The sequence below is a fragment of the Sulfuricaulis sp. genome, from assembly GCF_041499725.1.
In the GTDB taxonomy this organism is placed as follows: domain Bacteria; phylum Pseudomonadota; class Gammaproteobacteria; order Acidiferrobacterales; family Sulfurifustaceae; genus Sulfuricaulis.
The window spans coordinates 1-57,671 of record NZ_JBGQKW010000002.1 but is presented as its reverse complement, the minus strand read 5'-3'; the positions used below and the strand labels follow the sequence as shown (position 1 = coordinate 57,671).

General features: G+C 56.9%; 48 protein-coding genes and 3 tRNA genes (1 of these 51 running past the window's edge). 23 read left to right on the top strand and 28 right to left on the bottom strand.

The window, feature by feature from the left end; translation table 11 throughout:
- Positions 1-517: the 5' portion of an RHS repeat-associated core domain-containing protein gene (locus tag ACC569_RS00760; RefSeq protein WP_372521572.1), read on the bottom strand. 3,194 nt of this gene lie to the left of the window's left edge; 517 of the gene's 3,711 nt are visible here — the first part of the coding sequence; its start codon is at positions 515-517; its stop codon lies off the left edge, out of view.
- Positions 518-1,197: 680 nt separating this feature from the next.
- Positions 1,198-1,641 (bottom strand): RDD family protein, encoded by a 444-nt coding sequence (locus tag ACC569_RS00755; RefSeq protein WP_372521571.1) that lies wholly within the window; start codon positions 1,639-1,641, stop codon positions 1,198-1,200.
- A gap of 408 nt (positions 1,642-2,049) precedes the next feature.
- Here ACC569_RS00755 and ACC569_RS00750 point away from each other — a divergent pair, with 408 nt between their 5' ends.
- The 4 genes from ACC569_RS00750 to ACC569_RS00735 all read left to right on the top strand — a co-directional run bounded on the left by ACC569_RS00750 (position 2,050) and on the right by ACC569_RS00735 (position 6,103).
- Positions 2,050-4,047 carry a heme lyase CcmF/NrfE family subunit gene (locus ACC569_RS00750; RefSeq protein ID WP_372521570.1) on the top strand — a complete coding sequence of 666 codons (1,998 nt, stop codon included), beginning with the start codon at positions 2,050-2,052 and terminating at the stop codon, positions 4,045-4,047.
- 6 nt (positions 4,048-4,053) lie between these two features.
- Positions 4,054-4,503 carry a cytochrome c-type biogenesis protein CcmH gene (locus ACC569_RS00745; RefSeq protein WP_372521569.1) on the top strand — a complete coding sequence of 150 codons (450 nt, stop codon included), beginning with the start codon at positions 4,054-4,056 and terminating at the stop codon, positions 4,501-4,503.
- Positions 4,500-5,381 (top strand): tetratricopeptide repeat protein, encoded by an 882-nt coding sequence (locus ACC569_RS00740; RefSeq protein WP_372521568.1) that lies wholly within the window; start codon positions 4,500-4,502, stop codon positions 5,379-5,381. Before ACC569_RS00745 ends, ACC569_RS00740 begins: the two co-directional genes overlap by 4 nt.
- 125 nt (positions 5,382-5,506) lie before the next feature.
- Positions 5,507-6,103: a transglycosylase SLT domain-containing protein gene (locus ACC569_RS00735; RefSeq protein ID WP_372521567.1), complete on the top strand. Its 597-nt coding sequence runs from the start codon at positions 5,507-5,509 to the stop codon at positions 6,101-6,103.
- Between the two features lie 10 nt (positions 6,104-6,113).
- Here ACC569_RS00735 and ACC569_RS00730 read toward each other — a convergent pair whose 3' ends face one another.
- The 5 genes from ACC569_RS00730 to ACC569_RS00710 form a co-directional block, all read right to left on the bottom strand.
- A complete protein-coding gene (locus tag ACC569_RS00730) occupies positions 6,114-8,564 on the bottom strand; it encodes a hypothetical protein (protein WP_372521566.1) in 2,451 nt (816 codons plus the stop codon).
- Positions 8,565-8,747: 183 nt separating this feature from the next.
- Positions 8,748-9,248 carry a hypothetical protein gene (locus ACC569_RS00725; protein WP_372521565.1) on the bottom strand — a complete coding sequence of 167 codons (501 nt, stop codon included), beginning with the start codon at positions 9,246-9,248 and terminating at the stop codon, positions 8,748-8,750.
- A 54-nt stretch (positions 9,249-9,302) separates the two neighbouring features.
- The gene (locus tag ACC569_RS00720) at positions 9,303-10,799 is read right to left on the bottom strand and encodes a cytochrome c3 family protein (protein WP_372521564.1); all 1,497 of its coding nucleotides are present in this window, start codon (positions 10,797-10,799) and stop codon (positions 9,303-9,305) included.
- Positions 10,800-10,822: 23 nt separating this feature from the next.
- Positions 10,823-12,622 carry a cytochrome c3 family protein gene (locus ACC569_RS00715; protein ID WP_372521563.1) on the bottom strand — a complete coding sequence of 600 codons (1,800 nt, stop codon included), beginning with the start codon at positions 12,620-12,622 and terminating at the stop codon, positions 10,823-10,825.
- Positions 12,623-12,642: 20 nt separating this feature from the next.
- Positions 12,643-13,473 (bottom strand): hypothetical protein, encoded by an 831-nt coding sequence (locus ACC569_RS00710; RefSeq protein ID WP_372521562.1) that lies wholly within the window; start codon positions 13,471-13,473, stop codon positions 12,643-12,645.
- A gap of 337 nt (positions 13,474-13,810) precedes the next feature.
- Here ACC569_RS00710 and ACC569_RS00705 point away from each other — a divergent pair, with 337 nt between their 5' ends.
- A complete protein-coding gene (locus tag ACC569_RS00705) occupies positions 13,811-15,112 on the top strand; it encodes an NAD(P)-binding domain-containing protein (RefSeq protein ID WP_372521561.1) in 1,302 nt (433 codons plus the stop codon).
- A gap of 581 nt (positions 15,113-15,693) precedes the next feature.
- Here ACC569_RS00705 and ACC569_RS00700 read toward each other — a convergent pair.
- The 7 genes from ACC569_RS00700 to ACC569_RS00670 form a co-directional block, all read right to left on the bottom strand.
- Positions 15,694-16,215 carry a DsbE family thiol:disulfide interchange protein gene (locus ACC569_RS00700; protein WP_372521560.1) on the bottom strand — a complete coding sequence of 174 codons (522 nt, stop codon included), beginning with the start codon at positions 16,213-16,215 and terminating at the stop codon, positions 15,694-15,696.
- Positions 16,212-16,664: a cytochrome c maturation protein CcmE gene (gene ccmE / locus ACC569_RS00695; RefSeq protein WP_372521559.1), complete on the bottom strand. Its 453-nt coding sequence runs from the start codon at positions 16,662-16,664 to the stop codon at positions 16,212-16,214. The genes ACC569_RS00700 and ccmE overlap by 4 nt, the downstream gene beginning before the upstream one ends.
- Positions 16,661-16,831 (bottom strand): heme exporter protein CcmD, encoded by a 171-nt coding sequence (gene ccmD / locus ACC569_RS00690; RefSeq protein WP_372521558.1) that lies wholly within the window; start codon positions 16,829-16,831, stop codon positions 16,661-16,663. Before ccmD ends, ccmE begins: the two co-directional genes overlap by 4 nt.
- Positions 16,828-17,565 carry a heme ABC transporter permease gene (locus tag ACC569_RS00685; RefSeq protein WP_372521557.1) on the bottom strand — a complete coding sequence of 246 codons (738 nt, stop codon included), beginning with the start codon at positions 17,563-17,565 and terminating at the stop codon, positions 16,828-16,830. Before ACC569_RS00685 ends, ccmD begins: the two co-directional genes overlap by 4 nt.
- Positions 17,566-17,568: 3 nt before the next feature.
- Positions 17,569-18,246: a heme exporter protein CcmB gene (gene ccmB, locus ACC569_RS00680; protein WP_372521556.1), complete on the bottom strand. Its 678-nt coding sequence runs from the start codon at positions 18,244-18,246 to the stop codon at positions 17,569-17,571.
- Position 18,247: 1 nt separating this feature from the next.
- On the bottom strand, positions 18,248-18,859 hold the full coding sequence (gene ccmA, locus ACC569_RS00675) for a cytochrome c biogenesis heme-transporting ATPase CcmA (RefSeq protein ID WP_372521555.1): 612 nt from the start codon (positions 18,857-18,859) through the stop codon (positions 18,248-18,250).
- Positions 18,860-18,904: 45 nt separating this feature from the next.
- Positions 18,905-18,980 (bottom strand) — tRNA-Arg (locus ACC569_RS00670).
- A 625-nt stretch (positions 18,981-19,605) separates the two neighbouring features.
- Between ACC569_RS00670 and ACC569_RS00665 the strand changes: the two genes are divergently transcribed.
- Both ACC569_RS00665 and ACC569_RS00660 read left to right on the top strand, forming a co-directional pair.
- Positions 19,606-22,662, top strand: coding sequence for a spermidine synthase (locus tag ACC569_RS00665; protein ID WP_372521554.1), 3,057 nt, complete (start codon positions 19,606-19,608; stop codon positions 22,660-22,662).
- A gap of 12 nt (positions 22,663-22,674) precedes the next feature.
- Positions 22,675-22,875: an RHS repeat-associated core domain-containing protein gene (locus ACC569_RS00660; protein WP_372521621.1), complete on the top strand. Its 201-nt coding sequence runs from the start codon at positions 22,675-22,677 to the stop codon at positions 22,873-22,875.
- A 150-nt stretch (positions 22,876-23,025) separates the two neighbouring features.
- Here ACC569_RS00660 and ACC569_RS00655 read toward each other — a convergent pair.
- Positions 23,026-23,101: transfer RNA gene (locus ACC569_RS00655), tRNA-Ala, on the bottom strand.
- 219 nt (positions 23,102-23,320) lie between these two features.
- Between ACC569_RS00655 and ACC569_RS00650 the strand changes: the two genes are divergently transcribed.
- The 6 genes from ACC569_RS00650 to ACC569_RS00625 all read left to right on the top strand — a co-directional run bounded on the left by ACC569_RS00650 (position 23,321) and on the right by ACC569_RS00625 (position 29,150).
- Positions 23,321-25,162 (top strand): carbamoyltransferase, encoded by a 1,842-nt coding sequence (locus tag ACC569_RS00650; protein WP_372521553.1) that lies wholly within the window; start codon positions 23,321-23,323, stop codon positions 25,160-25,162.
- Between the two features lie 4 nt (positions 25,163-25,166).
- Positions 25,167-25,580, top strand: a complete 414-nt coding sequence (locus ACC569_RS00645; RefSeq protein ID WP_372521552.1) for an SxtJ family membrane protein — start codon at positions 25,167-25,169, stop codon at positions 25,578-25,580.
- Positions 25,580-25,732, top strand: a complete 153-nt coding sequence (locus ACC569_RS00640; protein WP_372521551.1) for a DUF5989 family protein — start codon at positions 25,580-25,582, stop codon at positions 25,730-25,732. Before ACC569_RS00645 ends, ACC569_RS00640 begins: the two co-directional genes overlap by 1 nt.
- A gap of 13 nt (positions 25,733-25,745) precedes the next feature.
- Positions 25,746-27,110: an SGNH/GDSL hydrolase family protein gene (locus ACC569_RS00635; protein ID WP_372521550.1), complete on the top strand. Its 1,365-nt coding sequence runs from the start codon at positions 25,746-25,748 to the stop codon at positions 27,108-27,110.
- Positions 27,111-27,264: 154 nt separating this feature from the next.
- On the top strand, positions 27,265-28,185 hold the full coding sequence (locus ACC569_RS00630; RefSeq protein ID WP_372521549.1) for a glycosyltransferase family 2 protein: 921 nt from the start codon (positions 27,265-27,267) through the stop codon (positions 28,183-28,185).
- A 23-nt stretch (positions 28,186-28,208) separates the two neighbouring features.
- A complete protein-coding gene (locus ACC569_RS00625) occupies positions 28,209-29,150 on the top strand; it encodes a hypothetical protein (protein WP_372521548.1) in 942 nt (313 codons plus the stop codon).
- Between the two features lie 85 nt (positions 29,151-29,235).
- On the opposite strand, the gene ACC569_RS00620 is transcribed toward ACC569_RS00625, so the two are convergent.
- The 10 genes from ACC569_RS00620 to ispB all read right to left on the bottom strand — a co-directional run bounded on the left by ACC569_RS00620 (position 29,236) and on the right by ispB (position 41,859).
- Positions 29,236-30,099 (bottom strand): glycosyltransferase family 2 protein, encoded by an 864-nt coding sequence (locus ACC569_RS00620; RefSeq protein WP_372521547.1) that lies wholly within the window; start codon positions 30,097-30,099, stop codon positions 29,236-29,238.
- A 16-nt stretch (positions 30,100-30,115) separates the two neighbouring features.
- Positions 30,116-32,140 carry a hypothetical protein gene (locus ACC569_RS00615; RefSeq protein WP_372521546.1) on the bottom strand — a complete coding sequence of 675 codons (2,025 nt, stop codon included), beginning with the start codon at positions 32,138-32,140 and terminating at the stop codon, positions 30,116-30,118.
- Entirely contained in the window at positions 32,137-34,224 is a 2,088-nt protein-coding gene (locus tag ACC569_RS00610) for a hypothetical protein (protein ID WP_372521545.1), read from the bottom strand. Before ACC569_RS00610 ends, ACC569_RS00615 begins: the two co-directional genes overlap by 4 nt.
- 5 nt (positions 34,225-34,229) lie before the next feature.
- Positions 34,230-36,194, bottom strand: coding sequence for a tetratricopeptide repeat protein (locus tag ACC569_RS00605; protein WP_372521544.1), 1,965 nt, complete (start codon positions 36,192-36,194; stop codon positions 34,230-34,232).
- Positions 36,195-36,431: 237 nt separating this feature from the next.
- Positions 36,432-36,875, bottom strand: a complete 444-nt coding sequence (locus ACC569_RS00600) for a prepilin-type N-terminal cleavage/methylation domain-containing protein (protein WP_372521543.1) — start codon at positions 36,873-36,875, stop codon at positions 36,432-36,434.
- Between the two features lie 391 nt (positions 36,876-37,266).
- A complete protein-coding gene (locus ACC569_RS00595; RefSeq protein WP_372521542.1) occupies positions 37,267-38,637 on the bottom strand; it encodes a sigma-54-dependent transcriptional regulator in 1,371 nt (456 codons plus the stop codon).
- Complete coding sequence (locus tag ACC569_RS00590) at positions 38,634-40,301, bottom strand: PAS domain-containing sensor histidine kinase (protein WP_372521541.1); 1,668 nt, start codon at positions 40,299-40,301, stop codon at positions 38,634-38,636. The genes ACC569_RS00595 and ACC569_RS00590 overlap by 4 nt, the downstream gene beginning before the upstream one ends.
- Before the next feature lie 204 nt (positions 40,302-40,505).
- Positions 40,506-40,736, bottom strand: a complete 231-nt coding sequence (locus ACC569_RS00585) for a PP0621 family protein (RefSeq protein ID WP_372521540.1) — start codon at positions 40,734-40,736, stop codon at positions 40,506-40,508.
- A 70-nt stretch (positions 40,737-40,806) separates the two neighbouring features.
- Positions 40,807-40,883: transfer RNA gene (locus ACC569_RS00580), tRNA-Pro, on the bottom strand.
- Between the two features lie 7 nt (positions 40,884-40,890).
- Positions 40,891-41,859 carry an octaprenyl diphosphate synthase gene (gene ispB / locus ACC569_RS00575; protein WP_372521539.1) on the bottom strand — a complete coding sequence of 323 codons (969 nt, stop codon included), beginning with the start codon at positions 41,857-41,859 and terminating at the stop codon, positions 40,891-40,893.
- 157 nt (positions 41,860-42,016) lie between these two features.
- Between ispB and rplU the strand changes: the two genes are divergently transcribed.
- The 4 genes from rplU (at position 42,017) to proB (ending at position 44,853) form a co-directional block, all read left to right on the top strand.
- Positions 42,017-42,325 carry a 50S ribosomal protein L21 gene (rplU, locus tag ACC569_RS00570; RefSeq protein ID WP_372521538.1) on the top strand — a complete coding sequence of 103 codons (309 nt, stop codon included), beginning with the start codon at positions 42,017-42,019 and terminating at the stop codon, positions 42,323-42,325.
- A 14-nt stretch (positions 42,326-42,339) separates the two neighbouring features.
- The gene (rpmA, locus tag ACC569_RS00565; protein ID WP_372521537.1) at positions 42,340-42,597 is read left to right on the top strand and encodes a 50S ribosomal protein L27; all 258 of its coding nucleotides are present in this window, start codon (positions 42,340-42,342) and stop codon (positions 42,595-42,597) included.
- A gap of 80 nt (positions 42,598-42,677) precedes the next feature.
- Positions 42,678-43,733, top strand: a complete 1,056-nt coding sequence (cgtA, locus tag ACC569_RS00560; protein WP_372521536.1) for an Obg family GTPase CgtA — start codon at positions 42,678-42,680, stop codon at positions 43,731-43,733.
- Positions 43,711-44,853, top strand: coding sequence for a glutamate 5-kinase (proB, locus tag ACC569_RS00555; protein ID WP_372521535.1), 1,143 nt, complete (start codon positions 43,711-43,713; stop codon positions 44,851-44,853). Before cgtA ends, proB begins: the two co-directional genes overlap by 23 nt.
- Positions 44,854-44,911: 58 nt before the next feature.
- Here the strand turns inward: proB and rpsT are convergent, their stop codons facing one another.
- Entirely contained in the window at positions 44,912-45,175 is a 264-nt protein-coding gene (rpsT, locus tag ACC569_RS00550; RefSeq protein ID WP_372521534.1) for a 30S ribosomal protein S20, read from the bottom strand.
- A gap of 165 nt (positions 45,176-45,340) precedes the next feature.
- Here rpsT and murJ point away from each other — a divergent pair, with 165 nt between their 5' ends.
- From murJ to ispH, 6 genes are all read left to right on the top strand, one after another.
- Positions 45,341-46,915 carry a murein biosynthesis integral membrane protein MurJ gene (murJ, locus tag ACC569_RS00545; protein ID WP_372521533.1) on the top strand — a complete coding sequence of 525 codons (1,575 nt, stop codon included), beginning with the start codon at positions 45,341-45,343 and terminating at the stop codon, positions 46,913-46,915.
- On the top strand, positions 46,908-47,324 hold the full coding sequence (locus tag ACC569_RS00540; RefSeq protein WP_372521532.1) for a DUF2203 family protein: 417 nt from the start codon (positions 46,908-46,910) through the stop codon (positions 47,322-47,324). Before murJ ends, ACC569_RS00540 begins: the two co-directional genes overlap by 8 nt.
- 92 nt (positions 47,325-47,416) lie before the next feature.
- On the top strand, positions 47,417-48,388 hold the full coding sequence (gene ribF, locus ACC569_RS00535) for a bifunctional riboflavin kinase/FAD synthetase (protein ID WP_372521531.1): 972 nt from the start codon (positions 47,417-47,419) through the stop codon (positions 48,386-48,388).
- Positions 48,389-48,409: 21 nt separating this feature from the next.
- Positions 48,410-51,223: an isoleucine--tRNA ligase gene (gene ileS / locus ACC569_RS00530; RefSeq protein WP_372521530.1), complete on the top strand. Its 2,814-nt coding sequence runs from the start codon at positions 48,410-48,412 to the stop codon at positions 51,221-51,223.
- Positions 51,223-51,702 carry a signal peptidase II gene (gene lspA / locus ACC569_RS00525; protein ID WP_372521529.1) on the top strand — a complete coding sequence of 160 codons (480 nt, stop codon included), beginning with the start codon at positions 51,223-51,225 and terminating at the stop codon, positions 51,700-51,702. The genes ileS and lspA overlap by 1 nt, the downstream gene beginning before the upstream one ends.
- 510 nt (positions 51,703-52,212) lie before the next feature.
- Positions 52,213-53,148, top strand: a complete 936-nt coding sequence (gene ispH / locus ACC569_RS00520) for a 4-hydroxy-3-methylbut-2-enyl diphosphate reductase (protein ID WP_372521528.1) — start codon at positions 52,213-52,215, stop codon at positions 53,146-53,148.
- Positions 53,149-53,188: 40 nt separating this feature from the next.
- On the opposite strand, the gene ACC569_RS00515 is transcribed toward ispH, so the two are convergent.
- Both ACC569_RS00515 and ACC569_RS00510 read right to left on the bottom strand, forming a co-directional pair.
- On the bottom strand, positions 53,189-53,677 hold the full coding sequence (locus ACC569_RS00515; protein ID WP_372521527.1) for a type IV pilin protein: 489 nt from the start codon (positions 53,675-53,677) through the stop codon (positions 53,189-53,191).
- 253 nt (positions 53,678-53,930) lie between these two features.
- Positions 53,931-57,671: pilus assembly protein (locus ACC569_RS00510; protein ID WP_372521526.1), on the bottom strand; the 3,741-nt coding region annotated here is incomplete at its 5' end.

The window sequence follows — 57,671 nt, the reverse complement described above, 5'->3', positions numbered from 1 at the left end:
ATTGAGCACCACCATTAATTTGGTAAATGTGGTTGTTTGCGTCATAGCTCAAGGTCAGGCGGTGGCCAAACGGGCCGGTGACGGTGGCGAGCCGGCCAGACGTATCGTAACTGTAGTCGTAACTGTAGCTTGTGGTTCTGCCGGTGCGGTCGGTCTCGGTGACAAGCTTGCCGGCGGTGTCGTAACGCTCAACCGCCCCGTCCTTATCCATCGTGAGGGTGTAGCCGTTAGCATCCTGAGTGAGTGCGATCTGGGTATCCGCATCGCCTTGGCAAGCACCGCCGTTGCAGACGAAAGACTCCCCGCGCCCGTCTGCACGCATTACCTGTACGGTGGTGGGGTTGATGTAAAGACGCTTACCCAATATCGAGGAGGTCCAACCGACGCCAAACCCGACGTCGACCATAAGCTGGCTGTTGTAGTAGCGGATAATCGGAATACCGCCATCAACGCTCGTCAGATCGACCTCGCTTTGGAATTTGTTGCCTGTAGCCGCATTGCAGGGATTGCCCTTCATCGCATCGCCGGAGCAGGCATTGATTTTATTCGGCGGTGGGATGGTACAGACGCCAGGGGCAACATAATTCTGAGTAGGCGGACATTGCCTTATCGGATAGATAGCCTTAAATAAGGCAGTCAGAGTGGGACCATTCAAAATGTCATCCCATACAGCCCACTTCGCAGCGAAGTTTCCCTCGTGGGTCCACACGCAACTATATCCATTCGGCCAACCGTAGTTCGCTTGATACCAGGGCAGTTTAGCCACACACGCGGCTTTTGCCGCGTCAGAGGTGTTGAAGTATTCATTAGGCAAGTGTGGCGGGTCAGCCAAAGTGGTGGACGGAATCAACAGGCCGGACAACAGTAGGATATATAGGCCGCGTGATATCGGGCGCAATAATTTCCGTGGTGTTGAGGGTGAAAAGGCCGATAGATGTCCCATGAAGAACATTTTTCTTCCTCCTGCCCGCTCCCCGCTGCGGTGGTGTCGCCGCTTTTTTAGAATCTCTTAAGCGAGGAACGAAAGTGCTGGTTGGTTTTGTTATTGCTTACTGATGCCTTCTTTTTATATCCGCGTTAATTGTTCTGAATATTTATTTCAGCAGTATCCTTGATACTTGTCAAATAACAGAGAGGAATAAAGCTACATCAGCAAATGCTGATGTAGCGGCAGGAAAAAGGTTTGGAGATTAATTTTTATTTTTTTGGCAACGGCGTTAATTTTGTTCCCGACAGCCGATCATGCCACGCGCGTTTGTCGCTATCGTAGAGCACCCACAGAAATCCCAGACCGAGACAAAGCAAGGAGAGCAGGGCGGAGGCGAAACGCTTGAGTGCAATCGTCCAGGTGATCGGCCCGCCGTCTTGGCGCACCAGTCTGATGCGCCAGGTGCGCATGCCGAGCGTCTGCCCGCCGCGGACCCAGAAGCCGCCGTAGAACAGAAAACAGATGGCGAGCAGATAAAACTGGTAGAGGGTTTTGACGAGCAGGCCGGGTTTGGCGCCGCCGGTCAGCCACACGTAGGGGTAACTCAGCATCATTAATAGGGCGAACAACAGCAGGCTGTCGTAGGCCATGGCGCCGAGACGGCGCAGCAGCCCGGGCGGTGACAATGGAAGTGGCATAGCGGTGTCGGGCATTTTCTTGGTGGCTGAAAAAATCTTTTGAACAGAAATCGTGCCGGGATGCAAGCGCGATTTGATCCCATGACGCGTGGCGCGTGAATCCGGCCAGCCGTTGTCTGGCAAAACGCCGGTGCATGTTTAAAAAATGTTCAATCTAACGGCGGTTCTGCGGTCAGGCCGCTTTCAGTCGTCCGGCCGGTGATTACACACAAACTTATGCACAAAATCTGTGAGTAGTTTTGTGGTTATCGTCGAATCCGGCACGTTTATCCGGGCACGGGATAAACAGTAACGGCCGCGTTTTCCAACTCTATACGTATGCACCGCGATAGGTTAATCTTGTGACCCGTTGATGGATGAGGGAACGCCTCCTGCTTTGTGTGTGTTTTCCCGCGGCGACATTCCCCAAGGACTTTATTTTAAGTGCTTGCCAATAATCTTTCGCTGAATCTGATCGAGCTCGGGCACTACTGCGCCTATCTTGCCTTTATTGTGGCGCTGATCCAGGGGCTCGCGCCGATCGCGGCGCATTACCTGCGCCAGCCGCGGCTGGCGCAGCTCAGCGTGAACGCGAGCGTGGCGGTGTTCGTGCTGACTTCGATTGGCGGCCTTAGCTTGGTGCATGCCTTTTTGACCAGCAATTTCACGGTCCTGTACGTCGCGAACACTTCCAATACGCTGTTGCCGATCTTCTATAAGGTAGCGGCCCTGTGGGGTGGCCACGAAGGCTCGTTGTACCTGTGGGTGTGGATACTTACCTTATATACCCTGGTCGTCGGTTGGCACGGGCGCAAGCACTACCCGGAACATCTGCCCACGATCCTCGCCGTCCAGGGCTGGCTGATGGTCGGCTTCTTCGGTCTCATCCTGTTTTTGTCCAATCCGTTCGCGCGCCTGTTTCCGGCGGCGGCGGAAGGGAACGATCTCAATCCCTTGTTGCAGGATCCGGGCATGGTGTTTCACCCGCCCGGGCTGTACATGGGCTATGTCGGCTTCTCGGTGCCGTTTGCCTTCGCCATGACCGCGCTCATCACGCGCTGGCGCAGCGAACTGTGGGTCGGACTGATCCGGCGCTGGGCGCTGATCGCTTGGGGATTCCTGACCACCGGCGTCATGCTCGGCGGCTGGTGGGCTTATTATGAATTGGGTTGGGGCGGCTACTGGGCCTGGGACCCGGTGGAGAACGCCTCGTTCATGCCGTGGCTGCTCGGCACGGCGCTGGTGCATTCCATCACGGTGCAGGACCGCCGGCGCATGCTGCACGCGTGGAATATCTTTCTGGTCATCAGCACGTTTTCGCTGTCGCTGCTCGGCACCTTCCTGGTGCGTTCGGGCGTTCTTTCCTCGGTGCATGCGTTTGCCGTGGACCCGGGACGCGGCGCCTACATTCTCGCGTTCATGACCATCGTGTTGACCGTGTCGTTCGGGATTTTCATGGCCAAGGGCCGTTACCAGCAGGCGGAGGAAACCATCACCTCGCTGCTGTCGCGCGAGTCGCTGTTTGTCTGGAACAACGTGCTGTTTACCGTGGCCTGCGCGACCGTGCTGCTCGGGACGCTCTATCCGCTGGCGCTGGATGCGCTGAGTGGACAGAAGATTACCGTCGCCGCGCCGTATTTCAACGCCGTCATGGTGCCGATATTCCTCGTCATCATTCTGCTGATGGCCGTGGGGCCGCTGGTGCCGTGGCGCAAGAGCAATCTCGAACGCCTGCGCAAACGCTTGTTGTGGCCGTTCATTGTCGGTGTGGCCGCGGCGGTCGCAGTGCTGGTATTTCTGCCTCCGGTGCACTGGACCGGACCGGCCGCGACGGGGCTGGCGCTGTTTGCCTTCTCCAACCTCATGGCCGATTTCCTGCGTGCGGTTCGGCAGCGCCGCCAGCAGCTGAAGGAGACTTTCGGCCGCGCCAGCCTCAAGACGGTGCTCGGAAACCGGCGGCATTACGGCGGCATGATCGTGCACTTCGGCATTGTCATCATCGCTCTCGGGCTGATCGGCTCGGGCCTGTTCCGCTCCGAGGAAATGGTATCCATGGGCCCGGGAGACGTGGCCGAAGTGGCCGGTGAGCGGCTGCGTTTTGATGGTATTGAAATGTTCCACCACGACAATTACGACGCGATCCAGGGCCGGCTGACGTTGCTCAACAGCGGCCGCCTGTCGACACCGGAGCGCCGCCGCTACCCGCGCCAGGAGATGCCCACGACCGAGACCAGCATCGATTCCACGATGCTGCGCGATGTGTACGTCGTGCTCGCGGAGTCGAGCGAAAAGGACAAATGGGCGGTGCACATTTATGTCAATCCGCTGGTGCGGTTCATCTGGACCGGCGGCGTCATTATTCTGTCCGGTCTTTTCCTCTCTCTCAGCAGCCAGCACAGGCGCGAAGCCAAGGTCCCGGCCGGCGCCCAGGTGGCGAAATAATCCCTGATGCGGTGTCTGATCTTTCTATTTCTCCTCGTTTCCTTGCCGGTGTTCGCCACGCAAGTGACGGAAGACCCCTTGGAGCGGCAGGTGCTCGACATCGCCAAGGATCTGCGCTGCACCGTGTGCCAGAACCAGCCGGTGTCGGAATCCAACGCCGATCTGGCGCGTGACATGCGCGCCATCATCCGCGAGCAGGTTCAGGCCGGTAAATCGCGCGACGAGATCGTCAAATATTTTGTCGACCGTTATGGTGATTATGTATTGATGAGCCCGCCCAAGCGCGGATCGGGTGCCATCGTGTGGGCCGGACCGCTGACGCTGATCGTCGTCGTGGGCGCGTCCGGGTTCGTTTTCCTGCGCCGCCGGCTGCGTCCCTCCATGCCGCCGACGCCGCCGCTTTCCAAGGAAGACGCCGAGCGCGTGCGCAGCGCGCGTAAGCTGAGCAACACTTGATCTGGTTCGCCGCCATCGCGGTGCTGATCGTGATCGCCACGGTGTGGTACGTGGCGCGTCCGCTGGCGCGGCCGGCCATGCAGGACAACGGCGAGCACCGCGATCAATTGCAGCAGTTGCGTGAGCGCCTGCTCGTGCAGCTCAACGAACTCGATATCGAAGAGGGCGACCGCAACATAGACGCCGACGTGGTGAATGACGAGCGCCGCCGCCTCGAAGCCGAACTCGCCCGGACCCTGCGTGAACTTGAAACGCTGGGCAGTGCCGGGAAGAAAACAAAGAAGGCCAAGCGTGAATCGCGCCGCGGCTGGGCCATCGGCTTGGTTGCCCTCGGCGTGGTGCTGCCCCTGACCTCCGCCGGTCTTTACGCTCTGGGGCAGCGCAACACCCTGGCGTATCTCTTCAATCCTGAAATACCCGCCAATGCCTCCGTGCCCCCGATGGCACTGGAGATGGTCGCGCGCCTGGAAAAGCGCCTGCAAGAGCAGCCGGACGATGCCGCCGGCTGGTTGCGGCTGGGGCGCGCCTACGGGGTGATGGGTCGTCAGGAGGCGGCGGAGGCCGCCTACGCACGTGCTTACAAGCTCATGCCCGATAACCCGGAAGTGGTGGCGGAATACGCCTCATTCCTCTACAACATGGACCCACAGAATACCGGTGGGCCGGTATTTTCTCTTTTCAGCAAGCTCTTGAAACTTGACCCGCAGAACCAGGATGCCATGTGGTTTCTCGGCTTGGCCGCTTTTCAGAAGGGCGATTACCAGCAGGCGCTCGGATTATGGGAGCAGTTGCTGAAAGCCCTGCCGGCGGACAGCAAAGAGGCGGAGCATCTGCGCCGTATTGTCAGCAAGACCCGCGAAAAAATGGGAAAAACATAAAGCCCGCCGGAAACAGGCTGGCCGCCATTGCGCGTTTGGCTTGACAGTCGGTGGCGGGTTAAACTACGAGCGTGCGCAAGAAATCTGGAAACCCCACAAAAATAACCATGCGGCTTCATGGCGCCTTGACAATTATCGTGGCCAGCTTCGCGGTCCTGATGGCCGAACCGGCGCGGGCGACGGTTTATACCTTCACGGACATCAGCGGCGTCACCCACTTCACCAACGTGCCCTCCGACCCGCGCTACGCAGGAATGACGCGCGCTCCGTACAGGGTGTCGGCTTACAAGCCAGTAAAAACTTCCTCTGGGTATCCCATCGCTTCTGATCGGTATGCGCTGCTGGTGGAAAAGGCGGCGCGCGAACACAGTCTCGATCAGGCGCTGCTGCAGGCGATGATCGCGACGGAATCCGGTTTCGATCCGCACGCCGTTTCGCGCAAGGGCGCCGTGGGCCTCATGCAGCTCATGCCCGAAACCGCCCGACGTTACGGGGTGCGCAATCTCTACGATCCGGCGGAGAATATCCAGGGTGGGGCGAAGTACCTGCATGACCTGATGCGGAAATTCAACAACGACCTGTCGCTGACACTGGCCGCCTATAATGCCGGCGAGGACGCCATCGTCCAGTACGGCAACCGCATTCCTCCCTATCGCGAGACGCTGCAGTACGTCCCGCGCGTCCTGACCTTGTACCGGCAGTATCAGCGCAACGTCCGTTAGCCGCGTTCCCTCAGAAGTCCCAACGGTAACCCAGCGACCAGTACCGACGCCGGTTTGTGTCTTCGGTCGTCGTACCCTTGTTAGTCGTATGTTCCTCGCCAAATTCTGCCTCCAGGGTGATGTTCTGCTTCCACTTGTAACTCGGCTTCAACGAAGGTGAGAAGCGATCCACATCGGTATTGGTGCTCGAATCGTGTTGGGAGTACCAGCTCAGGGTGGTGTCGAGGCTCCAGCTTGGACCCCAGAGCAGGCGGTTGGTCAAGGAATACGAATTACCGTCGAATGTCGGGCCAACGATGTGGCTGATGCTGAACACATTAACATCGCGCTGCGTGAAGATGCCGGTACCGATGAGATTTCCGGTATACGTGTAGATGGTGCCGGTATCCGGCTGGGCCGGCTGATTCACGGAGCCCGCGGTGCTCGAGGTGTGCGCCGACTGTACGTCGAATCCCGCCTGCCAGCGCGTACTCAATGGTTGTGAGATTCCCACGCTGTGCAGATCCGTCGTGGATGTCAGGTTGAGCGCCTGTTGTTTGAGCTGCTCATAGGTTTTTGTCTGGAGCTGCGATTTGATCGACGTGTCGGATTCTCCTTGCAAAGCATTGGTGAGCGACAACGACGGTGTTTTGCGCCTGTCGAACAAGGCGTGTACAGACGTACCGCTGGTCGCGGTCCAGTTGCTTTGCACCATGGCAATGTTCGAGGTCTTGAATTCCGTGTCATAGTCGAACAGCCCGTACAGGGTGAATACCTGGCTGAAATAGCGGATTTCGCTGCCCACGGCATGACGGTCCGTGACGTCGTCCACCTTCTGTTCGATCGTGTACAAGCCGCCGCCCCAGTGCTCGGCAAACGGGCCGATGTCGATTCCTGTGCCGAGGAAGTGCAAATGCGAGTCGTATGAGATATCGGTTGGTATACCGCCCACGACGTTGACCCGCCATTTGGGCGAGAAGTTATAGCCGGCAAGTATCCCGTCAAAGCGCCCGAGCACGCCGCTGGAACCGCCGGGTTGGCGGCCGACGCGTGCCGAATAGTCGAGCTTGCGGTCCTTGAGCTCGTAGTAAATGGCGCTGGGACGATTGGTATCCTCCTGGCCCTGCAGGAAGTTCTTGGTGAAGGTGTCGCGTATCACCAGACGGTTGTCGTAATCCTCGCTGCGGTAACGGTGCAAAAAGTTGAGACTGGTCACGAGCGAGCTTTGGTCGGTCTGTGTCAGGCTGGCCTGATTTTGTGTGTTGGCGGTGGGGGTCAGCGTCGTGCTGTCCAGTTTGCTGGCGCCGTGGTAGTAATACTGCGACAGATTTCCAACGATGGTGGATTGCGCTTCCATACGCGGCTTGACGGCTTTGAGCGCGGCAGAAGGTGTTGTCGTAATCGTGGCATCGAGCGTGGCGATACGCTGGCGCACGCGGTCCGAGCCTTCTCCTGTCGGGTAAAGGTGAAGATAAAGCTCGTATTCCTTGCGTGCCGCCAGGGTTTCCCCGGCACGCTGGCGGGCGAGGCCGATCAGTTCCTGCGCGTCCTGGGAATAGCGATTCGGCGGCAGTCGTAGCAATTGATCGAGCGTGGCAATGGCGACATTGTTATCGCCGCGCGCGAGTGCCGCACGGCCTTTGTCCAGCAACACGAGGGCATCACGATCGTAGGAGCTTGCGGGTGTTGCCGTAGCGCTCGGCGTGATTTCCGGGACAGCGGCAGGCAGGATCGGGGCCGGCACTGGCACTTTTGCGACAGCGCCCGGTGACACTTTCGGTACCGGCGCTACGACTGACGGCAACACGGTGGGCGTGCTTAAGGCGGTGCGTACCGAGTCTTTCTGTTCGTTCAAGGCGGTATGGATCACTTTCGTGTTTGGATAGATATCTTTCAGCTGCTTGCGTGCGGCATAGACGTCTTGCTCATTTTCAAAGAACCCGAGTTTTAACTGGTAAAAGATTTTGTTCTTGTCGCGTGTTTGGGTGGTGTACAGACGGTAGTTTTTTAGCGATGCCGGCAGCGGCGCGCGCGCCGCCGGAGCGGCTTGACTGCTTTCCTCAAGCAAAATGGCGTAAAGAGCCTTGGGCGAGAATACACCCGCGCTGGCCGGTGGTGCTGGCACAGGGGCGGGTGCCGAGGGTACCGGTACAGGGATGGGCGCGGGTGGCGCCAAGGGCGTCAGTTTGGGCCCGATCTTTTTAGCCATTATTGTCGGTGCGCCCGGTTTCGGGGCCGGTAATGTGCGTTGGATGGTGAGATATTCGTTGCGCGTGATTTCGGAGACCTGTGCCGCGGGATATTTGGATAGCGCGCGCTCGCGAAACGCCGTGGCATCGACATAGTTTTCGAAAAAACCCGCGCGCACGAGATAGACAGTCTTATCAAACGCCTTGCTCTGAATTAGATAAACCGGGCTGTCCGGGAAGTCGCGCTTGGCCTGTTTGTCCGAAATCGGCGTGAAGCTGCTGCGCAGTGTCACCACGAAATGTTTTTCGGTTCTTGCGTCAGTTTCGATATCAGGGCTGATCTTTTCATCGGATTGAGCCTGAGCGGGGGTTGCGAGTGAAAAATGTACCAACAAAAAAACAAGCACAACGAGGGTAACAGCCCACATGATGGTTATTCTCAAAATTGAAAGTAATGGAAGAAGACGAGGTGCTTGTTATTTAGCCGGACTGTCCTTTCCCACCGGTTTGTCCTTGGCCGTATTGGCCGGTTTGGTATCCCTTGGCGCAATGGGTAAATAAATCACGATACTGCGATGGTCATCTCCCGGCCGGACATCGTAATTGACAACACGATCGAAACGCACCAGGAGCGATGACGGCTCACGCTGAAAATTGAGAGACAGGGGCGGCTGGTATGTGATAGTGGTGGCGGGCATGACGGGCGTGGCGGGCACATTCCGGACTTCTTCCCGCAGGCTGATGTTTTGTGCTTCCAGGAAGGCAATGGTAAAAAATATCTGCAGTAACTGTCCGCGCTCTTGCGGAGAATGGCGTACGTAGTTCACCGGCAAAGAAAAATGGATACTAATCCGCGCCCACTCGGATTCTACCGAGGTATCCACGTCATCCAGGATGGTGTTGTCTTGGGCGCGTGCGATACCCAAGCTGGTAAATGCCATGAACAGCAGGGCGACCCCGAGTAGCGGATTCTTCATGATTAAATTCCTTTTAGTATAGGCATGTAGTGACACGTCTAAACCCGGTCCAGTTCAGTTCCATTTCGTGTAGGCGCTACCCGTGTTACCCAAAGGCCGGTGGCAGCCGGACTGGGAGCAGTCTGTGACCCCGGTACTCTTTTGATGGGTCAACGACATCCGCTGCATATTGCCGAGGAAGCTCGTACCACTCTGATGGCAGCTTTTGCACCAGCCCGCGCCATTACCCAGGCTATTGTTGTGATTCATCCTCTCAGCCGTAAAACTGGTCGTGCTTGTGTGGCAGGCATCGCAGCTCATGCTGGCGCCGTTAACCAACTGAGACTGGTAAGGGATGTGATTGATCGGCGCGGCCAATCCCGATCCACCCTGGACGTGGCAGGTGGCGCAGGTGCCCGGGGCTATGCCGGTGTGATTAAACACTCCATTGGCGAATGTCGTGAAACCCGCGTGGCAGGAGTCGCACGAGGCTGTGGTGGCGATATGCCCCGACGGTTTGCCAAGGGCATTCCACGCTGTGTAAGACCCGCTGTGACATCCAGAAGTCGCGCATTGCCCGGGCAGGACGCCTTGCGTGGTGGAATGCGCGAATGTTGAGGTCGCGAATGTGCTCGTGTTGTGGCAGGCATCGCACGCGTTGACGGTCGTCGGGATGTGGTTGGTCGGCTTGGCCATGCCGGAGCCTCCCTGGACGTGACAGGTGGCGCAACTACCCGGGGCCACGCCGGTGTGGTTGAACGTGGAGCCGGCGGCGCTCGCGAACGTCACGTAACCCGTGTGGCAGGTATCGCACGATGCCGTGGTGGCGACGTGGTTCGGTATTTTGCCGAGCGCGTTCCACTGGGTGTATGAACCATTGTGGCAGGTGCTGCATTGACCGGGTAGAACACCTTGCGTGGTTGAGTGCGTGAAGGTCGAGGTCATGTACGTGCTCGTGTTATGACAGGCATCGCACGAGAGGGTCGTCGGCATGTGGTTAGACGGCTTGGCCGTGCCGGAGCCGCCCGGGACGTGACAGGTGGCGCAGCTGCCTGGCGTTACGGCGACATGGTTAAAGCCCACGCTCATCCATGTGGTGGTGCGATGGCAAGTGTCACAAGGTGCGGTGGTTGGCGCGTGGTTCGCCGGTTTTCCCATGATGACGGTGCCGTTATGGCATTGCGCGCACTGATGAGGAATGACGCCGACGTGACTGAACATCACCACGTTCCATGACGTGGTGGATCTGTGGCATTGATCGCATGCCTGAGTGGTCGCGATGTGGTTATTAGGCTTGAAGGTGGCGGTCTGAATGCGGCTGCCCTGGGTATGGCAGGTTTCGCATTTCTTGGGCGTACCTTTGAAAGTGCCCTGAACGTGACAAGTCTCGCAAGGAAGCGTGACATGTGCCCCGGTCAGCGGGAATCCGGTCTTGATATGGTCAGCACTTACGTTGCGTGTTGCGGGCGCTGCAAACACGTCGCTGCTTGGCAGTGCGAGCAAGAAAAGACCCAGGATTGCCAGGGCTCCGACCCAGAACGAAGATCCGTGGAAAAATTTAGCGTTCTTCATAGTCAATTCCTCAATCCAGATTTTTAATGAACCGCCGCACCACCGACTCCCGCGCGAATTTTCTTGAATGAACTGGTAACATGGCATCGTTCGCAATATTTTCCAAAGCCGCCATTGTGTACGTCATCAGCCTCGTGGCAGCTGCTGCAAGTGTTGCTCAGCGTCACTTTTCTTGGCATGGGTTTGTTGTGGCAGGCTTCGCAGACGATGCGTTCGTGTCCACCGTCGAGCTTGTATGAGGTCTGCTTGTTGTGATCGAAGCGCCAGGCTCTCCACGACAGGGCGTTGTGGCAGGTTTCGCAGCGCGGTCCGAGCTTGAACTTGTGCTTGTCGTCTTTCTCATGACAGGCGACGCAGGCAATGCCCGCGTCCTTGAAGGCGGATGTCATATGGCACTTCTTGCATTCCACACCGGCATGCTTGCCCAGTAGCGGAAAGCGGGTAAGCCCGTGGTCGATCTTAGAGGCCTTCCAGTCACGCTCGTTGTGACAGGACTCGCATTTCTTGCCTTCCTGGCCCTTGTGCTTGTCGTCCTTCTCGTGGCAGGCGATGCATATCGTTTGCAGCTTTTCTTTGAATAGAAAGCCGGTATGGCAGGACTCACACTTGGCCGTAATGTGTTTGCCACGCAGAACGTATTTCGTATCGCGGTCATGGTTGAACGTGGCGGCCTTCCAGTCCTTCTCCACATGGCAGGACTCGCACTTCTCGCCGAAGCGTCCCTTGTGTCCTTTCTTGTCGTCGTCGCTCTTGTGGCAGGCGACACAAGCGGTTTTGAGCTTCTCCTGATATAAGGAACCGGTATGGCAGCTCGCGCATTTGGCCTGGATGTGCTTTCCGCGCAGCGGGTATTTCGTGTCGCGGTCATGGTCAAAGGTGGTGATGGTCCAATCCTTTTCAGTGTGGCAGGCCTCGCACTTCTCGCCGAAGCGTCCCTTGTGGCCTTTCTTGTCATCGTCATTCTTGTGGCAGGCCACGCAGGCGGTTTTGAGCTTCTCCTGATATAAGAAACCGGTATGGCAAGTGGTGCATGCCGCCAGACGATGTTTCCCACGCAAGGGGTATTTTGTATCCTTGTCGTGGTTGAAGATGATCGTCTTCCACTCCCGGTCGGTGTGGCAGCTCTCGCACTTGGTGCCGAACTTTCCCTTGTGTTCATCGTCTTTCTTGTGACAGGCGACGCAAGCCGTCGGGGCGCCCTTGAATTTGGGATCAGCGTGGCAGTCCTTGCAGACGACGTCACGGTGTTTTCCGGTTAGCGGGAATTTCGTCTTGCTGTGATCAAAAAGGGTTTTCTTCCAGTCGCTTTCCTGGTGACAGTCGGCGCACTGGGTGCCCAGGCTGCCTTTGTGTTTGTCATCCTTCTTGTGGCACGCAAAGCAGTCTGACGGTGCGTCGCGGAACTTGGCCTTTGGCTTGTGGCAATCGCGGCACGAAACTTTCGCGCTCGCGTGCCCGCCCTTGAGCAGGAAGTCCGTGAGCTTGTGGTCGAAGGATTTTTCGTCCAATGGCGCGATGTTCATCGTGCGCCCCTTGTGTTCGGTGTGGCACACCCGGCACTCCTGCTCTGCAAGGCGGCCGTGATAGCCTTGTTTCTGGGCAACATCCTTGGCGACATCCTTGTGGCAGTCCAGGCACAGGGCATTTTGCGCGGATTTCTTGAAACGCGCGTGGCAGATCTTGCAGTTAGTCTCGAGGTCCGCATGGCCTTCAATCACCTTGCCCGGCATGAGCACGCTCTCGAGGGATTCGGCACGAGAGGACGCTGGCAGGAAGACGAGAGAAAAACCGATCGTGAGCCATGTGATGAAGGTTCGTAACAAGCCCGTTGTTTCCGATGGTATCAATACATGTGCACGGCAATGACATGCGCGATCCCACTGATGATCAGCATGAACACGAACGGGACATGGAGGATGTGCCACAGTGAGAACAGCCGTTCATAGGCATTGAACCGCGCCACGTCGACGACGGCATCCAGATATATCCGGATTGCCATCTTTCCGGCCCCCAAGCGTTTCTCAAGCTTGACGGAGTCCCATCCGTGCTCGTCGGCATGGGTGCGTCCGAGGCGTTCCAGATCCCGGGTGACCGTATAGTATGTCCAGCCGGCGAGCATCCCCACGGTGACAAAAGACCAGATCCGCGACCAGACGCCATGGTGTTCGGCGAGCGTGGAGGCCTCGAATTTTTTCAGACGCTTCTCGATAGGGGGGGAGAAATGAAATTTGGATTTTACGTCGCCTCCGATGATGCCGAGGTTCGTCTGAACCTCCTGCAAGGTGGCGCTGCGGCCATAGAGCCCGTGATGGATCTTGCGGTAAATGACTCGGCCGATGATCCCGCTGCCGGCCACCAGCAGCATGCAGCCGAGCGCGACCGTTGCATTCACCGAGCCGACACGAAACGTGGAGTGGAAAAGTATCAAGGTCGGTCCGGCGATGCCCAGGATCATGTGCACCCGGAACCAGTGTTTGGTGGCTCCCCAGTTGCGCATGAAGTGAATGTGCTTGCGCAACGAATAAAGCAACAAGACGAGCATCATCACGCCGCCGACGACGCCGAGGTAGTAACCGAAATCGTCGCCCGGTTCGTAGTAGTGGCCTTCGCGCACCGCCCAGACGGCGAGCAACAGCAACACCGTTACCGGTAAAACGGCGACTGATCGCGGCATTCCGCGGCGCGTTTCGGATTTCTCGGATGGCCGCGCCGGTATCTTGGCGGTACGTATGATCGCCTGTTCGTGACCCATCGTTCTCCCATGCAACTACTTCCGCCCGGAGGCGGGACAATTATTATTAATGATGTATCCTTAACTCCATGACCCCGGCGGCACGTATGGCCGCCGCCGCGGGAGCATAAAACTATTCCATTACATGCAATTAAAGAATGTCAGGGCCCGAAATGCCATGATTAACAGTATGAAACGCGGGTTTTGGCAGACTAGTGGCTGGCCAGTGGCTGTGCCGTGGCTAGTATTATTTATAGGCATGGGACGATCGTAGTTATTCATGGAACAGAATGTGACTGGATATCTGATTTATCTCCTCCCGCTGGCCTTGGTGCTGTTTTTTTACCTGCGCCGCCATGGAAAAAAGGAACAACATCACGTCACGCAGATGAAAGAGTCAGTGGAAGCCGGGCTGACGGAGCCGGCTTCGCTGCATCCGGTGTTCGATCCGAATCGCTGTATCGGTTCCGGCGCTTGTGTCACCGCTTGTCCGGAGCAGGCCATCGGCCTCATAAAAGGCAAGGGACATCTGGTGAAACCCACCGTATGTATCGGCCACGGCGCGTGCATGACGGCATGCCCGCATGACGCCATCACGCTTGTTTTCGGCACCGCCAAGCGTGGCCTGGATATTCCCCGGGTCAATCCGAATTTCGAAACCAATGTGCCGGGAATCTTCATCGCCGGGGAACTCGGCGGCATGGGGCTCACCCGCAAAGCGGTGGAACAGGGCCGTCAGGCAATAGAATCCATCCGAAAATTGAAGGACAGGAATTTCCCGCTCGACGTGGTCGTCGTTGGCGCAGGACCGGCCGGCCTGGCCGCCACGCTGGGCGCGATGGAGCACAAATTGCGGTCCGCCACCGTGGAACAGGAAGACTCGCTCGGCGGCGCGGTGTATCACTACCCGCGCAACAAGCTTGTCATGACCGCGCCGATGCGGTTGCCTATTATCGGCAAGGTAAAGATGAGCGAGATCAGTAAAGAGGCGCTGCTGGAGTTCTGGCAGGGCGCGGCCAAAAAGACCGGGCTCAAGATTAATTACAGCGAGCGCATGGAGACAATCACCAAGAAAGGAAACGGGTTTATTGTAAAAACCTCGCGCAACTCGTATGAAACCAGGGCCGTCCTACTTGCCATCGGTCGGCGCGGCACGCCGCGCAAGCTCGATGTACCGGGCGAGGAACTCCCGAAAGTCGTCTACAACCTCATTGATCCGGAGCAATACCGCCGCCGACACGTTCTGGTCGTCGGCGGCGGCGACAGCGCGCTCGAAGCGGCGCTCGCCATCGCAGATGAGCCGGGCACCACCGTGACGCTTTCCTACCGTGGCGAGGCCTTCGGACGTGTGAAGGAAAAAAACCGTCAGCGACTTCAGGAAGCCGGGAAGAAAGGGCGGATCAAAGTGTTGTTACAGTCGAATGTGAAAAAAATCGAGCCGGACAAAGTTACGCTCGATCATGCCGGAAAAATGGTGGAGATCAAAAACGATGCCGTGATTGTCAGTGTCGGCGGTGTGTTGCCAACTCCATTTCTGAAGGAGATTGGGGTAATGGTGGAGACGAAGTACGGAACCGCATGAGCGCCGCTCGTACCGGGCAGCTGGCTTGTCATCTCCGCGAAGGCGGAGATCCAGGCTTTGAATGTTTCGCGCGCTTTGCGCGCGATCTCAAAACCTAATGGCGGGTGGCTCCGCCCCTGCACCCTGGGTGACTTTCTCTTGCTTGTCCAAGAGAAAGTCACCAAAGAGAAGGACCCCCCGGAGCCGCCGACCCCTTCCTGCGCTTCTCGGGAAAATCGGCGCTCGCCTAACTCGCCGGGCGCTGAACAACGCGCCTCGGGCTCAAACACGAGGCTCGCTTCTCCCGATTTTCCCTGCGATGCTCGGCGGCGGCTACGGGGCCTCAAAAACCCTGCCGACCTGTTCCGTCGGGGCGGTTGGCAAGAGTGGGTTTTTTTGAAACCCCGTATGGCGCATATGAGCACCGCAAGGCTTTGGGCAAGTGCCCCGAAGGGAGGAGGCGAGGGAGTTTTTGCGCCATCCTGGGTCGGGGGCGGAGCATTCCAGATTCACATCACGCGGCCGCAGGCCGTTCGACAGGAAGCGTGCAGGGGCGGAGCTACCCGCAATTAGATTTTTATTATCGCCGAAAAGCGATTCAATTAGGAAAGCTCTTTAATCAACGGCGCCAGCTTCTGTTCCCACACTTCCGGCGTCATCGGACCGATCTGCTTGTAGCGGATGACGCCTTGTTTGTCGATCACGAAGGTTTCCGGCACGCCGTAGACGCCAAGATCGATACCGAGTCTTCCGTCCCGGTCGCTGAGGCTCAGTTCGTAAGGATTGCCAAGGGCTCCCAGCCATTGCAGCGCGTCCTCGCGGTTGTCCTTGTAATTGAGACCGATAATGGTCACGGCCTTGCGGCTGGTGAGTTCGTTGAGGAGAGGATGTTCCTCGCGGCAGGCAACGCACCACGAGGCCCAGACACTGAGCAGGTAGACGCGCCCGTGCAGATCATCACGGCTCACCTTACGCGCGGGATCGGCGACGGTAGTCAGCGAAAAGGCCGGGAGAGGTTTGCCGATCAGCGGTGACGGGATGCGACGCGGATCGAGATTCAGTCCGTAGGCAAGCAGCAGGCCCAACGCCACGAAGATGACGAGGGGTACGATATATTTCTTCATGGCTTCTTCACCTCGCTGCCCGGCGCAAAGGTTCCGCCCTTCAGGGCCTGAGCGGCCTCCGGAGGCATGTATTTCTCATCGTGCTTGGCCAGCACTTCGCTGGCGGTAAAGGCATTGCCTGCCTGTAGCCGTCCCTGCGCCACGACGCCCTGACCTTCACGAAACAAATCTGGCAGGATGCCTTCGTAGTGCACCGGCAGCTTCTTGTTGAGGTCGGTGACGACGAAGTCGACTTTGAGACCGTCCGGCGAACGCTGCACGGAGCCTTTTTCCACCAGGCCACCGATGCGGATGGTCTTGTTGGTGGCGACCTTGCCTCCCAGTACTTCCGTGGGCGAGTAGAAGAACACGAGGTTGCTGCGGAAGGCATTCAATACGAACAGGCCGGCAACGGTCAGTCCGACCACGCCGGTGACGATGATCGCCAGGCGCTTGTGTCTTGTCTTCATCGGGTTTGTTCCTTGAGTCGCAGAAATTCGTGCAGCAGGCGCCGGACCGTCTTGCGTCGGCGCAGCGGCAAATAGAGATTTAGGAGCAGAACCAGCAGGGCGAGTCCATAAGAACTCCAGACATAAAAGCCGTAACCACCCATGTGGAAGAACTCCGACCAGTTCATGACTTGGACCCCAGCAGTTGCGCTACCCACGTGGTATGCCGTTCCCGCTCCAGGATTTCATTACGCATGCGCATCAACGCCACCGTAAAGAAATAGAAGGTAAAGCCCAGGGACATCAGCAGCAAGGGAGCGAGCATGCTCGGATGAATCGAGGGCGTCCCCATTTTGGTTACCGAGGCCGGCTGATGCAGCGTGTTCCACCACTCCACCGAGAAGTGGATGACGGGAATGTTGACCACGCCGACCAGCGCCAGGATCGCGGAGGCGCGCGCCGCGCGCCGCGGATCGTCAATGCTGGCTTCTAATGCCATGTAGCCTATGTACAGGAAAAACAGGATAAGTTCCGAGGTCAGGCGCGCGTCCCAGGCCCACCACGTACCCCACATCGGTTTGCCCCACAGCGAGCCCGTCACCAGCGCCAGGAAGGTGAACGAGGCGCCGACGGGTGCGCAGTTGCCGGCGAACATCTCGAAGAGCTTGACGTTCCAGACCAGCGCGATGGCCCCGGCGCCGGCCATGCACACGTAGATGAACATGGACATCCACGCGGCGGGCACGTGGATGAACATGATGCGATAACTTTCGCCCTGCTGATAATCGGCGGGGGCCACGAACAGGCCGAGATAGAGCCCCACGACCAGCAGCAGGGTGGTCAGTGCCGCTATCCACGGAGTCAGTTGTCCTGCCAGGGTGTAGAAGAATTTGGGTGAGGCGTACTTATGCATGTATTGCATGTGTCAATCCAGGGAAACGCGCAATGCCGCGGCGGCGGCCCAGGGTGCCAACGTCAGGGCTAACGCGAGAAAGGCGGCCAGCAAGGAAAAATGCGCTTCGATGTCAATGCCGGCGATCACGCCCGCGACGGCACCGGCGCCGAAAATCAGAACCGGAGTATACAACGGCAGTACCAGCAGCGAAACCAGCACGCCGCCGCCGCGCAGGCCGAGCGTCAACGCCGCGCCGACGGCGCCGAGCAGGCTCAGGACCGGCGTGCCGAGCAGCAGCGAGAGGATAAGCGTGCCCATGGCCGATTCCGGCAGATTCATCTGCACCGCGAGCAGCGGCGAGATCAACACCAGCGGCAGGCCGGTCAGCATCCAGTGGGCGGCGACCTTGGTCAATACCAGGATGGTGAGCGGGTGGGGTGACAACGCCATCTGTTCGAGCGTGCCATCGGCGTGATCATTGGCGAACAGCCGGTTGAGCGAGAGCATGGTGGCGAGCAGCGCTGCCACCCAGATGACGCCGGGGGCGATGGTTCGCAGGACCGCGGGTTCGGGACCGAGGCCGAGCGGAAACAGGCTCACGACGATAATGAAAAATACCAGCGGCGTGAGCACGTCGGTGCTGCGGCGCAGTGCGACGGTCAGGTCGCGCCGTAGGAGGCAGCCGATGGCTTTCAGGAAACCGGGCACGTCAGTCGAGTTGCAGCTGTAGCATGGTTTTTGTTTCGACGCCGATATCCTGATGCGATGTCATGATGATCAACCCATCCCGGGCGAGATGCTCCATCAGGATTTCCGTCATCAGGGCCACCGAGTTCACGTCGAGCGCGCTCAAGGGCTCGTCCAGGATCCACAACGATTTCCGCAGGATCGCGAGCCGCGCGAGCGCGAGGCGGCGCTTCTGACCCTGCGACAGGACCTTGGAAGGGAAGTGCCGGTACGGCGCGAGCCCAAGGCGCTCCAGTGTCTCCTGGATACGCGTCGTATCGGCGGCGGTGCCGAGGCAGGCGGCGGCGCGCAGATTTTCCTCCGCCGTCAGCTCGCCCTGGATGCCGTTGCTGTGACCGACGTAGGCGAGCTGGCCGCGATAGTCGTCGCCCAACTCCTGAATGGTAGAGCCGTTCCAGCGCACCTCGCCCGCGGCGGCGTGCGTCAATCCACAGAGCGTGCGCAGCAGCGTAGTCTTGCCGCTGCCGTTGACGCCGGTGACGTGCATCAGCTCACCCGGCTTGAGACGGAAAGAAAGATGGCTGAACAACGGCCGATCGCCGCGCACGCATTCAAGATCTACCGCTTCCAGCAAACCGGCCTCCCCAAGAAAGGTTGAAGATACATCAATCTTTGAAGCTGGTGCCCCAGACCGGAGTTGAACCGGCGACCTGCCGCTTAGGAGGCGGCCGCTCTATCCACTGAGCTACCGGGGCGTGCCGCTATTCTAGCAGGGCGGGCGGCGGGATTAGCAGCCGCAACGAGCATCCGAACCAAGTGGAGCCAGGCACGTCGCGCCGGGGGGCGGCATGAGCGATGTGCTGATATGGTGTGCTGCCCCGCACAAAAAATGGCCGGGATTTCCGGCCATTCTCGGTATTGGTGGAGCGGAGGGGGGTCGAACCGTCGACCGCTGTATTGCGAAACTCATCCGCAGAATCTGCGGCCATGCCGATCAACACATTATGCACCCAGGCTCAGCGTTCGCACGACTCAGATGTCCAGCAGTATCCAGGAGTAATCTGGAGTGTGTCACGAATGGGTCACGCTGGCAGTGACAGGCCGGAAGCCTCCCCATGACGAACGAATCGGGATACTCGTCATGGTCCGTTCGGGGTCACCGCGTTCAGGCCTACCCCGCGGGCCAAACCCTCCGAGCACGTAAGCCGCGAGTCATCGCCGTCGGCGCCGATCCCAGCCGGTTTCTCGGGAAACCGCACGGTGCTGCGTGATGTAAGAATTCGCCATGCATAGGTTTACATATAATTGCGTGGTGTATTGACTACACTGTCTAGGCAGCTTGTAGAGACAAATAAACATATATAAAAGGAAGCCAAGTCTATGGCCGATTCCCAACGATATCGACGCAATCTGTTTTACTTCCTTTTCGCTGTATCCGGTTTCTCTGGCCTCATCTATGAATCCATCTGGAGTCACTATTTAAAACTGTTTCTGGGTCATGCCGCGTATGCCCAAACGCTGGTGCTGACGATCTTTATGGGCGGTATGGCTATCGGATCGTGGCTCGCGAGTCGTTATTCGGTGCGGTGGAAGAACCTGCTTTTAGCGTATGCCCTGACTGAAGGGGCGATCGGCGTATGTGGCTTGGTGTTCCACAAAGTTTTCGTTAGCGCCACAGATCTAGCATATACCGTGGTAATTCCGGCATTGGGTTCGCCGTGGTCAGTCAATCTCTTCAAATGGAGCCTTGCCGGAGCATTCATACTGCCGCAGTCCATTCTACTCGGCGCCACATTCCCTCTCATGACCGCGGGTCTCGTACGCCGCTTTCCGGCAGAATCCGGGGCCAGCATCGCGACGTTGTATTTCACCAACAGTTTCGGCGCCGCGATTGGCGTCTTGGCGAGCGGATTCGTACTGATAGAACTCGTCGGTTTGCCGGGGACGATATTGACCGCAGGGCTCATCAATATCTTGCTGGCCCTGCTGGTTTGGTTGCTGGCGCGGCACACGACGGAGAAAGCAGCGCCGACCGTTTCACGCAGTCTCAGTGCTGACGCAATCGGGTCATGGCGGCTTCTGCTCGCTGCTTCATTGTTCACCGGCGCCGCGTCATTCATGTACGAGATCGGGTGGATCCGCATGTTGAGTCTCGTGCTCGGCAGTTCCACCCACGCGTTCGAACTCATGCTGGGCGCGTTTATCTTCGGCCTCGCTTTCGGCGGGTTGTGGATACGCCGCCGCATCGACAGATTGAAGCAACCCGTGCGTTTTCTCGGTTTGGTACAGATCATCATGGGACTGCTTGCGCTCGCGACACTCGTGGCTTACAACGCGAGCTTCGAATTGATGCGGGAGATTATGAACTCGCTGGCACCCACGGCGGGCGGTTACCGCTTGTTTAATGTCGCGAGTCACACCATCGCACTTGTCATCATGCTGCCGGCGACTTTTTGCGCCGGCATGACGTTGCCGTTAATCACGAATGTACTATTACGTACGCATCACGGGGAGAAGAGCATCGGTGCGGTGTACGCCGCCAACACGGCGGGTGCGATCGCCGGAATATTCTTTGCTGTGCACTTCGGACTGCCGAATATTGGTGTCAAGGGATTAATCACGATGGGTGCGGCGCTTGATATGGCGCTTGGCATTGTACTACTACGTGCAGCGCTTGTTGGCTCCCGGTCGTGGGTGGTTCCGGGTACGGCAGTATTGGCCAGCGCGGCCGTGGTTATTACTCTGTTGGGTGTCGAACTTGACCGCTACAAAATGGCTTCCGGAGTTTACCGCCTTGGGCGTCTGTTCCGGCCAGGCGAAGTTGAGCTGCTCTACCATAAAGATGGAAAAACAGCGACCGTCGATCTCGTGAAACATCAGGACGGCAACGCCAGCATCCGCACCAATGGCAAACCCGATGCAATGATAAATTTATCCGCGGACGGTCCGCCGGCCCCGGACGAAACAACCATGATAATGCTTGCGGTGACGCCTCTCATGCTGCATCCACAAGCACGCACGGTGGCCAATATTGGGTTGGGTTCGGGACTCACCGCGCACGTTTTGCTCAGCGCACCGGGTCTTGAACGCGTGGACACGATTGAGATCGAACCGGCAATGGTCGAGGCCGCGCATGGTTTTGGATCGCACGTGGACAGAACCTTTCGAGACCCGCGCAGCCATATTTACATCGACGATGCCAAGTCTTTCTTTGCGGCGCGTGGTAATCGGTATGACATTATCGTATCCGAGCCTTCCAATCCTTGGGTGAGTGGTGTCGCCGGACTGTTTTCCGACGAATTCTACCAACGCGTCCGTACGCATCTGAATCCGGGAGGGCTGTTCGTACAATGGTTACAACTTTACGAGATCAATACTGGTCTAGTAGCGTCGGTAATGAAGGCTATCGGCGCTAACTTTACGGACTACGCCTTGTACGCAGCCGACGACGGCGATCTTTTGATCGTAGCGCGGTGGGATGGTCGCCTGTCACCGCCGGACCCGGCAGTGCTGGCGCAGCCACGTTTGAGCCAGGAGCTGCGCAGAATAGGTATCTTTACGCCACAGGATCTGGCATTGCGCCGTATCGGTGACCGTGCGCTGTTTGAACCACTGTTTGCTTCATTCCCGGTGCCAGTTAACTCTGATTTCTTTCCGGTGCTGGATCTTAATGCCGAGCGCACCCGCTTTATGCACAGCAGGGCTGTGGAGTTGGTATGGCTCGGGATTGCACCGTTACCGGTTTTAGAGATGCTGGGAAATACTGTTCCAGCGGCCTGCGTGACATGCGTGACACCGAGCTCGGGATTTGCGCGGACGCAATCGGTACAACGTGCGGCCGCCGTTCGTAAATTCTATAAGAGCGGTGTACTTCCGCCGCAAGGCCATAGTGAGTTTGACGCAAATCTCGTGCGGAATCTTGTCGTAACACAGGGGCTTGCACAAAACTGTCGCGACGTGTCGGCGCCGGCGTTATGGCTTGACAGCGTTTATTACATCGCTAGTACTACCCTCCCGCAACTGCGCCCTGATGATGCACAGATGCTGTGGCAGCATTGGCTATCATCCGACTGTTACCGTAGGTTGTCTCCAGCGCAGGCAGATTCGCTGGCATTATTCCGTGCAGTGGGACAACGCGATGCGGCAGGTATGGCTGCGGTCGCGGAAAAGCTGCTCGCGACCGTCACGGGTGTAAGCGGTGAACAGGGCAGCTATATGCTGGGCGCTGGCATGCTGGGGTATCTCGCACAGGATCGCCCGCAAGATGCTCGGCGGTTGTGGGCGACATTCGCGCCGCAGATACTCAGTAACAATACGCCCAGCTTCATGTTGCGATTTCTAAGGGCGCAAGCGTTTAGCGAATTGGCAACAAGAAAATCTTCTTCTACTTTCAGTCCCAGACTGTCGCCTCGCTTTCAAAAAAACCTTCCTGGGTAGACGTCTACCTGAATACTGCCGGGTCAGTATTACAATGTGGAGTCGGGGCTGCATGACCACGGGGCGAGGTATTATGGTCCCAAGACAGGGAGGTATATCAGCAGTGATCCGATTGGGTTGGCGGGCGGATTGAATACCTCGTTGTACGCGCGCACTAACCCCGTGCCGTTCAAAAAACCCGAACTACACTTCAACGGTATCCCGACGCCGTGATTCTGTATGAGGCAAGCTGATAAGATAATGAAGTGACCGATATCATCGGTGACCGCGTGTCATCCCCCGCGGATGCCTGAGCACGGCGAAGGTCGCGCGCCCGACAGCAGCGAGGGGTAAGTCCTAACCGCTTGCACACGGAAGGGAATTTGGTGGAGCGGAAGGGGATCGAACCCTCGACCTCTGCATTGCGAACGCAGCGCTCTCCCAGCTGAGCTACCGCCCCTACATGATCTGCAAAACCGAAAAAACCGGTCTATTTGGCTAGACTGGCCTAGCTTGGACAGGCAGGCGCGCATTGTAAAACAGAAGGACCTTGGGCGGAAGCTCGGGTTGGAGGCGAGAGAAAGGCGGGGAATCACGTCCTCGGTCGGCACAGTTATGAAGCCGAACAACGTGAATCAAGTCACGGTTGCGCTCATCGCATGCATTATACTTGCTCAAAATGACCAATATTCTCGGTATCTCGGCCTACTATCACGATAGCGCGGCGGCACTCGTGCGCGACGGCGACATCATTGCGGCGGCGCAGGAGGAGCGCTTCTCGCGCAAAAAGCACGACTCGCGGTTTCCCAGCGCGGCAATCGCCTACTGCCTGAGGGAGGGCGGGCTTGACCTTGCGGGGATCGATTTCATTGTGTTTTACGATAAACCGCTGATCAAGTTTGAGCGGTTGCTCGAAACTTATCTGGCCTATGCCCCCAAGGGATTCCGTTCCTTCCTTGCCGCGATGCCGGTGTGGCTCAAGGAGAAACTCTTTCTCAAGACGACGCTGAAGAAGGAGCTTGCACGTATTGCGAACGTCAAAGCTACGGCGCTGCCACCTCTTTTGTTTGCGGCGCATCATCAATCACATGCGGCGTCGGCATTTTACCCGAGCCCTTTTGAGAAGGCCGCCGTGCTTTGCATGGATGGCGTCGGCGAATGGGCCACCACGTCTGTGTGGCTAGGCGAAGGGAACCGGTTGACCCCATTGTGGGAGATCGATTTTCCACACTCCTTGGGATTGCTGTACTCCGCCTTTACCTATTATACGGGCTTTAAGGTGAATTCCGGTGAATACAAACTGATGGGTCTTGCCCCTTACGGCGAGCCCAAGTATGTGGACGTGATTCTGGAACACTTGCTGGACCTCAAGCAGGACGGGACCTTCCGGTTGAATATGGATTATTTCAACTATGCCACCGGCCTTACGATGACCAACGGAAAATTCGACCGCCTGTTTGGCGGACCGCCACGCAAACCTGAATCGCCCCTTGCCCAGCGCGAGATGGATATCGCCAGGTCGATCCAGGCCGTTACCGAAGAAGTGATATTGCGCCTGGGCAAGACCATCCGTCAGGAGTCGGGTTGCGAATATTTATGCCTGGCGGGCGGCGTGGCGCTGAATTGTGTCGCCAACGGTCGTTTGCTGCGCGAGGGACCCTTCCGCGATATCTGGATCCAACCGGCGGCGGGCGATGCCGGTGGCGCGATCGGTGCGGCCTTGGCGGTTTGGCATGAATACCTCGATAAACCACGAAAAGTCTGCAACACGGATCGTATGCGCGGCTCCTATCTCGGTCCGCAGTTTTCCGAGACGGACATTAAGCATTACCTTGACTCGATGGGGGCGAGTTACCGCCGAATAAGCGACGCGGAACTTTTTCCGGAAGTCGCCCGGCTCCTGTCGCAGGAAAAAGTCATTGGCTGGTTTCAGGGCCGCATGGAATTCGGCCCCCGCGCCCTGGGAGGGCGCTCGATCCTGGGAGATCCACGTAGTCCGCGGATGCAATCGGTGATGAATCTGAAAATCAAATACCGCGAGTCATTTCGCCCGTTTGCGCCGGCAGTGCCGGTTGAGCGGGTATCGGCGTATTTTGATCTCGATCGTCCCAGCCCTTATATGTTGATAGTCGCCCCTCTCAAGGAGGAGCACAAAATATCCACGACGGCGGAGCAGGAACGGCTTTTCGGGATCGAGAAGCTCAACATCCCGCGTTCTATTCTGCCTGCCATCACGCATGTGGATTATTCGGCGCGTGTTCAAACGATAGACCGTGACACCAACCCGCGGTTCCACGCCCTGTTGTGCGAGTTTGAGCGCCAGACAAAATGTCCGGTGCTCATCAATACTTCGTTCAATGTCCGTGGCGAGCCCATTGTATGCAGCCCCGAGGACGCCTATCGCTGTTTCATGCGCACCGAGATGGATTACCTGGCACTGGGGAACTTCCTGCTCGCCAAAACCGACCAGCCGCCGGGAGAAAAGGACTGGTCATGGCAAAAAGAATATGAACTAGACTAAGACAATGAGCCAGCAGCAATTTTTCTCCGAGCCGACCCCCAAGGAACTCAGGCAATTTGGTCTGATCTTCGGGCTGATTCTGACAGGAGTATTTGCCCTGCTCGTGCCCTGGCTGAAAGGCACGACATTGCCGGTCTGGCCGTGGTTTCCAGCTTGTCTTTTCTGGCTTGCCGCGGTCTTCACTCCGAACACGCTTCAGCCTGTTTTCCGCGTGTGGATGAAACTGGCCATGATTATCAACGCCGTGGTGACCAGGGTGGTGTTAGGCATTGTTTATTACCTGGTGGTGTCTCCGATGGGAATGGCGATGAAGCTCATGGGGAAAGACCCCATGATGCGTCAATGGACGGCAGCCCTGCGAAGCTATCGGAGACCTTCTCAACCTTCGACCGCAAATGATATGGAGAGACCGTTTTAATGTTCGAACTTGTGCAAGATCTGTGGGCGTACATGAAAGTACGCAAGAAATTCTGGCTCCTGCCGATCATCATTACGTTGCTTTTGCTGGGAGTGCTGATCGTGCTTTCGCACGGGTCGGTGGTGGCTCCGTTTATCTACACCTTGTTTTGATAGTGGTAAAATAATGAAAAAGGAGTGGGTATTGTCGATTGGCGTGGTGGCAATCACGCTGGTGGTTGCCATCGGGCTGATTCGCTGGTTTGCGCCTCAGCTTTTGGGCATCCCAGTGGACTTGCAGGCTGTTCGCGTCAGCAAGGAGGTGCCCCCATTCTTTGAAAATGTGTTTCGAAAAGAAGATGTCGAAAGCCAAGATTTTCTTCTTAAAGATCCGTATGTGAATATACGCGCCAGACCCATGCTGGTCGATCTCACTGGTGTTGGCCCTCACGATCTTCTCGGATTCCGAAATAGGTCTATTCCGGATGTTGCCGATGTCATCACGATTGGCGACAGCCAGACATATGGGAACAATGCACTTCTTGCGGAGAATTGGCCGAGTTATCTTGAGAAGACGCTTGGCGAGAAGCAAGCCGTGGTATACAGCATGGCCACGGGTGGTTGGGGCGCAGTCCAGTACCTTAATATGTTTACTCGCGCCACATTCTTTCGACCGCGTGTCATTGTCGTCGCTTTTTATACAGGCAACGATCCTGATGAATCAGTCACGCTGGCCTATTCCGTAGAGCATTGGGCTCCACTACGTCCGGATCCGAATCTAGACCTGTCTGACAGACCGCGATTCCCAGGTTTTCCGGCTCCGCCTGAAGAGCAATGGCAGGCACATTTCAAGGACGGACTGACAATCACCTTCACGCCGAGTTTACGGTTAGTATCGAATGACAGTTCCCATGCAACAGTTCGCGCTGGTTACAAAATCATGGAGAAAGTGGCACAGCTGATGGCGAAGTCCGCGAGTGATGTTAATGTTCATCTTGTCTTGACCATTATCCCATCAAAAGAATTGGTGTATGCGGAGCGGGTGCGCCGCGAAGGCATAAATGCCAGCGCAGAATATACGAAGCTTGTTGAGTTGGAGCGAAAAAATATCGACCAGCTGGCCCAATCGATTCGATTGCTGCCGAACGTGGATTATGTGGATTTGGTCGAAGCCCTGCAAAAGACGGCATCTTCCAATTCCAATGTGCAACTGTATCCGTCTGGTCCGAATGGCCATCCCTTAAAGGCTGGATACCGTATCATCGCATCCACGCTTGCGCCCGCGGTTGGGAAATATATGGTGCAACCGCCGCGAGGTTTAGTCGGAGTCATGCTAAGCCCGGGAAAACTTCTTCCCTTTCTCGCGATGAAAGAAGGATTATGGCAGTTCGCCAGCAAGGAAGTCGCGGAAAAAAATGGATGGAGACTGGACAAGATTCGTGTCGTCGACGTCCGTGATATCGTGGCGCTTCCGCAGGTCGGAACGATTGATGCCGTTGACCCCAAGAAATTCGGTCCGCAAGCCATACGGGCCCGATACTTCGCTCGCTGATAAAATAGAAAAACTTTTCACATTACTCAGTCTATTCTCGCGGCGCTTGGGTTTGGCTTAAGATCCTATAGCATCCTCCAGCACTTGTTTTGCTTGAGGTAGACCTGATCATGCGAGGGATAGACTAGAATTTAGGCAAACAGAGATTAAATCAATGACCAACCAGAAACAATCTCAGCCCATCGCTCATACTCATATAAACAACCAGGATTTGCCGCTTGCGAGCATTGGCGTTCCTGTCTATAACGAAGAGCGATTCATCAGGGAATCTCTTCAATCCCTGTCCTTACTAGATTATACGAACTTAGAGATCATCATATCCGACAACGCTTCGACAGATCGGACTGGCGAGATATGCCGTGAGTTCGCAAGCAAAGATGCAAGGATCAGCTACTTCCGCTTCGAACAAAACCGCGGTGTGACAGAAAATTTTCGGCGTGTTTTTGATCTCTCGCACGGTAAATATTTCATGTGGGCATCGGGCCACGACCTTTGGATGCCCAATATCGTTTCGAAGTGCGTCGAGATGCTGGAAGAGATGCCTGCAGCGGTTATTGCGTATGGTTCATCCAACTGGATGAATGCCGCAGGATCGACCCTGGATAGGGAAACCGGTTGGGTAGACACTCGCGACATGAGTGCTGTGGCGCGTTTTTTCTCTGTGTTCTGGGGTAATATGCATCCCATTCTGGGCGTGATCCGTTCCGAGGCGTTGCGTAAAGCCCGACTGCTCTCAATTGCAGGCACTGATTTGATTACGCTCTCCGATCTGGCGCTGATGGGTGATTTTGTCCATAACAGGGATACTTCATGGGCAAGACGCGAATTCCGCAAAGATGAGACATTCAAGCAGAGAATGAGCCGGTACCGTAATCGTGAATATGCATTGTCACGTTCGTTGATTGACAAGATGTTCCCGATTTTTCGTCTCCCTATTGAACTGATTGCAGTTGTTATTCGGTCCCACATCCCATGGTCGGAAAAGATCGGTATTATCGGAATTCTGCTGCCATCGATGCCCGTGAAATATTTCGTTGCTAGGCGCATGGCCAATCGTGGGCAAGGCCAGTCGTAGCACCCCTCACAGCCGAGTTTTACTTGAAAGATAATCCAGCATCACTGGGAAAGGGCTCACAGCGGCGCGAATTCTGGCGTGCATTGCTCCGCTGGAGTCGCGCGGCTTTTCTTATTCTCGCTATTGGCTTTCTTTCTTATTTTGCATGGAGAACGTGGGACACTCTTCATGTTGCCGTCGCTCAAGGCAACATAACATACCTGTTATTGGCAGTGATGATATGGGCCGTGTTGCACCTTCTGTCGCCGGTAGTGGCTATATTGGTATTCAACGGTGAAAGACCCGCTGTAAACTACAAGCGCGCGCTTCATTATCATGTTCGTAACCTTCCCGCACGTTATCTGCCCGGCGGGATCTGGCACACGGTTGGCCGGGTTCTTGATTTTCATGCGCACGGAATCAGCAAAAAAAGACTTACCGCCTTTGTTTTCCTGGAAAATTGCCTTGCCGCTTCGGTGACAATATTCGTTGGCGGGGCTTGGCTTGGATATTCCAGCGGAAGTGGAGGATGGGGCGATATTGGCACGTTGGCGGCGGTTATAGCTTTCGTTGGGATGATCGTGGTCTTGCCGGTGACGAACCGATGGATCCTCGGTGGTGCAGAGCGGATAACACTGCTGCGCTATATGTGCAGCATAGGGGTAGTAGCCGTATTCTGGAGCTTGGCGGCGCTTGCATTTATCTTATATGTATACTCATTCGCCGATTTTCTGCCTGGGGCGTCGCTCATCGATATAGCCGGGGTTTATCTATTCTCGTGGGGCATCGGTTTTATAAGTATCTTCGCTCCTCAAGGCATCGGAGTCTTTGAGGTGGTATCGAGCAACATCTTAACGGCTGGTGCGGGGCTGGAATTTGTTATCGTCATCCTCTCGGGGTTCAGGTTAGTCGTGTTGTCTGCTGATCTAATTGCCTGGGTTCTGAATCACCTCGTTCGCCTGGCTGCTAGCTACTGTCGAGCTTGATGTGAATGAGCCTCATACCAGTTCGGATGGAATTTAAAGATTATTAGTCATTGCCAATTCAAGTAAACTCCACCTAGACCTCGGCTTACTGATGCCCGCTGTCCTTGTAGACCAATGTGGTTATTTGCTCGGATACTAGGCCTATTAGAAATATGAGTATGGACGTGATGAGCAGCAGAGCGCTCATGTTGGTAAAGCGGGTATAGGTCAGGTAGGTGTATACATAGTAACTAATCCCCGTGGCGAAAAAAACCAAGCTAATTGGAGCGAAGAGCTTAAGCGGTGAATAAAGCGTCCCCACTTTAAAAATAATGATCAAAAATCGTACCCCGTCACGCAGCGGGTTGATGTGACTTTTCCCCTGTCTTGCTTTTGCCTGGATCGGGACATAGGCGACAGGATAGCCGGCGCGGAAGAACGACATGGTAATGGTCGTTGGATAGGAGAAGCCATTCGGTAACAAGTAAATAAACTCCCTGAACTTTGTCGCTGTTGCCACCCTGAATCCTGATGTCAGGTCATCGATTTTTCTCCCTACCATCCAGCTCGCTAACCAATTGTAGATTCTATTCGCATAAGACCTGCCCAGGCTCGCCTGTGAACTACTGTGACGCGCCCCGACAACCATGTCATGACCTTCATTATATTTCGATAACAGCCGTGGGATATCATCCGGATTATGTTGTCCATCAGCGTCCATGAAAACCAGAATGTCGCCCGTGGCGTTGCGCGCCCCTGATTTAATGGCCGCACCGTTCCCTATATTGTATGGATGAGATAGTAAAACTACGTCATGTGCTGTACAGACCTTCGCGGTATCGTCCGATGAACCGTCATTTACGACGATGATCTCGGCAGTGGGATGATTTTTTCGCAATGCGGGTAACAGGACGCATAGACCGGCGTACTCGTTCTTTGCAGGAATAATAATAGAGATGTTTTGCGGCATAAATGGTTAGATAAATTTATTTATCCAATTTATAGCATAAATTTCCCGTGTCTGCCGCGTTGGAGCCTTGTTTTAACGAAGCATTGTAAATTTCCTTCAGCCGGATCAGTGAGGCTTGGTTTGTCAAATTGTATGCATTCTTATTCTGTTTCATCTGTTCGATCTGCTCGATCGCAGGTTTGGCTTGGTCTAGACACCCCAATTTGAGTAGGTATTCAGTTTTTGCAAGTTTATACGACATCAAATCCGGAAGTTTAGCAGAGGCACGATTCATGTATTGGTATGCCCGCACGTAGTCACCGGTATAGGCGAGTAGCTGCGCGACATTTGCTGCGAGTATTCCACCGTAGTCATGCGAAGTTTGTGATTCATCCGCAGCGAGAATAGTCCACTGTGTAGCCTTTTCGCGTAATGAACTGCAAGCATGCGGTGGCATTACGACACACCGCCGCAGGTTTTCAAGCGCAACAACGGCATGGACGGATACGTGTTTCTCCCGCAGAAGCCGCGGAACTGTCTCGGAAACGGTGCGTTCAGGGGGTAAAGGTAAGTTTGCGACAGCAATATCATTGTATTGAGACGGGAGCAACGCTAATAAGATTTGCAGGTCGACCCAAAAACCAACTTCCCCAGGCGCTGCTTTCAGGCCGCGTAATGTATATTGCAGGGCTTCCCCAATGTCTTGTTTCTCTATAAGGCTAACACGCGCGGCGAAATCGTTGGCTCGCTCGGACAGGGGGTGATGTTGCGCCTCGGTGACGGCGAATGTATGGATATCTTTCCAAGAATCTGCACGGACCCAGGTGTCGATTCCAAGCATTCCCACCAATATTACTGCGCATCCGTACCACAACAGTTTGTTCGAAGATCCGACCTTTGTGAGCGCAATCAGGCCATACGCGAAAGCAAAGAGCGGGCCTAGGCTTGGCAGGTAATTGCGGTGTTCATAGACGAGTTCGAGGTCGATAACCGTGGATTCCATACTGTGTCCGACCAAAAACCATAATATAGCCAATGCGGCGACAGGAAACCGTTTCGCATTGAACAGGGAGAACACCAGCACGGCCGCAATCCCACTTGCGGCAAAAAATGTCGAGAACGGGTCGAAAAGGCCATGGCTTAACGGGATGTCATCATGGAATAGGCTGAGCCGGTTCGTGCTCGGTACAAGTAAAAGGCCCACGTAGTACCACAGAACGCGTGTTTCCGTCAGAAGTCGCTCGTAGGCCGTGAATTGTCGTGTGGCAAATGCGTCCGAAATGAAATTGGAGTGGGTGACAATGTAGCTAACTAAGACAGCCGCCGGTATGGCGAGACTGAGCACGTAGAACGCGTAAAGATAGTGTCGTGTCCGTTTTTCCAGGTCATTTCTCGCGAAAAGTGTGTACTCGATAACAAGAAGATAAAGTGGAGTTAGTGCTGCATTTTCCTTTGCAGCTATGCCGAGCGTCATACCGCCAATGGCCCCGATGCACATTAACCAAAGAGCCTTCACTGGCGATGTAGGTAGATGCTGTCGTCCCCGCATGAACAGAATCAGCCCCGCGAGCATGAACAATGTTGCAAGACCGTTCATTCGCTGTACCACGTATAATACGTTTGTCAGCTGGATTGGGTGTATAGCCCACAGAGCCGTCCCGAGAAGCGCCACGGCTTGTTTTTGAGGTTGTGTCAGCGTTTCACGCAGGCGTGGCGACGACAACAGGAGGAATGCAACACCGTATACCAGTACGGTGTTGATGGTATGAATGACGAGATTGGTAACCTTGAAGTACCAGGTTGCGTCGAATCCACCCGCCCAGTAATAATTTAAGGCGAAGGTCAAGGATGCGAGCGGACGTTTGAGGGGCGCCCGTGCGTCACCTCCTAGCGCGTTCCGTATTCCTTCCCAATTGAGTTCCTTGAGCGCAATAGAGGGATCACGAGAGATGTTCTCGGCGTCATCGAGGACGAAAGGACCCCGCAGGCCGGGCAGATAGGCCAAGCTGACGATGAGTAGGATTGCCGCAAGACAAATGGCGGTAATGAGGCTGCGTCTCATCGCGTGGTTTTCGGCTCAGAGAAAGGTAAGTGATATCTGGCAGTTTTTTGCGACAACAGCGGTTTTGGCTCGCTTGAGGTTTTTGTGTGACCCGCACGTATGGTTCGGATTTTTGTGAGAAGGATATCTATATCGTTCATGATTTCCGGTGAGAGGCGGCTTGAGTCATGTTTGATATGCAGAAGCATATCTTCTGCTCTCCCGAGCTGGTGCAGCGAAATTCTGGCATCGGCCTCCATCAATGCATAACTAATATCAGCAGGGTCATGTAATCTTGCAGTCACAGCGGTTTCTAACGCGGTCGCATGATCGCCCGCGGCTGTGCTGATCTCGAAAAGATGGATCACGGATGCATTATGCGCATCACGCGTGACATTGGGGTTTTTTAGTACCGCCCGGTACCAGTCGATGGCGTAGGGATAAAGATCATGATACTGGAGCGGCGCTTGTGTGATGCGCGAAGCCATATCGTCGAGGGTAAGCATAGTCGTTGGTGTTAATGCATTATGGGACAGACGATCTTTAATGTGGCCGTGGAGCTGAGTTGAAATCACGGTGTGGAATTGGTCTGGTTCGACGAGGCTCGACCCTTTTTCGCCACCATTCATTCCGAGAGATGACATTTTTACCCCATTGATCAGTATTCTGATGGGATAACTCATTTCGTTGGGATCGAGCGCGGCGGCAGCCTCGTAGTGTCGTTGGGCCTGGATCAAATCCACTTTACGAACGGCGTACAATTCTGCCAGCATTGCCTGCGCGCTGGCTGAACGAGGGTGATGCTGGACCATGGTTACGATTAGTTGTTCTTCGCTGGCCCATGCCTGTGCGCGAAGAAACGTGACGCTTGCCAGAGCGACAGCTAGCATGATGCACAGAGCCAGAGATAGGCGATTCCGATCAGGGAAAGCACTACCCAGCGTGTAGACCATGGCCATTAATGGCCCAATGGCGGGAAGATAATTGCGGTGTTCGTGCGCTATCTCGAGTGGCAAAAAACTCGATTCCAGGCTGTGACCGACGAGAAACCACAGCACCGCGAAGCTGAATATCGGATATTTCTTTTTCCCCATGAAGGCCGCTGCAGTCAGGGCCACCAGCGCCAAGATTGCCGGTAACGTGGTCCACGGTGTGAACAGGCCGGTGCTGATAGGGATGTCATCATGAAAGAGACTGAACTCGGTGATGTTCGGGACGAACAATAGATAAAGATAAAACCACAATATCCGCGGTTCGGTCAGCAAGCGCGCGGTCATGTCAAAGTTGCGCATCTTGTAGGATTCCTGGACAAACTGGGGATGCGTAAGCACCCAAGCCAGTATCGCCAGCAGTGGCAGGACGATCGCGAGTCCATAGAAGGCACGCAGCGGCTTCCCAGCGGCGGTGCGGAAATCGGCCCGAGAAAAGAAAATGTACTCTGTCAGCGGGATGTATAGGAGTATCAACACGGCGGTTTCTTTTGCCCCCGTGCCAAGAACCAGCCCCGTCAACCACCCGCCCACGATCAGCGTCATTCCGTGTCGTTTCTGTTCCTGTACACGCTGACGTCCGTGGAGGAACAAGATCATCCCCAGGAGCACGAATAGCGCGGAAAGAGAGGTCATCCGCTGTACCACGTAAAGCACGGAGGTCAGGTTTAAGGGGTGGAGCGCCCAGAAAGCGGCGACGAGTGCTGGCAGCCATTGCGCGTTCGTTAATGTCGGATTGGTCTTCGCTGCCTGTTTCAGAAGGAGCAGAACGAACCAGTACACCAACGCTGTATTGGTCAGGTGTATCGCCAGATTTGCAAGCTTGAAGTCAAAGGTGTTTGTCAGATCTCCAGCGATAAAGTAATTGATGGCAAAACTGAGTATTGCCAGCGGCCGGCCCAGTGCGCTGCTTGGGCTGCTTACCACGGCGGCATATAGCGATGACGGGCAGAGCGTGGAAATCTGGATCGCGGAGTTGTGCGCGATGTTGGGAATGTCGTCGAAGACGAAGGGACCATGGAGACCCGGAAAGTAGGCTAACGTCACGGCGATGGCGATTATGCCGTATACGCCAAGAGCAACTATTAACGCACGTGTTCGCAGCCAGCTGGTCACGGTTCTCAGTTGTCCTGTCGTGCCGGTAACGTGCGTTCGCGCATCAATGATTCAAGTTGTTCAACTTCCCGCGTCTTGGGATGGTGAACGCGCTTGTTGGCTCGTTGGATTTCAGAGATGATAGTTTTGGCATAATCCATACGTCCGAGCTGAATATACATATCCGCCAACTCGATCAGCGGGTTTATGTAATAAGGGTCAAGCTCGTAAGACTTTCGGTATGCATCAACGGCTTCGTTGATCTTGCCTTCCCCAATGAGGGTTCGCCCGAGCAGGTAATAATAGTATGAGCGGTCCACGAAGCGCACGCTCGGTCTTTGTAGCAGGGTTTTCAGCCATTCTTCCGCCAAGGGTTGAAGTGTTTTGCATGCATCGAGAATGCACGCGGCCACATTGTTGAGTGCCCATCCGGTAGTCGCCGTGAGGGGTTTTGAGTTGAGGCTTCGCAGCAATTCTTCATGGTCAACAGGGTTGAGCGGCCGATCGTGGCGGGCGGCGCTCATTTGCAGGTTGATCAGTATCCCTGGTTCGTCAGGATTGAGTTCCGCGGCATGGCGGTAGGTTTGCAAACCTTCGTCGTACCGCCCATTCTCCATGAGGAGCATGGCATATCCCATCTGCGCGCCGGCGGAGCGCGGATGATGGCTGGCCTCGAAGTAATTGAGACTTTCCGGATTTGACCACTGTTGTGCGCGTAGTAAAGACGTTCCACCGAAAACGAGGGCGAGACTGGGCAGAATCCACCACCAGTTACGTTGTCCCGTGCGCTGGTAAAGCAGATGAACCGCGCCAGCGGCCATCATAAGGATGCCGAGGGACGGAAGATAATTGCGATGTTCATGCACGATTTCGAGCGGGTACACCGTGGACTCCAGCACGTGTCCGCCGAAAAACCACAGAATCCCCAGGCTGATGAGCGGATATTTCTTCTTCCACAGCACCGCCGCAACGAGCAACCCGGCCACCAGCAACAGAGCCGGCGTAGTGGTCCATGGGGTGATCAGCGACCTCGAGATGGTTATGTCGTCGTGGAACAGGGCGAACTGATCTATCCGGGGAACCAGAATCTGCGAGATATAGAAGAGCAGTACCCGTCCCTCCGTCATCAGCCTTTCAATCAGGGTGAAATTGCGGATCTCATACTGCGGCAACACTGCATGGATCATGTAGGTACCGAGTCCTGCCAGCACAACGGCGGTACCTCCTAAAACCAGGCGCTTCGCGGTGAGGCTGAGATCGTGCCAGCGGCGCCAAGGGAATTCGTCCGCAAACAGTACATATTCGAGGATCAGGATAAACACCGGCAGTAACAATGCCGTTTCCTTGCTGTAAATGCCAAGGTAGCCGAAGCTAAGTGGCCCCATTACGGCGAGCCAGACACCGTTTTTCCTTCCTGCTAGCATCGCCGTGCGCCCACCCAAGTAACAGATCAATCCGAGCAGGGTGAACAGGGTAGCGAGTTCGGTCATGCGCTGAACCACATAGAGCACGCTGGTCAGCTGGATCGGATGTATCACCCAGAGAAAACCAATTGCCCCGGCCAGCAGCGTAGACGTACGTGGCGTATCGGCTGTGCCTTTAATGGGCAGGTTTCGATAATAGACTCGTATGAGTCGTGCCAGCACGAGATGCGTGAACCAGAAGATCAGCACGCCATTGACGGCATGCAGCATGATGTTAGTGAGTTTGTATGGGATCGAGGGGGAAAATGAACCAGCAAAATAGTAATTAATCGCAAAGCTCATCATCGCGATCGGCCGGTGCAGCGGTCCGGCGGCTAGCGAGTAAGAAGCGAGCCGGAGCGAGTCGAGATCGAGCGATGTGATACGGACGTACGAGTTGGTCAGCAGGTTCGAGTAGTCGTCGAAAACATAAGGCCCGGCGACGCCTGGCAGAAAGACCAGCGCACCGAGCGCGACGATCAGCGCCAGGAAAGGGGCAAGGAGTCGCTTGTTTTTGAGCCGGATCATGAAAGTTCCCTGAATACGCTATGAAGACATAAGCCAGTCTGCGGGACATTGCAGTCCGGATTCCTCATCAAGCTATGTGATCGCCTTATATCATGGGAGAGTTTCTGCGATTACATAAATCTCTGCAAAGATAAATATAGTTGTTGGCGCAGTCGGCAGCTTGAGAAGTTTTAACAAGCACCAAAAACCAAGGGCGACCGAAGTCGCCCTTGATGGAAGTAACACCTATGACGGAGATCAGGTTCTAGGCCGATACTTGGTTGGAACAGTGCTACCGGTTGAGATAGACCACTGCAGATTGCCGCCGTGGTCGCTCGGTACATATTGGAACATTTTGCCTACCGCGGTACCCAGTCCCAGTGAGGGAGTGGTTCTGAGTCCCACCTCTACCCAACCGTTCGCCAGTACGGACACGTATGATACGTATTTGGCGTTGTAGCTGATACCTGCCGTAAGGCCGTAGCTTGCGTTACCGGCCGTGAACGATGCAAGCGGTACACCTTCCGCGTGCCTGACATCAACCGCGGTCCGCGCGGCACCCGCCAAGCTGGCGCCTTCCGACACACGCGACCGGATCGTGTAGTCCTGATACGCCGGTACTGCGATGGCGGCCAGAATGCCGATGATCGCAACGACGATCATCAGTTCGATCAGCGTGAAACCCTGTTGCAACTTTTTCATAAAAAAACCTCCAATTGGATATTGCTGTTGCGAGGGTGCCCCGGAAATAACCGGCCCTGTTTTTCCCTAAACGGGGACCGTTTGCTAGCAAGGGGTCCCGGCTTCCTGCCAGGCCGATGCTTTCCGTGACATCCTCTCTGGTTACTTACTTAGCAGAGCCCCTACCGATGTCAATTTCAGTAGAGACCTAGCCCTAGTTACCTAATCAACCCATTAATGGTGCATGTTCTATGCCAATACCCGTCCACCGGTTGCCGGTAAGGCGGCGTGCATGACCCATTGAAATATAATAGATTTTTTTAAGTTACCACCTCCATTTATAGTTTTCCAGAGCCAATTTTTATAGCCGTACTGCCATTTTTGGGCAAAGCTGCCCAAGGCCGTCATGGATTTATTCAATCCCGAGCTTCTCCAGCTTGTAGCGCAGGGCGCGAAAGCTGATGCCCAACAGCTTGGCGGCGGCGGTTTTGTTCTGGTGGGTCTGGGTCAGCGCCTTCTCGATGGTGGCCCGTTCCACACGTTCGAGGTAGTCGTCCAGCGATTCCTTGCCGCCCATGACCGTGTCCTCGTTGTCCATGTCGGGGGCATCGGCCTGTAGCTGCAGATCCTGTGCCGAGATCTCCGTGCCGTTACACAGGGTCAGCGCCCGTTCCAGAATATTTTCAAGTTCCCGCACGTTGCCCGCGAACGGATAACGCTGCAGCGCTTCGCTGGCATCCGCGGTCAGACGCGGCGGCTTCATGGCCAGAATGTCGGAAAGCTTGCGGCATAGCGCTTCCGCGAGCAGGGGGATGTCTTCGGTGCGCTCGCGCAACGCCGGAATATGCAGCTCGATCACGTTGAGCCGGTAATACAGATCCTGGCGGAACTTCCCCTGTGCCACCAGATCCTGAAGGCTTTTATGGGTGGCGGAAAGAATGCGCACATCCACCTTGATCTCGCTCTGCGAGCCGACCGGACGGATGGATTTTTCCTGGATCGCGCGCAGCAGCTTGACTTGCATGGACAGCGGCAAATCGCCCACTTCGTCGAGAAACAGCGTGCCGCCGTCGGCGGCCTTGAACAGGCCATCCTTGTCCGTGACCGCGCCGGTAAAGCTGCCTTTCCGGTGGCCGAAGAATTCGCTTTCCATGAGGCTCTCGGGAATGGCGCCGCAGTTGACCGGCACGAATGGTTTTTCCGCGCGTGGGCCCAGCTCGTGGATCAGGCGCGCGGCCAGTTCCTTGCCAGTGCCGGATTCGCCGCCGATGTAAACCGGCGCTTGGCCGCGGGCGAGGCGTTCGATCATGGCCCGTACTTTCTCGATGGCCGCCGATTCGCCCAGCATCTTTCTGGCTCCAATGTTGGAAGGCTCGGTGTTGGTGACAGTCGCTTTAACGGCCGGTGACTGGCCCACACGCAGGGCGGCACGCACGATGTTACGCAGATCGTTGAGATCGAGAGGTTTAGAGACGAAATCAAAGGCGCCGGCCTTGAGCGCTGCGACCGCCGTTTCCATGTTGCCAAACGCGGTGATGACCGCCACCGGCAGGTAGGAATATTTTTCCTGAATATGACGCACGAGTTCGATGCCGTTGCCGTCCGGGAGGCGCATGTCGGTCAGGCACAGGTTGAACTCGAATTCCGTCAGCAGATGACGTGCCTCCTCCAGGTTGGAGGCGGAGCGGGTTTCTAGATTCATGCGCCCCAGCGTAAGTTCGAGCACTTCACGAATGTCCGGCTCGTCGTCAACAATCAGAATCTGGCTTTTCGACTTGTTCATAGCGTCCCTAGTTCAGCGCAGTCTTCCGCGCGCACAAAAGTAACCCGAAAACGGCTGCCCACCCCGCCTTCACCCGGATGGTAGTTCAGCGACGCGCCGTTGCCCTCGCACAATTCCCGGGCGATGTACAACCCGAGCCCGGTGCCCTTGGGAGTGGTGGTGAAGAAGGGATCGAAAATATTATCCGCGATGTCCGGATTGACTCCCGCCCCCCAATCGATCACGTCCACGATCGGCCGATCCTCGCCGTCCCGGCCGCCCTGGAATTTTATCAGCGGTGTGCCGGTGAAGGGTGGACTGTGGCGCAACGCGTTCTGGCACAGATTGGAGATGATCTGGTAAAGCTGATCCGGATCCACGCATACTTCAATGTCATGTATGTCATGAGCGATAAATGCCTCACGCGGGACGGACACGGTTTCAGAGTATTGGCGCAGGAAGTCCTCCAACCAAGAATCAAGTTCGAGTTGGACGGGATTGATACGGTCGCGCCGGCTGAGCTGCGTGACGTTCTGCACGATCACATTCATGCGCTTGCTTTGTTCTTCAATGATTTTGACTAGCCGATTTTCCTCGACGTTGTCGCTATCCATTGTTTCCCCGAGTAACTGGGCGGCGTTGGTGAGCGCGCCCAGGGGGTTGCGGATTTCGTGGGCGATGCTCGCGGTCAGCCGCGCGAGCGCCGCCATTTTCAGTTGTTGCGCCTGTTGTTTCAGAATCGCCATGTCTTCGAGGAAAATCAGCTTGACCGCATTTTTGTCGCCCAGAGAAACAAAGCGCGGCAGCAGGGTATAACCGACGGGTGAGGTAAATACCTTGCGGCCGCGATTCACGGAGCTGTTGCCCAGCCACTGGAACAACTGGATGGCCAGATCCGGAGAAATCTCGTTGAGCGTGGATTTTTTCTCAGCTTCGTTATGGATGCCGAGGTATTTCAACGCCGACTGGTTGATCAGGCGTATGCTCCCCTGCGGGTCGCAGATTACGACACCGGACTGCATGCGCTGAATGACGAGCTCGTTGAGTTGAGTAAGGTTGGCGACGTCCACGCCGCGGCGTTGGGCGAGTTCCTCGGTGGCGCGCAAGCGCGTAGCGAGCAAGTAACCGAAAAATGCCGTGGCATATAGACCGATCCCGAACAGCCCTACCTGCGGGAAGCCCTGCATCATTTCGGTTTCGGCCCCGCTGGCACCCGTTAACCAGCTCCAGGAATGTTCCAGCAGTACGGCGATGGTGGCGAGCGACGCGTAAAAAATGGTCAGACGTTTGCCGAGCATCAGGCTGGTGCCGGCGATTGCCACCACCAGCATCAGCCCCAGGCCGCTGGCCAGGCCACCGCTCGCGTGCATGATGATGGTCAGCAGCGTGACGTCGGAAAACGAAAGCAGCGTGGCTTGGCTCTCGTAGTCCGGTTTGCGCCAATAGATGGCAAAAACCGCCGTCAGACTGATGATGGCGTAAACCACGCTCGAACTGAGGAACAGGCCCGGGTGCACCTCGCCAAAAGGCGAGTATTTTCCAATGAAAACGGCTATCGCCGACGCGGCGATAGCGATCGCCAGGCGGTAGAAATTGAAGTATTTAAGAAGTTTCCAGTTTTGGGCTTCTACCGAGGTCTGGCCCTCTGCTTTACTCAGTCCAGACGGGGGAAGCGCGCTTTCCATAGCTGTCATACCTTATTGAAATAGCACAGATTTGGAAGGGTGGCAAAATTTGTCAGTACATTATTTTCCGCGGCTTGGTTGGCTTTTGTGCGGGCAAAAGGAAAGCCCTGATCCTTTAATAATAGTCATAGTCGCAGAGCAGACTGGTTCTTAAGGCAAGAGCGGGGCGATTTTGCCTAAAGCAAAATCCGTGACGCACTGATTCTAGTGATTCTTCGAGACTTTCAGGTGCTCTTCACAACAGTAGTACTTACCGTCTTTCTGGATGGCCTCCGATTCCGGCAGGTGCACACCGCAATGGGCGCAGGCCACCATGCTGGTTATGGAAGGCTTTTGAGAGGGATGATTTTCGCGGGAAGCCAGGGCCCGCTTGATGATTTTCAGGACCAACCACAGTCCGAACAAGATAATGATGAGGCGTAACAGCTGACCCATAAATATTTTTAGGTATCGTATAGGCAGGGGCTAATCGAAATTAACTCTGTATCGTCGTGTTACGGCAGGTTGGTCGGGGTGAGAGGATTTGAACCTCCGGCCCCTTGCTCCCGAAGCAAGTGCGCTACCAGGCTGCGCTACACCCCGTTGATACCTAACTATTGCGATGGGCGGAAAAATGGGCCAGATCGAGAAGCGCTTGTTTGTAAGGCGAATCCGGTATGGCGGCCAAGGCGGCAGAAGCTCGGGAAGCCTCATCTTCAGCCCGCCGCGCAGTGTACGTGATGGAACCCGTTGATTCAATGGCGTCCATGACCTCATCCATCTGGGCCAAGCCACCTTCCTCGATGGCGGCGCGGATCAGCTCGCGCTGGCGGTTATTGCCCTGGCGCAGGGTATATATGAGCGGCAGGGTCGGTTTGCCTTCGGCGAGGTCGTCGCCGATGTTTTTGCCCAGGTCATGGTTGTCGCGCCCATAATCCAGCACATCGTCGATCAGCTGAAATGCCGTGCCGAGATGCATGCCATAAGCCGCCATTGCCGCTTCGACTTCATTGCCTTGGTTGCTGATGATGGCGGATAGTTGGGAACCGGCCTGGAAAAGCTTGGCGGTCTTGTTGCGGATGACCTCGATGTAGTGCTCCTCGGTGGTTTCGGGGTCGTGGCAGTTGAGCAGTTGCATAACCTCGCCCTTGGCGATGGTGTTGGTGGTGTGGGCGAGGATTTCCATCACGCGCATGCTGCCCACCTCGACCATCATCTCGAAAGCGCGTGAATACAGAAAATCCCCCACCAGCACGCTCGCCTCGTTACCCCAGATGCTGTTGGCGGTGGTATGGCCGCGGCGCATCTCCGAGGCATCCACCACGTCATCGTGCAGCAGGGTGGCGGTGTGGATGAATTCGATGATGGCCGCCAGCTGAATGTGGGTCGACCCCTCGTAACCGAGGGCCCGGCTGCCCAGCAGCACCAGCACCGGCCGCAGGCGTTTTCCGCCACTGTGCACGATGTAGGACCCCATCTGGTTGATCAGGACGACGTCGGACTGCAGCCGCGCTTCGATCTCGCGGTTTACAGCCTGCAGATCGTCGCGGGCCAGTGCCTTGATAGCTTCATAATCCATGGAAATAAGGGGTGGTCGAGGTCCGGGCGCATGCTAGGGGGACGAAATACGCGCGTCAAGCCGTTTGACCTGTTGCCCGCCAATCGTTAGAATTGCCGGCCTTTTAGCGGGTTTATCCGCCTATTCCGGCCCCACGGGGCATTCAGGAGTCGAATTTATGTACGCGGTGATTGAAAGCGGCGGCAAGCAGTACCGGGTGTCCCCGGGCGATGTCATTCAAGTAGAGAAGCTGGATACTCCCGAAGGTCAGACCGTCGACTTCAGCCAGGTCCTCATGGTGAGCGACGATCAGGGCGTGCGTGTCGGCAATCCGGTGCTGTCAGGCGCGACGGTAACGGCCAAGGTGAAAAGCCACGGGCGCGACGACAAGATCAAGGTGTTCAAGATGCGCCGGCGCAAGCATTATCGCAAGACCCAGGGCCACCGCCAGTACTACACCGAAATCGAGATCACCGGTATCAAGTAGCAGGGAGATTTTTCATGGCACATAAAAAAGCAGGCGGCAGTTCACGCAACGGCAGAGATTCCCATGCCCAGCGTCTGGGCGTTAAGCGCTATGCCGGCGAGCAGGTGTTGGCGGGCAACATTCTCATCCGTCAGCGCGGCACCGAGTATCATCCCGGCATGAACGTCGGCATCGGCAAGGACGATACCCTGTTCGCCAAGGTCAACGGCCAGGTGAAATTCGAGATCAAGGGACCGCGCAGCCGCAGAACCGTAAGCATCATCCCGGGCTGATCCCGCTACGCAGGCGTCGCAAAACCCCGCCCTGGCAACACGGCGGGGTTTTTTATTTTTATAACCGGTAATCTTGTGACATGAAATTCGTCGATGAAGCCACCATACGTATCGAGGCCGGTAACGGCGGCAACGGCGCGCTATCCTTCCGGCGCGAGAAATTCATCCCCCGCGGCGGGCCGGACGGCGGTGACGGCGGTGACGGCGGCAGCGTTTATCTCGTGGGACGGGAAGGACTCAATACGCTCGTGGACTTCCGTCACACACGTGTCTTCCGCGGCGAGAGCGGTGCCAAGGGTGGTGGGAGCAACTGCACCGGAAAATCCGGGAAGGATCTTTACGTACCGGTTCCTCTCGGCACGCGGGTGACGGATGCGGAAGCGGAAGAACTCATCGGGGAAATTACCCACGATGGCGAATCGCTGCTTGTGGCCCACGGCGGCAGGGGCGGATTGGGCAACACCCATTTCAAGTCGAGCACCAACCGCAGCCCGCGGCGCATGACACCGGGCAAGCCCGGCGAGCGCCGTGCGCTCGCGCTTGAGCTTCAGGTGCTCGCGGATGCCGGTCTGCTCGGCCTGCCCAATGCCGGCAAGTCGACTTTTCTGCGCGCTGTGTCGGACGCGCGTCCCAAGGTGGCGGATTATCCGTTTACCACGCTGCACCCTCATCTGGGTGTGGTGCGCATCGAAGAGAGTCGCAGTTTCGTGGTGGCCGACATTCCCGGTCTTATCGAGGGCGCGGCCGAGGGCGCGGGTCTGGGCCATCAGTTTCTGCGGCACTTGTCACGCACGAATATACTATTGCATCTGGTGGACATGGCGCCGCTCGAGCCGGATGCCGATCCCGCGGCCGGTGTGAAGGCCATTGAATCGGAGCTAAAAAAATTCAATCCGGCGCTGGCCAAGCGGGAGCGCTGGCTGGTGCTGAATAAAATGGACCTTCTGCCCGCGGAGGAGCGGGAGACACAGGCCAAGCGTCTGCTTAAAAAGCTGAAATGGAAGGGCCCGGTGTATAGAATCTCCGCGATCAACCGCGAGGGTTGCCGTGAGCTGGCCATGGATCTGATGCGGCGGCTGGAACAATTGAAAAAGAAAACGGGAAAAACCACTCATGTCCGGAAACGTCAGCCTTAGCCCACGCGCGTCGCTGAAAAGCGCGCGCCGTGTCGTGGTCAAAATCGGCAGCGCTCTGCTGACACGTGACGGCCAGGGACTGAACAACGACGGCATCCAGAATTGGGTCGGGCAGCTGGCGCAGTTCCGCGCTCGCGGCGTGGAAATGGTGCTGGTGACTTCCGGTGCCGTGGCCGCCGGCATGCAGCGGCTCGGCCGCAGTCAACGTCCGCATGCGCTGCACGAACTGCAGGCCATGGCGGCCGTCGGCCAGATGAATCTGGTGCAGGTTTATGAGTCCGCGTTCCAGCGTCACGGGTTGCATACGGCGCAGGTGCTTCTCACCCATGACGACCTCGCGAACCGCAAGCGTTATCTCAACAGCCGTAGCACCTTGCGTACCTTGCTCAGCCTGGGCGTCATTCCCGTCGTCAATGAAAACGATACCGTGGCCACGGAAGAAATCCGTTTCGGCGACAACGACACCCTGGCCGCGCTCGTGGCCAACCTCGTCGAGGCCGATCTGCTGCTCATTCTCACCGACCAAAGAGGTCTCTATGATCGCGATCCGCGCCAGCATCCGGACGCCAAGCTGGTGGAAGAAGGCATTGCCGGCGACAAGCAGCTGTTGTCCATGGCCGGCGGCGGTTCGGGCGCGCTCGGACGCGGCGGCATGCGCACCAAGTTGCTGGCCGCGGAAAAGGCGGCGCACTCCGGTGCGTCAACGGTGATCGCTTCGGGACGCGAGGAGAGCGTGATTGTGCGCGTACTGTCCGGTGAAGTCGTCGGCACGCATCTTAAAGCGGAGCAGGGACGCGTGGCGGCGCGCAAGCAGTGGCTGGCCGGTCATGCGCATGCCGCGGGCAGTCTCACGCTCGATGCCGGAGCGGTCAGGGTCATCCGCGAAAGCGGGAAAAGCCTGTTGCCCGTCGGTGTGAAGGCCATTGCGGGCACATTTACGCGCGGCGAAGTCGTTGCCTGCCTTGACCCGGAAGGCCACGAGGTCGCGCGCGGGCTGGTGAATTACAGTTCCGAGGAAGCGGCGCGCATCATCGGGCACGCCAGCGACAAGATCGAATCCATCCTCGGCTACGTGGATGAGCCGGAGTTGATTCACCGGGATAATCTGATCGTGCTGTAGAGTAATGCACAAACAAAAAAACCGGCGTGAGCCGGTTTTTTTGTGCAAGACGGATAATTTACACCAGCGCGCGCAAACCCTGATTGAGACCGCTTTTGTAGCGGGCCGCCGTATTCTTGTGGATCTGCCCCTTGCCGGCCATGCGGTCGATGACGGAAGCGGCTTCACGGAACGCCAGCTGTGCCGCCGGCTTGTCTTTGGCGGCGATCGCGCTGCGTACTTTCTTGATACGGGTGCGCAGCTCGGTGCGCTGGCCGACGTTGCGGGCGCGGTGGTTTTCCGCCTGACGCGCGCGTTTCTTTGCCTGTGCTGTATTGGCCAAAACCGTTCTCCTGAGAGTGCCCTGAAAAGCGCGCCACTATGCTGATTTCGGGCGTATTTGTCAATCCCGCCAATCCTGCCACCCGGGGAACAACACGGCTTCGGCGGACATCGAACATCCTGCTATTATCCCGGCCTTTATGACATCGCTCCCTGAAATGCATCCGTGAGCCGCAAGCTGCTTAAATCCACGGCGGTGACCGGTGGCATGACCCTGCTGTCACGGATCAGCGGGCTCATCCGCGACATGCTGTTCGCGAGCCTGATCGGCGCGGGCACCGGGGTGGCCGCCGACGCCTTCTACGTCGCCTTCCGCATCCCCAATTTCCTGCGCCGTATCTTCGGCGAAGGCGCGTTTTCTCAGAGCTTCGTGCCGGTGTTCGCCGAATACAAGGCCAAGTACCCGGCGGCGGAAACGCGCGCCTTCGTGGACCACATGACCGGCATACTGGGCGCGATTCTTTTTGGCGTCACGCTGATTGGCGTCATCGCCGCACCCATCCTGGTCATGGTCCTCGCGCCGGGTTTTCTCGATGAGCCGCACAAATATGGCCTGACGGTGCAGATGCTGCGCATCACTTTTCCCTATCTTTTCTTCGTCTCGCTGGTGGCGATGGCGGCGGGCATTCTCAACACCTACGGCCGTTTCGGCGCGGCCGCCTTCACGCCGGTGCTGCTCAATCTGAGCATGATCGGCGCCGCCGTGTGGCTCGCTCCGCGCATGGACGAACCGGTGCTGGCGCTGGCGTGGGGTGTATTCATCGCCGGCGTGACGCAGTTGCTGTTCCAGATTCCGTTCCTGCGCGGCATTAAAATGCTGCCGCGCCCGCGGCTGCATATGCGCGAACGTCATCATGGCGTCATGCGCGTTTTCAAACTTATGCTGCCGGCGATCTTCGGCGTCTCCGTCGCACAGATCAACATGCTGGTCAACACGCTGCTGGCCTCGTTTCTGGTTACCGGCAGTGTCTCGTGGCTCTATTATTCCGACCGCCTGATGGAGTTTCCGCTCGGCGTGTTCGGTATCGCGCTCGCGACCGTCATTCTGCCCAGTCTGGCGCGCCGGCACGCGCGCAATTCGCACGATGAATTTTCCCATCTGCTCGACTGGGGTTTGCGTTGGGTTTTCCTGGTCGCGGTTCCGGCCTCGGTGGCGCTGGTGATTCTTTCAGCGCCGCTGCTGACCACGTTTTTTCACTTCGGCGCGTTCGGCGTCAATGACGTACGGATGAGCGCCAATGCGCTGATGGCATTCTCGTTTGGACTGCTCGGTTTCATATTGATCAAGGTGCTCGCGCCGGGATTCTATGCGCGTCAGGATACCAAAACACCGATGCGCGTCGGTGTGATCGCGCTGGTAGTTAATATCTTGTTGAGCCTGGCGCTGGTGATGCCGCTCAAGCACGTGGGACTGGCGCTGGCCATATCGCTCTCGGCCTTTGTCAATGCCGGGTTGCTGTTCTTCATGCTGCGACGGCACAACGTGTACCGGCCGCTGCCCGGCTGGGGACTGTTTCTGGCGCGGATTGTCCTCGCCAGCGCCGTCATGGGTGCGGTGCTCTACTGGGGCACGGGCGATATTGATTCCTGGTTGACCACGCCCGCCCTGCAGCGCGCCTATCGATTGTCAATATGGGTCAGCGCCGGCGCGGCGGTGTATTTATTGACCGTTATGGCGTTCGGTGTACGATTGGCACAGTTACTGCTTAAGAAGGGGCAGGGGGCGCCAACCGATGACTAGCGCAGCTCAGATTTACCAGATTTCGGCCTGCAACAATCCGCGCGCGTTCACGCTGACGGAAGCCGAGGAGCTGTTTCCGCTGGTATGGAAAATCACCGAAGAGGCCTACCGTGAACTCGAGCCGGTGCGCCGCGCGCTCGAGGCGATGTTGCCGAGCAATCCCCAGACCCGGAAAGTGGAAAAGGACTACGAGACCATCGTGCGGCGCTGGATGGGCAAGATGGAACGGCTCGGTCTCGTGGTCAAAGGACTGTGGCTGGCGGATTTCGACACCGGCGACGGCTATCTGTGCTGGAAATTTCCCGAATTGCGCATCGGTCATTATCACAGTTATCAAGAGGGCTTCGGCGCGCGCCGTCCGCTGCACGATATCATCGAAGAACTCGATCCGGACTGGGCGCATCTGTAGGAACCCCTGGTTTCGCTTCGTCCGCTGCTTGTTCTCGCGTGTCCGAGACGGTAACCTTCACCGTTTCTCTACGTTAAAACCTGAACTGTCCCATGGAGTTCATACGCGGGTGGCATAACCTGAGGCCGCAGCATCGCGGGTGTGTCGCCACGATCGGCAATTTTGACGGCGTGCATCTCGGTCATCAGGCGGTGATCGGCCAATTGGCGGAAAAAGCCGAAAAGCTCGGTCTGCCCACCCAGGTCATCCTGTTTGAACCGCAGCCGCAGGAATTCTTCCAGCCGGACGCCGCCGTTCCGCGGCTTACGCGCCTGCGCGAAAAGCTCCAGGCACTGCGGCGCTATTCCGTGGATCGGGTCTTGTGTCTGCATTTTGACGCCGGATTCGCGGCCATGGAACCCGAGGAATTCATCCAGCGCCTGCTGGTGGATGGATTGGGTGTGCGCTATCTCGTCGTCGGAGACGATTTCCATTTCGGCCGGAAGCGGCGCGGGAATTTTGACATGCTCGCCACGGCGGGACGGCAGCACGGCTTCCAGGTCGTGAACATGCATACCGTGGCGATCGACGGGGAACGCGTCTCGAGCACGCGCATCCGCGCGGCGCTGGCGGACGGCGATCTGGTGCAGGCCGAGAAGCTCCTGGGCCGGCCGTACCGTATGTGCGGGCGCGTGGCGCATGGCGACAAGCTCGGCCGCACTCTCGGTTTTCCGACCGCCAACATTTACCTGCACCGCAAGGTGACGCCGATCAAGGGGATCTTCGCCGTGGAGGTGTTCGGCCTCAAGACCGAGCCGCTCGCCGGTGCGGCCAATATCGGCACCCGCCCGACCGTCGGCGGCACCCGCACGCTGCTCGAGGTGAACCTGCTGGACTTCAGCGAAGATATCTACGGCGCCTATGTGCAGGTGAATTTCCTGCACAAGCTGCGCGATGAGAAGCGGTTCGAGTCGCTGGAAGAGTTGCGCCGCTGGATAGAAAAGGATGTCGCGGACGTGCGCGCCTTTTTCCGCGGGTACCATCCGTTGCACCGGGAAACCGGTTGCCGGGAAAAAACCGGCTGAAATCTTTTCAAAGGTGTTCTGGTGAACGACTATAAGAATACGCTCAATCTCCCGCAGACGGATTTCCCGATGAAGGCCAATCTCGCCGTGCGCGAGCCGGAAACCCTCAAGCGTTGGCAGGAAATGGATCTCAACAAGAAACTGCGCGAGCAGGGCCGCGGCCGTCCGAAGTATGTCCTGCACGACGGGCCACCCTACGCCAACGGCGACATTCACATCGGGCATGCGGTCAACAAAATCCTCAAGGACATCATCGTCAAATCCAGAATCCTGAGCGGCTTCGATGCGCCTTACGTGCCGGGTTGGGATTGTCATGGCCTGCCCATCGAGCATGCCGTCGAGAAGAAAATCGGCAAGGCGGGGGTGCAGGTGGAGCCCTCCAAATTCCGTCAGGCTTGTCGCGAATATGCGCGCGCGCAAGTCGATCGGCAGCGCGAGGATTTCATCCGCCTCGGCGTGATCGGCGATTGGGAGCATCCGTACCTGACGATGGATTTTGCATTCGAGGCCGGCATCATTCGCGCGCTCGGGCGCATCATCGCCACCGGCCATGTGGTGCGTGGTCACAAGCCGGTGCACTGGTGCAGCGACTGTGGTTCGGCGTTGGCCGAGGCGGAAGTGGAGTACATGGACAAGACCTCGCCGGCCATCGACGTGCGGTTTGCCGTGGTTGATCCGGAAGCGTTTCTCGCCCGCGTCGAGCATGCCCCGGGGCATGCGGGCGACGGTCCGGTGAGTGTGGTGATCTGGACCACGACGCCGTGGACCTTGCCGGCCAATCAGGCGGTCGCACTGCATCCGGATCTGGAGTATGTGTTGCTGCAATGCACTGGACCTCAGGGGCATGAACGTTTGCTCATCGCTGAACCCCTGGTCAAGGAGGTGATGGGACGTTATGGCATCGAAAATTATCGGGTGTTGGCCACTTGTCGCGGCCGGGATCTGGAAGGCGTGAAGCTCAGGCATCCATTCTATGCGCGCGAGGTACCGATCATTCTCGGCGAGCACGTGACGACCGATACCGGTACCGGCGCGGTGCACACAGCGCCCGGGCACGGCCTCGAGGATTACGTGGTCGGCGAGCGCTATGGGCTCGCGGTGTACAACCCCGTGGGCGAGGACGGAAAATTTCTCCCCGGCACCGAACTTTTCGCCGGCGAACACGTATTCAAGGCCAACGATCACGTCATCGAGGTGCTCAAGTCGCGTGGCGCGCTGCTGCACGTGGTCGCGCTGAACCACAGCTATCCGCACTGCTGGCGCCACAAGACCCCGATTATCTTCCGCGCCACCTCGCAGTGGTTCATCAGCATGGAGCGACTGCGCGAACCGGCGCTACGCGCCATCGTCGGCACCCAATGGATCCCCGACTGGGGTGCGGCGCGCATCCAGGGCATGGTTGAAAATCGCCCTGACTGGTGCATCTCCCGCCAGCGCTCGTGGGGCGTTCCCATCCCGCTTTTCGTGCACCGCCAGACCGGCGAGGCGCACCCGGATACCGACCGGCTGATCGAGAAAGTGGCCAAGCGCGTCGAAGAACGCGGCATCGATGCCTGGTTTGACCTGAGGAAGGAGGAACTCCTGGGCGCGGATGCCGCGAACTACGAGAAAGTGAGCGATACCCTCGATGTCTGGTTCGATTCCGGGGTGACCCATGCCTGTGTGCTGGAACGCCGGCCGGAGCTGTCGTTTCCCGCCGATCTTTACCTCGAGGGCTCGGATCAGCACCGCGGCTGGTTTCAGTCTTCGTTGCTCACTTCGGTGGCGATGCGCGGGACGGCACCGTACAAGCGTGTCCTGACGCACGGCTTCACCGTGGACGCCAAGGGCCGGAAGATGTCCAAGTCGCTGGGCAATGTGATCGTGCCGCAGAAGGTTATCAAGGTCATGGGCGCGGATATTCTGCGTCTGTGGGTGGCGGCGACCGATTACCGCGCGGAGATGAGCATTTCCGACGAGATTCTCACGCGCATGTCCGATTCTTACCGGCGTATCCGCAATACCACGCGCTACTTCTTGGCAAGCCTTTCCGGCTTCGAGACGTCGGCGCTTCTGGCGGCGAAGGACATGTTGGCCCTGGATCAGTGGGCGTTGCAGCGGGCGCACGATCTGCAAAAGGAAGTATTGCAGGCTTACGAGGAATTCCAGTTTCATCTCATCTATCAGAAGTTGCACCAGTTCTGCGTGGTGGACATGGGCGGTTTCTATCTCGATGTTCTCAAGGACCGGATGTACACCATGCCCGCGAACAGCCGTGGACGCCGCTCGGCGCAGACGGCGATGTTTCATATTCTGGAGGCGCTGGTGCGGTGGCTGGCGCCGGTGCTGACCTTCACCGCCGAGGAAATCTGGCGCCACATGCCGGGGAAGCGGAGTGAATCGGTGTTTCTGGAAAAGTGGCACGCACTGCCGGCGCTCCCCGAGCGTGCGCTGGACATGCCATTCTGGAATGAAGTGACTGCCGTGCGACAGGCAGTGGCCAAGGAGCTGGAAAAGTTGCGTGTGGCCGGTGACATCGGTTCCGGTCTCGATGCGGAAGTGGACCTCTATGGCGATGATTCCTGGCAGGAGCGGTTACGCCGGTTGGGAGACGAGTTGCGGTTTGTATTCATCACCTCCTACGCGCGGGTACATGGGCTGGATGAGAAAACATCCGGCGCCGTGGAGACGGAGATCAAGGGGCTTTACGTACGCGTTGCGCCTTCGGCCCATCCCAAGTGCATCCGCTGCTGGCATCACCGCGAAGACGTGGGCGCGAACCAGGAACATCCGCAGATCTGCGGCCGCTGCGTGCAAAATGTCGCCGGTTCCGGCGAAACGCGGAGTTACGCCTGATGTGGCGGCTTTTGTGGATCGCTGCCGCTGTTTTCGTCGCCGATCAACTGACGAAGTTTGCGGCGGCCAATTATTTGACGCGGCATGGGGACGTACAGCTCACTTCATTTCTCAATTTTGCGCTGGTGCACAATACGGGTGCGGCCTTCGGCTTTCTGAGCTCTGCCTCCGGATGGCAAAATATTTTTTTTATTGTCGTTGCCTTGGTCGCCTGCGTTGTTATTTTGTGGATGACATGGCGTCTGTCGGCGAATGATCTCGTTCTGGGCACCGGACTCATGCTGGTCCTCGGTGGTGCCGCAGGTAATCTTACCGACCGGCTTCTTCATGGTTATGTGATTGATTTCGTTGACGTCTACTACCGTGCCTGGCATTGGCCGGCGTTCAATGTCGCCGATTCAGCCATTACCGTCGGCGCCATGTTGCTGGCGCTAGACGCACTGGGCTGGTATCCAGGGAAAAAACAACGGATGTCATGATCGCGCCGACGAGCGTCTCTGGCAAAAGTATCAGACACAGCTAAACTATTATTTGTTACAGATGGCGCGGTAGTCTATAGATGTCCACGCCTATCTTTCCACGTAAAGGAGCTTCCAATATGTTCAGGTCTGTGAAATCTTATCTGTCTGCGGCAGCTGCGAGTTTATTTTTGATTTCTCTGTCTCTATCAGTGGGCGCAACGGATCGCCCCAACAATGAGAAAGTCAATGAGGACGATCCGGTGGTAATGTGTCAGAAAACGTGTCAGGAGGAGAAAAACAAAGAGAATTATGAGGCATGCATGTTAAAGTGCAAGGAAACCCACAAAAGCACGCCGCGGGTTACCCTGCCCGAGAAAAAATAGTTTCTTCCCAAGCTGGTTTCATCCACAACGCCCGGTCTATCCGGGCGTTGTTTTATCAACGCTATTGCTGCCGTTTTTCCGGGTATTTTCTAGGCTAAGTTGCTGGAGCCCTGATCGCCTCAGCAAAACAGGGTATCATTGCGGTATGCAAGTGTATCTCGCCAACCCCCGCGGTTTCTGCGCGGGCGTCGACCGTGCCATAGAAATCGTCGAACGCGCTCTCGAATTGTTCGGAGCACCCATCTATGTCAGGCACGAAGTGGTGCACAACCGGTTCGTGGTCGATGACCTGCGCAACAAGGGCGCGGTGTTTGTCGAGGAACTTGACCAAGTCCCTTCCGGAGCGACGGTAATCTTCAGCGCCCATGGCGTTTCCCGCGCGGTGCGGGAAGAGGCCGAGCAGCGGGGATTGCGCGTGTTCGATGCGACCTGTCCGCTGGTCACGAAAGTGCATATGGAAGCGGTGCGCCATCGCAACAACGGCACGGAGTGCATTTTGATCGGCCATGCCGGGCATCCTGAAGTGGAGGGCACGATGGGACAGGCCGATACTGACATGCACCTGGTGGAGTCGGTCGAAGATGTCGTCAGGCTGAAGATCAGGGATGAATCCAATCTCGCCTATGTCACCCAGACCACGCTCTCCATGGACGATACGGCGCGGATTGTTTCCGCGTTGCGCGCGCGTTTTCCGCATATCAGGGGTCCGAAGAAGGACGATATTTGTTACGCCACGCAGAACCGCCAGGATGCGGTTAAAACACTGGCGAAGACGGTAGACGTCATGCTGGTGGTCGGCTCGTCCAATAGCTCGAATTCCAATCGATTGCGCGAAGTGGCGGAAGGGTTGGGCGTGCGCGCCTACATGATCGATGCACCGGAAGATATCCGGCATGAATGGCTGGCGGGCGTGCAGAAAATAGGACTGACCGCGGGCGCCTCGGCGCCGGAAGTTCTGGTCCAGAAAATTATTGCGCGTTTGCAGGAATGGGGCGCACGGCTGGTCAAGGAAAATCCCGGCAACCCTGAAAGTGTCAGCTTCCCGATACCGAAGGCATTACGGTCACGTTCCGGGCTCTAGCCATCCAGGCCAGGTTCAGGTTGGTGATGACTGTATCTTGTTATTTGGCGGTCCAGCTCACCCAGGTTCCGAGATTCTTCCGGTTCCACTCGCGTCTGCCGGTCGCATCGATTCTGAGCGCTCCGTTACCCGCTTGTAGGCCGCTGGGTGTTGCGGTGAGCGTATAACCGCAACTGAGTAAGGCACCGGCACCGGAGCAGTTGCCCTGAATGTTTCCCGCCACCGGGTTGCCAACGCTGTAGTAACCATTTTCGGAAGTCGTGCTGCTAATGCGCAGACTCCCGGTGGTCGCCGTGTTGCAACTATTCGTGCTGCTGGTGATGAGTGTTGCGGCATACCAGCTGCAGTCGGAAAAATACTTTTCCTGTTGATTGACGATAGAGAGAAGCAAGGTTTGTGCTTCAGAACGTCGTGCCTGTGTCACGTAATCCCGGTAACTGGGGTAGGCGATGCCGGCGAGGATACCGATGATGACCACGGTTATCATCAGTTCGATCAACGTAAAACCAAGGTATAAACGTTTCTTCATGTGGGAGTTCTCAGGAATCTGGCGCTTGATTCTGAAGTATAGACTTCCATCCGGTTAACGCAAAACGTTGTTCCGCGTGTCGGGAAATGAGTGTTTGCGACTACGGCATGTAACATGAGCAACACTTGCATGATAAACAACAGCATCTATAGAAGATTTGCGACTGAGACTAAACGCGACTTGTGTCCACACCCACCTTCCGCTTCGCGTGGAAGGTGGGTGGGATTTCTGTTGTCTTATGGTTGAGCGACGGTTAATCGTGCCAGAAGGACTTCTGCGGATTGTTCGATAGGTCGAGCGGCACTTGAGTCGAACCGCCCGACACGTTGACAAGGCCCGTGGTCCCGCCACTCCTCACGACAATCACCACTTCGGAGGGTATACCTCCGCCGATTGTGTTCGACCGATCCGGGACGAGATCCCCATTGAGGTCCACACCCGGTGTGGCGTCGAGGAAATTTAAGGCATAAACCTTGGCAGTGCCTTCCGAGGCGGCGCAGGTGGCGGTCGCGCTGGTATCGTTCGACGGCGTGAACGTGGTGACATAGAGCACGCCTTCGAAGATCGTGGTCTTGGCCAGGACCTTTTCGCCAACCCAGTTTGTGCTTAGCCCGTTGGGCAATGAGATATTGTTCAACTCCTGAAGATCAATATACCAGCCCTTGGCGGCCTTGATGGCAGCAAGTGCCGCGGCATAACCCGAGCTTGTCGAATCCGCAAGGGTGTCAACGGTGGCATTGAACATTGTTGTCTCGGTGATAGCGCTTGGAGTGGTCGCCGGAGCGCCCGTGATGTAGTTCACGTCCCGGAAGGCATATATCCGGTTGTGAACCGCTTCCTGGACTGGAGTCAGATTCGTGGTCAGCAAGTCCAGTGGATCTTCCCGGTCGCCGCTCCCGATGGTAACCAAATCGTAGAGCGCAGTGGAAGAAAATGTTGAATCTTCGACTGGCGCCACGTCCGGCGGATAGAAGAACTTGCGCCGGTTCTGTTTGGTGGTCGCGGAACAGCTCATGCGGGTGTCCCCCGTGCAACCCACGTCGGCAAATACAAAACCGGAGGTCGAGCCGTTACTGCCGGTACCCAGATTGGTGGCCAGGTCTATGCGCCACAGCTGTCCTCCGGTATCGCCGACGTAGAGCCGGTCGGTGCGTCCATCGCCGTTCGTATCGTTCACGGCAAGGTCGGAGGGGATGCTGTATTGCATGTTCGTCAGCACCAGATCGGCGCTGCTGTCGCTACTGGCCCACCACAGGCGCGCGCCTGTAAAGGGGTCGGCCATATAGATGGCGTGACCCATGCTGTCCGTGCCGGTTGGAATGCCATTGTCCTGATTCGTATCGTAGCCGCCACCAAAGAGCAGCACGGTCCGCGACTTGGTGTCGTCGGTTTTCGGATTGGCATCGTCGCATTCCGAGCCGCTGCAGGCGTAACGGACGCGCGTGACCAGGGGCCTGGACCAGGTCTGGCCGAGCTGGGTGTAGGATCCGCTTCCGCCCTGGATCACCCACATCAGTTTAGGAGTGACCTTGTTGGCGGTGTCACCCGGACCGGTCACCTTGTTGGGTGACGGAGTGACATCGAAGGCGTATATATTGCGACCACCGCGGCGCATGCCGATGAACATATACACCTTGTCACCGGCGGCGGGATCGATGGTGCCGTCGTTGTTGATGTCCTTGACCCAGAACGAGGGCGTACCGTCCAGCCCGGTGATATGGTTGCCGTCAGCACCCTGCGCCAGCGAATATTGCTGGTTCAGCATCTCCTGGGGAATGAATGCCCATTCTTCTGCTCCGGTGCTGCTGTTGATCATGTGCACGGCGCCGTCGTTCGTACCCACGAACAGCTTGATAATCGGCTTATTGGGATCAGGTGCGCCCAATAGTGTCGACTCGAAGCCGTAGGTAATGGCGGCCGGACGGCTGTGCAGCGGGTCGGCAAAGGCCCAACGGGCGTCCGCGGTCGAGGTGTTGCTGGCCTTGTTGTAGACGTATTGACTGGCAGTCGTCCAATCATCATAGCTGTCCTTGCTCAGCATCCAATTGATCAGGTCGTCCACGTCGGTGCTCGTGGCGGTCGACGCCAACCCCAGAATGGTGGGGTTGGACACCGCCGCGCTGCGCAGCGTATTGCTGGACGCGGTGCCGATGACGAACGGTGACGCGGGCGACGATGCGCTCAGTCCGGTGTAGCTCCCCCGGTAGGTGTAAACCTGGCGAGTCGGGCTGGCGTTGTAGGCGGCTATGTGCGAGCCGGCCCCGCCCTGGGTGACGTTGGCGCCGTCTTGGGTTGTCGTGGTCGCCCAGTAACTGACCGCGGTATCCAGTATTTTGGATTGAATGTCGGTGGCGGGCACGTTGTTGAAATCGATGATATCGCCGAACGTGCATGTTCCGGCGTCGGATTGTGTTCTGTTACACAGCGCGAATTTCTTGATGTTTCCGTCCCACGTCACGGAACTCGATGGCTTGAAGAAGGCGAAATAGAGTTCGTCGCGGTTGAACAGTTTGTTGAACGCGTTGATGGAAAGGCTCGGAGACGTGAAGGAGGCATTCGTTTGCAGAATGTCCGTAATGGCGCCCTGCAAGGCGGTCGACAACTGGTCCGCGTCGTCGGCGTTGTAGTATTTGCCGCCGCCTTTGCTGGCGGCTTGCTGAAGCAAGGCCAAGCCGCTGGCTGAAATGGAACCGCCAAAGCCGATGGTATAGGTGCTCACCACCTGATTGCCCGGCAGGCCCGAATAGACGTCATGGGTATGCATCCAGCCGGACAGTTCATCGAGGCAGCTCGGGCTGCTACAAGTGCCAATGCCGGATAATCCTTTGATCTTGGTATCCGCACTGGTGTCGTTGGTTGGATCACCGTCCGTGACGTAGATAATGTAAGCCGTTTGACAACCGAACTTGAAAGGAGATATGTAGGTGCCGGTGTTATAGGCTGAATTGCCGGCAGCGATCGCGTCATACTTGCCACCGTTGTTGCAGGCGCTGTTGGTTACGTTTTGTGCGCACGAATCCTGGTGCGGCGTCTGCACCGGCGAGGGATTGCCGTAGGTGACAGTCAGCCCGCCAAAATAGCGGTAGACTTCCCACATGGTTTCCGCCAACGGCGTGTAGGTGCTCGCGGTGAGACTGTCGACCACGTTTTTCATGATCGTGCGGCGCGTGTCATCCATCGTGTCAATTCTGAATATTACGCGTCCGCCATCCGGTGATGTATTGTTCTCATTAAACACCGTCAATCCGAAGCGGATGGACTTGTTGGCGTCGATGATGCTTTTGACCGCGTCCTTGGCCACGCTTATGCGTGTCTTGGTCACCAGCAAGTTGGGGTTGTTCGAGTAATTCATGTAATTGGCGTTATAGAGCACCGGGGTGGCGTTGCTGGTGAAGTTGGTCCAGTTGAACGCCTGGTTGGCGGTCGACGTATAGGCGACGGATGTCGAATCGCGCGGAAAAGTGTTATCCCCGGCCGTCTGACCGTTAGTCGTGCCGTCGGCCATGCAGTCCACGTACGTGATAGTGCTGTTGTCCTTGTTGTTCAGTGTTTTCCAGTTCTTGTTGTTGTTGTTTCCGGTGTTATCCCAGCGCGCGATTTTTGTCGAGCCATAAAATCCGCTGCTGTTCAGCGCCGAGGTGGAGTTGAGGCATTTATTCTTGGTCGCGGTGAACCAGTCGCTGGAAGAGTTGCTGGGCGGGGTACTGCTGAACGACCAGTAAATCCGTCCGCTGATGGATGAACAGTTGCCGGGTTTACCGGCATTGGCGTTGCTGATGCCCGTGAGCGTATCGAGATTGCCGGTGCAGTAGTTAATGGATGGATCGTAGGCCGGGCGCGTGCTGCTGATGACGGTGTCCATACTTCCCGAGTTGTCGAGAATGATCATCACGTTCGGGGAGTCATCTCTTTGCACCTGGGGTGCCATCAGGTAGATGTCTGTATCTTTGGCTTGAGTCTGGGCGATACCCGACATGCCGATAATCACGACAGT

Excerpts from the sequence above, each read along its gene's own strand:
- ACC569_RS00755 (WP_372521571.1), bottom strand. The coding sequence starts at position 1,641 with ATGCCCGACACCGCTATGCCACTTCCATTGTCACCGCCCGGGCTGCTG.
- ACC569_RS00745 (WP_372521569.1), top strand. The coding sequence starts at position 4,054 with ATGCGGTGTCTGATCTTTCTATTTCTCCTCGTTTCCTTGCCGGTGTTC.
- ACC569_RS00725 (WP_372521565.1), bottom strand. The coding sequence starts at position 9,248 with ATGAAGAATCCGCTACTCGGGGTCGCCCTGCTGTTCATGGCATTTACC.
- ACC569_RS00720 (WP_372521564.1), bottom strand. The coding sequence starts at position 10,799 with ATGAAGAACGCTAAATTTTTCCACGGATCTTCGTTCTGGGTCGGAGCC.
- ACC569_RS00710 (WP_372521562.1), bottom strand. The coding sequence starts at position 13,473 with ATGCCGCGATCAGTCGCCGTTTTACCGGTAACGGTGTTGCTGTTGCTC.
- ACC569_RS00705 (WP_372521561.1), top strand. The coding sequence starts at position 13,811 with ATGGAACAGAATGTGACTGGATATCTGATTTATCTCCTCCCGCTGGCC.
- ACC569_RS00700 (WP_372521560.1), bottom strand. The coding sequence starts at position 16,215 with ATGAAGAAATATATCGTACCCCTCGTCATCTTCGTGGCGTTGGGCCTG.
- ccmE (WP_372521559.1), bottom strand. The coding sequence starts at position 16,664 with ATGAAGACAAGACACAAGCGCCTGGCGATCATCGTCACCGGCGTGGTC.
- ccmD (WP_372521558.1), bottom strand. The coding sequence starts at position 16,831 with ATGAACTGGTCGGAGTTCTTCCACATGGGTGGTTACGGCTTTTATGTC.
- ACC569_RS00685 (WP_372521557.1), bottom strand. The coding sequence starts at position 17,565 with ATGCAATACATGCATAAGTACGCCTCACCCAAATTCTTCTACACCCTG.
- ACC569_RS00665 (WP_372521554.1), top strand. The coding sequence starts at position 19,606 with ATGGCCGATTCCCAACGATATCGACGCAATCTGTTTTACTTCCTTTTC.
- ACC569_RS00650 (WP_372521553.1), top strand. The coding sequence starts at position 23,321 with ATGACCAATATTCTCGGTATCTCGGCCTACTATCACGATAGCGCGGCG.
- ACC569_RS00645 (WP_372521552.1), top strand. The coding sequence starts at position 25,167 with ATGAGCCAGCAGCAATTTTTCTCCGAGCCGACCCCCAAGGAACTCAGG.
- ACC569_RS00640 (WP_372521551.1), top strand. The coding sequence starts at position 25,580 with ATGTTCGAACTTGTGCAAGATCTGTGGGCGTACATGAAAGTACGCAAG.
- ACC569_RS00635 (WP_372521550.1), top strand. The coding sequence starts at position 25,746 with ATGAAAAAGGAGTGGGTATTGTCGATTGGCGTGGTGGCAATCACGCTG.
- ACC569_RS00630 (WP_372521549.1), top strand. The coding sequence starts at position 27,265 with ATGACCAACCAGAAACAATCTCAGCCCATCGCTCATACTCATATAAAC.
- ACC569_RS00620 (WP_372521547.1), bottom strand. The coding sequence starts at position 30,099 with ATGCCGCAAAACATCTCTATTATTATTCCTGCAAAGAACGAGTACGCC.
- ACC569_RS00615 (WP_372521546.1), bottom strand. The coding sequence starts at position 32,140 with ATGAGACGCAGCCTCATTACCGCCATTTGTCTTGCGGCAATCCTACTC.
- ACC569_RS00605 (WP_372521544.1), bottom strand. The coding sequence starts at position 36,194 with ATGATCCGGCTCAAAAACAAGCGACTCCTTGCCCCTTTCCTGGCGCTG.
- ACC569_RS00600 (WP_372521543.1), bottom strand. The coding sequence starts at position 36,875 with ATGAAAAAGTTGCAACAGGGTTTCACGCTGATCGAACTGATGATCGTC.
- ACC569_RS00595 (WP_372521542.1), bottom strand. The coding sequence starts at position 38,637 with ATGAACAAGTCGAAAAGCCAGATTCTGATTGTTGACGACGAGCCGGAC.
- ACC569_RS00590 (WP_372521541.1), bottom strand. The coding sequence starts at position 40,301 with ATGGAAAGCGCGCTTCCCCCGTCTGGACTGAGTAAAGCAGAGGGCCAG.
- ACC569_RS00585 (WP_372521540.1), bottom strand. The coding sequence starts at position 40,736 with ATGGGTCAGCTGTTACGCCTCATCATTATCTTGTTCGGACTGTGGTTG.
- ispB (WP_372521539.1), bottom strand. The coding sequence starts at position 41,859 with ATGGATTATGAAGCTATCAAGGCACTGGCCCGCGACGATCTGCAGGCT.
- rplU (WP_372521538.1), top strand. The coding sequence starts at position 42,017 with ATGTACGCGGTGATTGAAAGCGGCGGCAAGCAGTACCGGGTGTCCCCG.
- rpmA (WP_372521537.1), top strand. The coding sequence starts at position 42,340 with ATGGCACATAAAAAAGCAGGCGGCAGTTCACGCAACGGCAGAGATTCC.
- cgtA (WP_372521536.1), top strand. The coding sequence starts at position 42,678 with ATGAAATTCGTCGATGAAGCCACCATACGTATCGAGGCCGGTAACGGC.
- proB (WP_372521535.1), top strand. The coding sequence starts at position 43,711 with ATGTCCGGAAACGTCAGCCTTAGCCCACGCGCGTCGCTGAAAAGCGCG.
- ACC569_RS00540 (WP_372521532.1), top strand. The coding sequence starts at position 46,908 with ATGACTAGCGCAGCTCAGATTTACCAGATTTCGGCCTGCAACAATCCG.
- ribF (WP_372521531.1), top strand. The coding sequence starts at position 47,417 with ATGGAGTTCATACGCGGGTGGCATAACCTGAGGCCGCAGCATCGCGGG.
- lspA (WP_372521529.1), top strand. The coding sequence starts at position 51,223 with ATGTGGCGGCTTTTGTGGATCGCTGCCGCTGTTTTCGTCGCCGATCAA.
- ispH (WP_372521528.1), top strand. The coding sequence starts at position 52,213 with ATGCAAGTGTATCTCGCCAACCCCCGCGGTTTCTGCGCGGGCGTCGAC.
- ACC569_RS00515 (WP_372521527.1), bottom strand. The coding sequence starts at position 53,677 with ATGAAGAAACGTTTATACCTTGGTTTTACGTTGATCGAACTGATGATA.